The organism is Rhizobium sp. BK181 (assembly GCF_014193305.1).
GTDB lineage: Bacteria > Pseudomonadota > Alphaproteobacteria > Rhizobiales > Rhizobiaceae > Rhizobium.
On sequence record NZ_JACHZA010000004.1, the window covers coordinates 56,679 to 114,349 of the forward strand.

The 57,671-nt window shown below is 59.5% G+C and carries 50 protein-coding genes and 1 pseudogene (1 of these 51 only partly in view); 17 read left to right on the forward strand and 34 right to left on the reverse strand.

Going from position 1 to position 57,671, the window contains the following annotated elements; translation table 11 throughout:
• The 13 genes from FHT77_RS12720 to FHT77_RS12780 all read right to left on the reverse strand — a co-directional run.
• Window positions 1-693 carry the 5' portion of a dihydroxyacetone kinase subunit DhaK gene (locus FHT77_RS12720; protein ID WP_183755377.1) on the reverse strand. It extends 300 nt beyond the left edge of the window, so 693 of the gene's 993 nt are visible here — the first part of the coding sequence; its start codon is at window positions 691-693; its stop codon lies off the left edge, out of view.
• Window positions 694-748: 55 nt separating this feature from the next.
• Window positions 749-1,159 (reverse strand): hypothetical protein, encoded by a 411-nt coding sequence (locus FHT77_RS12725; protein ID WP_114713755.1) that lies wholly within the window; start codon window positions 1,157-1,159, stop codon window positions 749-751.
• A gap of 2 nt (window positions 1,160-1,161) precedes the next feature.
• Complete coding sequence (locus FHT77_RS12730) at window positions 1,162-2,742, reverse strand: putative PEP-binding protein (protein WP_183755378.1); 1,581 nt, start codon at window positions 2,740-2,742, stop codon at window positions 1,162-1,164.
• Window positions 2,726-3,070 (reverse strand): HPr family phosphocarrier protein, encoded by a 345-nt coding sequence (locus FHT77_RS12735; RefSeq protein WP_114713753.1) that lies wholly within the window; start codon window positions 3,068-3,070, stop codon window positions 2,726-2,728. Before FHT77_RS12735 ends, FHT77_RS12730 begins: the two co-directional genes overlap by 17 nt.
• Window positions 3,070-3,468: a dihydroxyacetone kinase phosphoryl donor subunit DhaM gene (dhaM, locus tag FHT77_RS12740; protein WP_183755379.1), complete on the reverse strand. Its 399-nt coding sequence runs from the start codon at window positions 3,466-3,468 to the stop codon at window positions 3,070-3,072. Before dhaM ends, FHT77_RS12735 begins: the two co-directional genes overlap by 1 nt.
• Complete coding sequence (dhaL, locus tag FHT77_RS12745; protein ID WP_183755380.1) at window positions 3,465-4,079, reverse strand: dihydroxyacetone kinase subunit DhaL; 615 nt, start codon at window positions 4,077-4,079, stop codon at window positions 3,465-3,467. Before dhaL ends, dhaM begins: the two co-directional genes overlap by 4 nt.
• 28 nt (window positions 4,080-4,107) lie before the next feature.
• Complete coding sequence (locus tag FHT77_RS12750; RefSeq protein ID WP_183755381.1) at window positions 4,108-5,748, reverse strand: dihydroxyacetone kinase subunit DhaK; 1,641 nt, start codon at window positions 5,746-5,748, stop codon at window positions 4,108-4,110.
• A 44-nt stretch (window positions 5,749-5,792) separates the two neighbouring features.
• A complete protein-coding gene (locus FHT77_RS12755) occupies window positions 5,793-6,797 on the reverse strand; it encodes an ABC transporter ATP-binding protein (protein ID WP_016555188.1) in 1,005 nt (334 codons plus the stop codon).
• Window positions 6,790-7,887 (reverse strand): ABC transporter ATP-binding protein, encoded by a 1,098-nt coding sequence (locus FHT77_RS12760; RefSeq protein ID WP_183755382.1) that lies wholly within the window; start codon window positions 7,885-7,887, stop codon window positions 6,790-6,792. The genes FHT77_RS12755 and FHT77_RS12760 overlap by 8 nt, the downstream gene beginning before the upstream one ends.
• A 3-nt stretch (window positions 7,888-7,890) precedes the next feature.
• Window positions 7,891-8,103, reverse strand: a complete 213-nt coding sequence (locus tag FHT77_RS12765) for a hypothetical protein (protein WP_007814759.1) — start codon at window positions 8,101-8,103, stop codon at window positions 7,891-7,893.
• The gene (locus FHT77_RS12770) at window positions 8,100-9,053 is read right to left on the reverse strand and encodes a carbohydrate ABC transporter permease (protein WP_016555185.1); all 954 of its coding nucleotides are present in this window, start codon (window positions 9,051-9,053) and stop codon (window positions 8,100-8,102) included. The genes FHT77_RS12765 and FHT77_RS12770 overlap by 4 nt, the downstream gene beginning before the upstream one ends.
• Window positions 9,050-10,018: a carbohydrate ABC transporter permease gene (locus FHT77_RS12775; RefSeq protein ID WP_176705700.1), complete on the reverse strand. Its 969-nt coding sequence runs from the start codon at window positions 10,016-10,018 to the stop codon at window positions 9,050-9,052. Before FHT77_RS12775 ends, FHT77_RS12770 begins: the two co-directional genes overlap by 4 nt.
• Before the next feature lie 101 nt (window positions 10,019-10,119).
• On the reverse strand, window positions 10,120-11,445 hold the full coding sequence (locus tag FHT77_RS12780) for an ABC transporter substrate-binding protein (protein ID WP_114713745.1): 1,326 nt from the start codon (window positions 11,443-11,445) through the stop codon (window positions 10,120-10,122).
• A gap of 664 nt (window positions 11,446-12,109) precedes the next feature.
• Here FHT77_RS12780 and FHT77_RS12785 point away from each other — a divergent pair.
• On the forward strand, window positions 12,110-12,256 hold the full coding sequence (locus FHT77_RS12785; protein WP_183755383.1) for a hypothetical protein: 147 nt from the start codon (window positions 12,110-12,112) through the stop codon (window positions 12,254-12,256).
• 147 nt (window positions 12,257-12,403) lie between these two features.
• The gene (locus FHT77_RS12790; RefSeq protein WP_183755384.1) at window positions 12,404-14,119 is read left to right on the forward strand and encodes a hypothetical protein; all 1,716 of its coding nucleotides are present in this window, start codon (window positions 12,404-12,406) and stop codon (window positions 14,117-14,119) included.
• A 76-nt stretch (window positions 14,120-14,195) separates the two neighbouring features.
• Here the strand turns inward: FHT77_RS12790 and FHT77_RS12795 are convergent, their stop codons facing one another.
• From FHT77_RS12795 to FHT77_RS12810, 4 genes are all read right to left on the reverse strand, one after another.
• Window positions 14,196-14,339 carry a hypothetical protein gene (locus FHT77_RS12795; RefSeq protein WP_183755671.1) on the reverse strand — a complete coding sequence of 48 codons (144 nt, stop codon included), beginning with the start codon at window positions 14,337-14,339 and terminating at the stop codon, window positions 14,196-14,198.
• Entirely contained in the window at window positions 14,332-15,426 is a 1,095-nt protein-coding gene (locus FHT77_RS32040; protein ID WP_183755385.1) for an amino acid ABC transporter permease, read from the reverse strand. Before FHT77_RS32040 ends, FHT77_RS12795 begins: the two co-directional genes overlap by 8 nt.
• A gap of 2 nt (window positions 15,427-15,428) precedes the next feature.
• Window positions 15,429-16,577, reverse strand: a complete 1,149-nt coding sequence (locus FHT77_RS12805; protein ID WP_183755386.1) for an amino acid ABC transporter permease — start codon at window positions 16,575-16,577, stop codon at window positions 15,429-15,431.
• A gap of 66 nt (window positions 16,578-16,643) precedes the next feature.
• Window positions 16,644-17,666 carry an amino acid ABC transporter substrate-binding protein gene (locus FHT77_RS12810; RefSeq protein ID WP_183755387.1) on the reverse strand — a complete coding sequence of 341 codons (1,023 nt, stop codon included), beginning with the start codon at window positions 17,664-17,666 and terminating at the stop codon, window positions 16,644-16,646.
• A 475-nt stretch (window positions 17,667-18,141) separates the two neighbouring features.
• Here FHT77_RS12810 and FHT77_RS12815 point away from each other — a divergent pair, with 475 nt between their 5' ends.
• Together FHT77_RS12815 and FHT77_RS12820 are read left to right on the forward strand one after the other, a co-directional pair.
• Window positions 18,142-19,335, forward strand: coding sequence for an amidohydrolase family protein (locus FHT77_RS12815; protein WP_183755388.1), 1,194 nt, complete (start codon window positions 18,142-18,144; stop codon window positions 19,333-19,335).
• Window positions 19,335-20,819 carry an amidohydrolase family protein gene (locus FHT77_RS12820; protein ID WP_183755389.1) on the forward strand — a complete coding sequence of 495 codons (1,485 nt, stop codon included), beginning with the start codon at window positions 19,335-19,337 and terminating at the stop codon, window positions 20,817-20,819. The genes FHT77_RS12815 and FHT77_RS12820 overlap by 1 nt, the downstream gene beginning before the upstream one ends.
• A gap of 132 nt (window positions 20,820-20,951) precedes the next feature.
• Here FHT77_RS12820 and FHT77_RS12825 read toward each other — a convergent pair whose 3' ends face one another.
• Window positions 20,952-21,629: a GntR family transcriptional regulator gene (locus tag FHT77_RS12825; RefSeq protein WP_312859745.1), complete on the reverse strand. Its 678-nt coding sequence runs from the start codon at window positions 21,627-21,629 to the stop codon at window positions 20,952-20,954.
• A gap of 457 nt (window positions 21,630-22,086) precedes the next feature.
• Here FHT77_RS12825 and FHT77_RS12830 point away from each other — a divergent pair, with 457 nt between their 5' ends.
• From FHT77_RS12830 to gltS, 5 genes are all read left to right on the forward strand, one after another.
• Window positions 22,087-22,344: a glycine zipper domain-containing protein gene (locus FHT77_RS12830; RefSeq protein ID WP_183755391.1), complete on the forward strand. Its 258-nt coding sequence runs from the start codon at window positions 22,087-22,089 to the stop codon at window positions 22,342-22,344.
• Window positions 22,345-22,711: 367 nt separating this feature from the next.
• Window positions 22,712-24,259 carry an AbgT family transporter gene (locus tag FHT77_RS12835; RefSeq protein ID WP_183755392.1) on the forward strand — a complete coding sequence of 516 codons (1,548 nt, stop codon included), beginning with the start codon at window positions 22,712-22,714 and terminating at the stop codon, window positions 24,257-24,259.
• A 43-nt stretch (window positions 24,260-24,302) separates the two neighbouring features.
• The gene (locus FHT77_RS12840; protein WP_409527451.1) at window positions 24,303-25,505 is read left to right on the forward strand and encodes a M20/M25/M40 family metallo-hydrolase; all 1,203 of its coding nucleotides are present in this window, start codon (window positions 24,303-24,305) and stop codon (window positions 25,503-25,505) included.
• Window positions 25,506-25,617: 112 nt separating this feature from the next.
• Window positions 25,618-27,453, forward strand: a complete 1,836-nt coding sequence (locus tag FHT77_RS12845; protein WP_183755394.1) for an SLC13 family permease — start codon at window positions 25,618-25,620, stop codon at window positions 27,451-27,453.
• Window positions 27,454-27,537: 84 nt separating this feature from the next.
• On the forward strand, window positions 27,538-28,743 hold the full coding sequence (gene gltS, locus FHT77_RS12850) for a sodium/glutamate symporter (RefSeq protein WP_183755395.1): 1,206 nt from the start codon (window positions 27,538-27,540) through the stop codon (window positions 28,741-28,743).
• A gap of 95 nt (window positions 28,744-28,838) precedes the next feature.
• Here gltS and FHT77_RS12855 read toward each other — a convergent pair whose 3' ends face one another.
• The 4 genes and pseudogenes from FHT77_RS12855 to FHT77_RS12870 form a co-directional block, all read right to left on the reverse strand.
• A complete protein-coding gene (locus FHT77_RS12855; RefSeq protein ID WP_246719818.1) occupies window positions 28,839-30,038 on the reverse strand; it encodes a helix-turn-helix domain-containing protein in 1,200 nt (399 codons plus the stop codon).
• 457 nt (window positions 30,039-30,495) lie between these two features.
• A pseudogene (locus FHT77_RS12860) lies at window positions 30,496-30,937 on the reverse strand (AI-2E family transporter); the annotation flags it as partial.
• Window positions 30,938-31,072: 135 nt separating this feature from the next.
• Window positions 31,073-34,162: an efflux RND transporter permease subunit gene (locus FHT77_RS12865; protein WP_183755396.1), complete on the reverse strand. Its 3,090-nt coding sequence runs from the start codon at window positions 34,160-34,162 to the stop codon at window positions 31,073-31,075.
• A complete protein-coding gene (locus FHT77_RS12870) occupies window positions 34,159-35,265 on the reverse strand; it encodes an efflux RND transporter periplasmic adaptor subunit (RefSeq protein ID WP_183755397.1) in 1,107 nt (368 codons plus the stop codon). Before FHT77_RS12870 ends, FHT77_RS12865 begins: the two co-directional genes overlap by 4 nt.
• 584 nt (window positions 35,266-35,849) lie before the next feature.
• Between FHT77_RS12870 and FHT77_RS12875 the strand changes: the two genes are divergently transcribed.
• Window positions 35,850-36,998 carry an alpha/beta fold hydrolase gene (locus tag FHT77_RS12875; RefSeq protein ID WP_312859746.1) on the forward strand — a complete coding sequence of 383 codons (1,149 nt, stop codon included), beginning with the start codon at window positions 35,850-35,852 and terminating at the stop codon, window positions 36,996-36,998.
• Between the two features lie 39 nt (window positions 36,999-37,037).
• Here the strand turns inward: FHT77_RS12875 and FHT77_RS12880 are convergent, their stop codons facing one another.
• From FHT77_RS12880 to FHT77_RS12910, 7 genes are read right to left on the reverse strand one after another with little or no spacing between them, the layout of a single operon-like run.
• Complete coding sequence (locus tag FHT77_RS12880; protein ID WP_183755398.1) at window positions 37,038-40,163, reverse strand: complex I subunit 5 family protein; 3,126 nt, start codon at window positions 40,161-40,163, stop codon at window positions 37,038-37,040.
• The gene (locus tag FHT77_RS12885) at window positions 40,157-40,525 is read right to left on the reverse strand and encodes a sodium:proton antiporter (protein ID WP_183755399.1); all 369 of its coding nucleotides are present in this window, start codon (window positions 40,523-40,525) and stop codon (window positions 40,157-40,159) included. The genes FHT77_RS12880 and FHT77_RS12885 overlap by 7 nt, the downstream gene beginning before the upstream one ends.
• A 17-nt stretch (window positions 40,526-40,542) precedes the next feature.
• A complete protein-coding gene (gene mbhE / locus FHT77_RS12890; RefSeq protein ID WP_183755400.1) occupies window positions 40,543-41,241 on the reverse strand; it encodes a hydrogen gas-evolving membrane-bound hydrogenase subunit E in 699 nt (232 codons plus the stop codon).
• Window positions 41,238-41,582, reverse strand: coding sequence for a monovalent cation/H(+) antiporter subunit G (gene mnhG / locus FHT77_RS12895; RefSeq protein ID WP_183755401.1), 345 nt, complete (start codon window positions 41,580-41,582; stop codon window positions 41,238-41,240). Before mnhG ends, mbhE begins: the two co-directional genes overlap by 4 nt.
• On the reverse strand, window positions 41,575-41,826 hold the full coding sequence (locus FHT77_RS12900) for a hydrogenase subunit MbhD domain-containing protein (RefSeq protein ID WP_183755402.1): 252 nt from the start codon (window positions 41,824-41,826) through the stop codon (window positions 41,575-41,577). Before FHT77_RS12900 ends, mnhG begins: the two co-directional genes overlap by 8 nt.
• A 5-nt stretch (window positions 41,827-41,831) precedes the next feature.
• Complete coding sequence (locus tag FHT77_RS12905) at window positions 41,832-42,092, reverse strand: monovalent cation/H+ antiporter complex subunit F (RefSeq protein ID WP_183755403.1); 261 nt, start codon at window positions 42,090-42,092, stop codon at window positions 41,832-41,834.
• A complete protein-coding gene (locus FHT77_RS12910; protein WP_246719820.1) occupies window positions 42,085-42,615 on the reverse strand; it encodes a Na+/H+ antiporter subunit E in 531 nt (176 codons plus the stop codon). The genes FHT77_RS12905 and FHT77_RS12910 overlap by 8 nt, the downstream gene beginning before the upstream one ends.
• A gap of 489 nt (window positions 42,616-43,104) precedes the next feature.
• Between FHT77_RS12910 and FHT77_RS12915 the strand changes: the two genes are divergently transcribed.
• Window positions 43,105-44,829 carry a hypothetical protein gene (locus FHT77_RS12915; RefSeq protein WP_183755404.1) on the forward strand — a complete coding sequence of 575 codons (1,725 nt, stop codon included), beginning with the start codon at window positions 43,105-43,107 and terminating at the stop codon, window positions 44,827-44,829.
• Between the two features lie 595 nt (window positions 44,830-45,424).
• Here FHT77_RS12915 and FHT77_RS12920 read toward each other — a convergent pair.
• The 4 genes from FHT77_RS12920 to FHT77_RS12935 form a co-directional block, all read right to left on the reverse strand.
• Complete coding sequence (locus tag FHT77_RS12920) at window positions 45,425-46,624, reverse strand: mandelate racemase/muconate lactonizing enzyme family protein (protein WP_183755405.1); 1,200 nt, start codon at window positions 46,622-46,624, stop codon at window positions 45,425-45,427.
• 19 nt (window positions 46,625-46,643) lie between these two features.
• Window positions 46,644-48,005 (reverse strand): mandelate racemase/muconate lactonizing enzyme family protein, encoded by a 1,362-nt coding sequence (locus FHT77_RS12925; RefSeq protein ID WP_183755406.1) that lies wholly within the window; start codon window positions 48,003-48,005, stop codon window positions 46,644-46,646.
• 68 nt (window positions 48,006-48,073) lie between these two features.
• On the reverse strand, window positions 48,074-49,240 hold the full coding sequence (locus tag FHT77_RS12930) for a mandelate racemase/muconate lactonizing enzyme family protein (protein ID WP_183755407.1): 1,167 nt from the start codon (window positions 49,238-49,240) through the stop codon (window positions 48,074-48,076).
• A gap of 55 nt (window positions 49,241-49,295) precedes the next feature.
• The gene (locus FHT77_RS12935) at window positions 49,296-50,006 is read right to left on the reverse strand and encodes a GntR family transcriptional regulator (protein ID WP_183755408.1); all 711 of its coding nucleotides are present in this window, start codon (window positions 50,004-50,006) and stop codon (window positions 49,296-49,298) included.
• 203 nt (window positions 50,007-50,209) lie between these two features.
• Between FHT77_RS12935 and FHT77_RS12940 the strand changes: the two genes are divergently transcribed.
• From FHT77_RS12940 to FHT77_RS12965, 6 genes are all read left to right on the forward strand, one after another.
• Window positions 50,210-51,688, forward strand: coding sequence for a sugar ABC transporter substrate-binding protein (locus FHT77_RS12940; RefSeq protein WP_183755409.1), 1,479 nt, complete (start codon window positions 50,210-50,212; stop codon window positions 51,686-51,688).
• Between the two features lie 73 nt (window positions 51,689-51,761).
• A complete protein-coding gene (locus FHT77_RS12945; RefSeq protein WP_183755410.1) occupies window positions 51,762-52,721 on the forward strand; it encodes a carbohydrate ABC transporter permease in 960 nt (319 codons plus the stop codon).
• Window positions 52,718-53,608 (forward strand): carbohydrate ABC transporter permease, encoded by an 891-nt coding sequence (locus FHT77_RS12950; protein WP_112660778.1) that lies wholly within the window; start codon window positions 52,718-52,720, stop codon window positions 53,606-53,608. The genes FHT77_RS12945 and FHT77_RS12950 overlap by 4 nt, the downstream gene beginning before the upstream one ends.
• 11 nt (window positions 53,609-53,619) lie before the next feature.
• Window positions 53,620-54,717: an ABC transporter ATP-binding protein gene (locus FHT77_RS12955; RefSeq protein ID WP_183755411.1), complete on the forward strand. Its 1,098-nt coding sequence runs from the start codon at window positions 53,620-53,622 to the stop codon at window positions 54,715-54,717.
• Between the two features lie 33 nt (window positions 54,718-54,750).
• Window positions 54,751-55,914, forward strand: coding sequence for a mandelate racemase/muconate lactonizing enzyme family protein (locus tag FHT77_RS12960; RefSeq protein WP_183755412.1), 1,164 nt, complete (start codon window positions 54,751-54,753; stop codon window positions 55,912-55,914).
• Between the two features lie 21 nt (window positions 55,915-55,935).
• Window positions 55,936-56,679: a ribonuclease activity regulator RraA gene (locus FHT77_RS12965; protein ID WP_183755413.1), complete on the forward strand. Its 744-nt coding sequence runs from the start codon at window positions 55,936-55,938 to the stop codon at window positions 56,677-56,679.
• 134 nt (window positions 56,680-56,813) lie between these two features.
• Here the strand turns inward: FHT77_RS12965 and FHT77_RS12970 are convergent, their stop codons facing one another.
• Window positions 56,814-57,608: an ion channel gene (locus tag FHT77_RS12970; RefSeq protein WP_183755414.1), complete on the reverse strand. Its 795-nt coding sequence runs from the start codon at window positions 57,606-57,608 to the stop codon at window positions 56,814-56,816.
• Window positions 57,609-57,671: the final 63 nt, after the last annotated feature.

A 57,671-nucleotide genomic window follows, 5' to 3' on the forward strand; every position in this document is an offset into this window, starting at 1 on the left:
GTCCGCGTTGGAGAAGGGCTCTCTTGAACGGCCCGGCTCTCCATGAATGCCAACACCCATTTCTATTTCTTCGGGGCCGAGTGAAAAGGTCGATCGCCGCGTGTGCGGCACCGTGACACCGGTCAGTGCGACACCCATCGATCTGACGCGGGACGCGAGGCCGGCAGCAAGGGTTTTCAATTCAGCGAGTGCCATGCCGTTTTCCGCGGCGGCGCCGAGAAGCCTTTCCATGATTACCGTACCGGCAATGCCTCGTCGACCGCGGCCGTCGTTCGTGCTTGCCGTTTCGATGTCGTCGCTTACGATCACCATCTCAATTCTGTGGCGGCTCGATGCCATCTCTGCCGCCATTTCGAAATTCATGAGGTCGCCGTCATAATTTTTTACCACCAGCAGGCAGCCGGCACCGGTGTCCACGTCCTCTATCGCGCTGAGGATTTGGCCTGGAGTAGGGGACGTGAAAATATGCCCGACGCATGCTGCATCCAGCATGCCGCGACCGACGAAGCCGACATGCATCGGCTCGTGGCCCGCTCCACCCCCGGAGATGACTGCTACCTTACCGGGAACGAGGTGGCGACGACGGACAAATTGACGGTCTGCGCCGAATACAACGAACTCCTCATGGGCGCGCACGAAGCCTTCGACGCTTTCGGCGACCATTGTGTCCGCTGCATTCATGAATTTCTTCATCAAACCCCTCCCAAGGCGATGATCATCTAGAGCTCGTTACGCGCGAACCGTCCGTTCAATCAGGCGGCCCCGAAATCTCGGCGATCTTTTGGACCAGGTCCGTGATTGCCTCTTCCAGAAGCCGGTTGCGGCGTTCATCGCCGAAGTCAGGCACCATTATCGAAAGATGCCGCAGTTTTTCCGTAGCGCCAAACTCCGGCAGCTTGCCGGGATGGGCGACCTGATAGGCGTCCAGAAAGCGGTCCTGTTCGGCGGGGCTAAAATGGCACACCCTGAAGATGGTCGCGAGGTGACGCGCCGGAAGAGGCGTCGCATAAGTGGGGCTGGTTATCTGGGTGACGAAGCTGCGATGCTTGCCGAGTTCCGTTGCCAGCCTCTGACGTGTTCCTGACGGTCGGTTGTCGATAATCTGCGCCAGAATGTCCTTGTAGGCGATAATGGCGTCTTCGGTGTCTTCGCGCGCCATCCCTAGTCCCCGGCTGCCTTTGTCCCATCGGCGTTCAGGCCGACGAGTGCCGATCTTATCGCGCCAAGTCGAGCTGGCGCCACCGAAAAATGGCGTATGCCTGCCGCGAGGAGACCGGGCGTGCGCAGCGGGTCGCCGGCCATGTCGCCGCAAATGCTGACCGGTCGGCCGCCGGCGAGCTTCACCGCCTGGGTCAGCAGGCGCAGCACGGCCGGTACGGCTCGCTCTCGCTCCAGGCTGAAGCCGGCCTCGTCACGTGCGGAGGCCACGAGGTATTGCGTCAGGTCGTTCGTGCCGAACGAAAAGAAGTCAGCGCCATCAAAGTCGTCGAGCATGAGCGCGGCTGCCGGTACCTCCACCATCATGCCGATCGGCGGAGTGCGGTGCGGCACGCCGCGGCGGCGAAGTTCGCCGGCTTCTTCGCGACAGATTTGCCGCATATCATCAACTTCGGAAGGGAATGTCACCATTGGCAACATGATACGCAGGTTGCCAAAGACTGCTGCTCGAAGGAGCGCACGCGCCTGAACCCGCGCAATCTGCGGCCGGGCAAGAAGCAGACGGATACCGCGCAGCGCGGAGGTCTCGGTAATGCCCGGAAGCGGCTTGTCGCCCCCGACATCCAACATGCGGATTGTTACAGGACGTCCATCTGCCCATTCCAGGAGGTGTCGGTAGATTGCAAACTGCTTTTCTTCGTTTGCTGCATCACCGAGCGACATCACCGCGAATTCAGACCGCATCAACCCTATGCCCGCGGTCACCTCGGCGGGAACCGCGTCCACTTCTGTCGGAGCGTTGACATTGACGGACAGGAGTACTTGCGTTCCGTCCGACGTGTACACAATTCCGTTGTCGAGTGGCAGAGCAGTGCTTTTTGACGGATCGCCGTGTCCCGCCGAGGTCGCGCTCGACTTGGCTGCTTGAAGAATGACAACACCAGTGTCACCATCAACTTCGATATGTTGCCCCCCTGCCGGTACGAAGCGGCCGGCGCCGATCACCATCGGTATCGACCGTGATCTGGCAAGCAGGGCGACATGACCGACCGCGCTGCCTGCGTAAAGAGCAATACCGCCGCCGGTCGACCAGTCGTGGGCAAGGAAACGGCTGGGTTCCATATCCTTTCCGACATAGATCGATCCGGATGGAAAGTCGTCGACAGTCGTTCCCGTGAGCACCGACAAGACGCGGTTCTTGATATCGAGGATGTCAACGGCGCGCGCCCGCAATTGGTCTTCTTCCGAGCACTCCAGTTCCCGGATGTATCCATCGAGTGTTCCGACCCAGGCGAATGCCGCGTTTTCGCCAGCCTCGATGCGCGCACCAGTCGCCTCGGTCAGCGTCGGATCGCGAAGCACCTCAATCTGAAACTCGACGATATCGCCGCCCTCCGGGTCCGTCCCGGTGGCCAGTTCCTGCAATTCGAGAATAGCTTTCTCGATCGCACTTGCGAGTTCGACCTGGCCGGATAAGCTTGACGGGATTGACGCGGCGGGTTCGACCGGTTCGGCGACGAAGGCCGGGCCGCTCGCACTACCTGGCGAGGCGCTGGTGGCTTTCAGTCTAAGCGGTTCGGCCATGCTTCTTTTCCTCGTCGAAATTGCGCTCGATGAGGTCCTTCAATGCCCGGATGGCTTCTTCCGCAAGAATGCCGTTTGCGCGGATCTTGAGCACCGAACCCTTGCGGATCTTGGCACCCATGATCTTGATGATGCTCTTGCCGTTCAACCAGACGTCGTTGCCGTTGACCGCGACTTCGATCGAGCACGGAAACGACTTTGCCAGCCGCGTGAACGTCACTGAGGGTCGAGCATGCAGTCCAACGCCATGCTTCACCTCGACTTCGGTCTGGCAACTGGCATGGATCTGCCCGGCCTCGTGGGCCCCAATACGAAAACCGCCGTTCATCAGGGTGATAGCTCCTCTGCCGTCGCGACCACCTTGGCCAACGACGCCCCACCGGAGGCCTCGGCAGCGGCAATAACGGCTCCTTCGACAACAGGGGCGTTGCAGATCGAAACCTTTTGGGAGCGGGAAGAGCCGAGCATCTCGATCGCCATTTCGCTGTTGGTCTCGGCACCCCCCAGGTCGACGAAGACGGCGACGCCAGCTTCAGACCATGCCTCGTCAATTGCCTTGAGAATTCCCCCAGCATCGGTGCCAAGCTCGCCTCGACTGTTGCCGCCCGACCAGGCAAGCGGCACGCTGTCACCCACCATCTGCCGCACCATGTCGGCGGTGCCTTTCGCGACCAGCGGCGAGTGGGAGACGATCACGATCCCGACGTTTGGGGTCTTTGCATTCATTCCGGGCGGTGCTCCTCAAGATAGCGGCAGATCGCGGTTGTCAGAAGGGCGCAACTCGAAGCGCCGGGATCGACATGTCCGATCGAACGGTCTCCAAGGTAGGCCGCGCGGCCGCGCATGGCCTTCATGGCGCCGGTCAGTCGGGCGGAAAGCTCTGCGCGGCGCACGATATCCGTCAGGGGGGAATGTTGTGCGAGTGCATCCTGCACGGGATACAGGACGTCGAGCAGCGTCTTGTCGCCAGCGTTCGAGCGCCCACGGCGGGCCACGGCATCGATGGCCTGCTTCAGGGCAACCGAAAAATCTTGTTCCCTATCCGATTTGCGAAGCTCGCGCCCCATCTCCATCAGCAGTGTCCCGTAGAGTGGGCCGGCGGCGCCGCCGATGCTCATCACCAGGGTTAGGCCGATCCGTTCCAGCGCCTCGGGCAAGGGAAGGCCTGAGACCGTCGCTTCCTCGGCGCTGACCGCCTCGCAGCCGCGCTGCATATTGGTCCCATGATCGCCGTCACCGATCGCGCGATCGAGTGCGCAGAGGTGATCGCTATTTGCCGTGATCGCCGCCCGGCAAGCCTCAATCAATCCCGCGAGAAGAACCGGTTCTGCCTGCACCTGATAGCCTCCCAACCGCAGCACCAGCTCATGTCAGCCGTGCCGCGACCTCGAATACACCTGCCACCGCGACGGCTCCCGGATCCGGCACTCCCTCCAGATCCTTTTCGCCGATATAAGACGCGCGTCCGGCCCTTGCTGTCCGCATCGCTTTTGTCGACTCGGCGCCAGCCGCCGCCGCGTTTGCCGCAGCCGCTACGCCACCCGATCTCAAGGCCGCGAGCGCCGGCGCCAGCGCATCGACCATCGTGCGGTCGCCGACGGCGGCACCGCCATAGAACGTCATCCGATCAAGTCCGGCAAGCAGGGCAGCGGCAAGATCCGCCTTTTCCGCCATGGCTTTCGATGCGGCGGTAAAGAAGATCGAGAGCAGTACGCCGCTCGAGCCACCCATGCTCGTACCCAGAACCTCGCCGATTGCGGCCATAGTGGCGGCGGGGTCATTCAGCGGTAGCGCGTCGATCCGGGAAAGGATGCTGCGCGCACCCGTTGCCATGGTGGAGCCGGTGTCGCCATCGCCGACCCGGCTGTCCAGGTGGTTCAATTCGCGTTCGAGGGAAATCAGATGCTCGCAAACTGCGGCAAGGAGCCGGCGGTTCCCGCCATGGTAGCTGACCGAAGTGACCTCGGCGAGGGTGGAGGTGCTTGCTGGTGCAGGAATGATTGTGATCTCGTGCCGTTCGACGACGGGTGCCCATGCGTGCGGTTCGACCGCAGCCTTCAGTGCGGCCTCGCGGGTGGCATCCAGACGGATCAGCGAAAGCGAAAAGCCGTTCATGTTGAGCGCGGTCATCATCGGAGCCGGCCCGACGATCAGCCGGACGCGGCGGGCAAGAGAAGAGGACAACACTGCGTTGGCAATGACGCCCATTTCAAGGGGCGGTACCGCGCCGAGGTTGTTGATCAGCAGCCCATAGTCGCCCGCGCCATCAATCCTTGCAGCCAGCCGCTCGCTCATGGTTGCCATGAGATCTGCAACCGGCTGCAACGCGATGCGCTCGACGCCGGGCTCCCCGTGGATCCCAAGGCCGAGCTCTCCCTCGTCGGCCCCCATCCGATCCTCATGCGCTTGGCCCGGTACACTGCAGGTCGAAAGTGACATGCCGAGAGATATTATGTCGCGCGCTGCCGCAGCTGCCTGTGTAGCGACTGTCTTCAGGTCAGCTCCGGATTCGGCGTGGTAGCCGGCGATCTTATGCACGAACAGTGTGCCGGCAACGCCGCGGGGCTGGTTGATGCCGGGGATCGCGATGTCGTCGGCAACGATCACCATCTCAACGGCGAACCCCTCAGCACGCGCCTTTTCGGCAGCCAGGCCGAAGTTCAGGCGGTCGCCGGTATAGTTTTTGACAATGAGTAACGCACCCTTGGGCCCGGCGACGGCGCGGATTGCGGTCAGCACCGCATCGACGCTGGGCGAAGCAAAAATCTCGCCGGATACCGCGGCCGTCAGCATTCCCTTGCCGACGAAGCCGGCATGCGAAGGCTCATGTCCCGCGCCGCCGCCGGAGATGATCGCGACCTTCGATCGGTCCCAGTCGGCGCGGAGGATCACCTTGATCTCAGGGAAGGTGTCCAGACGAGCAAGGCGCCCCGGGCTGCTTGTCAGAAGCAGGCCATCGAGGGCTTCGGTTACGATCGTTTCCCGGCGATTGAAGAAGTGTTTCATGGAGAGACCCGTCTGTTCATGCGAGTGTTTTGTTTCGTTCGGTGTCACAGCCGCTGGCCGCTGGCGTCGAAATAAAGCGGATCGCGCAACGTGAGACTGATTCGATCACCTGGCCGAATTGCAAGATATGGATCGGCAAGTGTGACGAGCTTGTGGTCGCGCACCCGGATGTGCAGGTGGTTCTGGTCTCCCAGGTGCTCGATCCAGTCGATTTCCGCATTGGCATTCTTGTCGACGATGATTTCAAGATGTTCGGTTCGCGCCCCGACCGTCCTGGTCCCGGGTGGTGGATTGGCGCCGGGAAGGAGATCGGCGGGCAGCAGGTTGATGTGCGGTTGGCCGAGACGGGCAGCGACATGAAGGCTGGCGGGATTGCCGTAGATTTCGCGCGGCGTTCCGACCTGCAGCAGTCGGCCTCCCGCGACGATGCCGATGCGGTCTGCCATCGTCATCGCCTCGACCTGGTCATGGGTCACATAGAGCAGTGTCGAGCCGAGCTCCTTCTGGATGCGCTTCAGTTCCAGGCGCAGTTCCGCCCGCAGCTTCGCATCGAGCGAGGAGAGCGGTTCGTCCATCAGGTAGATGGCGGGCCGCCGCACCAGCGCCCGGCCGATCGCAACGCGCTGCATTTCGCCGCCCGAAAGGCGCGTCGAACGGTTCTCCAGCTTATGGTCGATCCTCACCATCCGGGCAATCTCCCGGACGCGGCGGTCGATCTCCTCGGCCCCGAGTTTGCGTACCGGCGCTCGCAGCGGAAAGGCGAGGTTGTCATAAACCGTCATGTGCGGGTAGAGCGAGTATTGCTGGAAGACGAACGCAACATCCCTTTCAGCGGGTGCCTCGCCGGCAACGCTGCGACCGCCGATTTCGATCCGGCCGCTGTCGGGGCGCTCCAGGCCGGCAATAAGGCGCAGCGTCGTCGTTTTGCCGGCGCCCGTCGGCCCAAGCAGGACGACGAACTCGCCGTCACGGATCGACAGGTCCAGATCAGCGAGTGCCTGTGTGTCGCCGAAACGCTTGTTGAGACCCTTGAGCGCGACGTCAGCCATGACGTTCCTCCGAATACAGCGCCGAGGCAATGGCGCGGCCCGACTTGCAATCGAACAGCGCCAACTTGGCCGGGTTGAACTCAAGGCCAACCGTCTCGCCGATATGGAAATTGCGGTTTGCCGGTACGCGCGCCTTGATGACCCCGCTCGAGGTCTCGACCGCCACCACCTGATTGGTCCCGAGATATTCGCTGCCATAGACGGCGCCACGCAACGGAGAGGCGTCGCTGAAGCGGATATGCTCCGGCCTGACGCCGAGCGCCAATTCGGCTTCCGCCAGATCTTGATGCACCTCGGGAATACTGACGTTGACGCCATGCAGCGAGATCGATTGTGCGCCTGTCTGAAGGCCTGAGGTGAAGCGCATGAAATTCATCGGCGGCGAGCCGATGAAATCGGCGACATACATGGTCGCTGGTTTGCTGTAGATTTCCTGCGGCGTGCCGAATTGCTCGATGACGCCGTGGTTCATCACGGCGATCTTGTCGGCCATCGCCATCGCCTCATGCTGGTCATGCGTCACGTAGACCGTCGTCGCGTGGATGCGGTTGTGGAGTTCGCGCAGTTCATGGACCATGACCTCGCGGAACTCGGCGTCGAGCGTCCCGAGCGGCTCGTCCATCAGGAAGCACTTCGGGCGGCGCACGATTGCTCGTCCGAGCGCTACGCGCTGGCGGTCGCCGCCGGCAAGCCCGGAGACGGATCGGTCGAGGATATGATCGATCTGCAGAAGCCGCGCGGTTTCCTCGACACGCTGACGGATCTCGGCCTTCGGCATGCCTTGCGACAGCAGCGGGAAGCCGATGTTCTTGCGCACATTCATATGCGGATAGAGCGCAAAAAGCTGGAAGACAAAGGCAATGTCGCGGGCACTAGCGCGGTTGAAGGTGACGTCCTCGCCGTCCAGATAAATCTTTCCGCTGGTCGGCAGTTCAAGGCCGGCGATCATGCGCAGTGTCGTCGTCTTGCCGCAGCCCGACGGTCCGAGCAGTGCCAGGAATTCGCCGTCATGGATGACGAAGCTCGAATCCTGCACAGCGACGAAGCTGCCGAACTGCTTGCGGAGGTTTTCGATCCTGATGTCGGCCATGGCTCACTCCGGGAACTTCGAGACGATGATGAACATGGCCGTGCCGGCCAGCAACGTCACCAGCGAATAGGTGTAGAGAACCAGCAGGAACGGCTGGAAGAGCATCAGGAAGCCGATTGCGATCAGGGCGGTTGCGATATTTTCCATGGGGCCACGCCGTAGGAAGAACGGACGCTTCGGCCGGGATGGGCGCGGTGTTTCGATCAGGTGCGTCATTTGCGGACCGCTCCGAAGGTGATGCCACGCAAGAGCTGCTTGCGTAGGAGAATAGTGAAGACAAGGATGGGGATGAGGAAGATCGTCGTTCCCGCCGCGACCGCTGGCCAGTCCTGACCACCTTCGCCGATGATGGTCGGGATGAAGGGCGGGGCCGTTTGGGCCTCGCCGGAGGTCAGCAGTGCCGCAAAGGCATACTCATTCCAGGCGAAGATCAGGCAGAAGATCGCGGTGGCAGCAATGCCTGTCGTTGCCTGCGGCAGGACGACCTTCCAGAAGGCCTGCAGCCGCGTATAGCCGTCGATCATCGCGGCTTCCTCATATTCGCGGGGGATCTCGTCGATGAAGCCCTTGAGCAGCCAGACGGCGAGCGAGACGTTGACCGCAGTGTAAAGCAGGATCATGCCCAGCGCCGTGTCGGAAAGCCCGAGCTCGCGGTACATCAGATAGATCGGGATGGCGACCGCAATCGGCGGCATCATGCGGGTCGACAGGATGAAGAACAGCAGGTCATCGGCGAGCGGTACCCGGAAACGGGAGAAACCGTAGGCGGCCAGCGTCCCCAACGAGACGGCCAGGAAGGTCGAGCCAAAAGCGATCACCAGCGAGTTGGCAAAACGCGGCAGGAAGTTCGACGGGCCGGCGATCACCATGTTGCGCTTGCGGGTCACCTCGTCGCAGGTGCCGGTCGGGGCGGGCAGGGAGGCGATGTATTCCGGCGTCTGGCGCGTTCTCGTCGTCAGAAGGTTGCAGTACCCCTCCAGTGTCGGCGTAAAGACGATCTTCGGAGGATAGCTGATCGAGTCGGGCGGCGATTTGATGCTGGTCAGGAAGATCCAGACGAGCGGGATCAGCGTGATCAGGGCGTAGACGATAACGATGGCGCCGGCGATGCGCTTGCTGGTCGAGCTCGGTTCGACGACCGAATGGGCTGAGGTGGCGGAACTCATCGTTGCTTCACCCTGTTAAGTGCCTTGACGTAGATGTTGGCGAGGCCGAACACGGCGACGAAGAGGACAATGGCGAAGGCCGAGGCCCGCCCGGTTGCCCAGCTCTCGAAGGCCGCGCGCTTCAAGGTGATCGAGGCGACTTCGGTGGTCGAACCCGGACCGCCGCCGGTCAAAAGCGTGACCATGTCGAACATCTTGAAGTTCTCGATGCCGCGAAACAGCACGGCGAGCATGATGAAGGGCAGGGCCATCGGTACGGTGATCGACCAGAACTGGCGCCATGCGGAGGCGCGGTCGACCTCCGCCGCCTCGTAGATATAGTCGGGAATCGAGCGCAATCCCGCCAGGCAGATCAGCATGACGTAGGGTGTCCACATCCAGGTATCGACAATGATGATCGCCCAGGGCGCCAGCGTGACGCTGCCGAGCATCTGGATATCAGCGGTCGGAATGCCGGTGACCAGAGAAACGGCATAGGCAAAGAGTCCGATCTGCGGCTCGTACAGGAAGCGCCAGAAGTTGCCGACGACAGCGGGGGACAGCATCATCGGGATCAGGATCAGGGTCGTCCAGAAGGCGTGGCCGCGAAACTTGCGGTCGATCAGGTAGGCGAGCGTAAAGCCGATGACCGTCTGCAGCAGGATCGTCCAGAACACGAAATGGGCTGTCGTCTGCATCGCCTGCCAAATGTCGGGGTCGGTCAGCACGCGCTCGTAGTTGTTCAAGCCGACGTTCTGAACCGGCGCGTTTGGGCGATTGGCGCGATAATTCGTGAACGACAGATAGATTGCCCAGATGAGCGGGAAGATGTTGATGGCGAGAAGCAGGATGATGGTGGGGGCGATAAACACCCAGGCGATCGCCCGGTCGGACAGACCGCGGACCCGGCGAGCGACCGATACCGGTGTTGCTCTCGCAGTCGCATCCGCTGCCTGCTCGACCATGGAGGAAGAGGAAATGTTCAAGGTGTCACCCGGTCTTTGCGTATGTGAGACACGTGGCGGCCCGGCAGTCTTGGCAATCCGGGCCGCCATTCTGGCAAGAATGTTGTGCGTCCTGCCGGACACTAGATCTTGCCGTCGTCCTTGAAGACTTCGGTCCAGTCCTTCACCAGGCCGTCAAGCGCCTCCTGGGCGGTGCCGTTGCCGGCCACGACATAGTTATGAACGCGTTTCTGCATGTCCTGGAGTAGGGTTGCATAGCTCGGCTCGGCCCAGAAATCCTTGACGATCGCCATCGAGTCCAGGAATGCTTGGGCGTAGGGCTGGCTGGAGGCGAAGTCCGGGGCGTTGACGACCGACTTCAGGCACGAGTAGCCGCCGAGCTGCCACCATTTGGCCTGCACCTCAGGCTGCGCGAACCACTTGATGTACTGCAGAGCGGCGTCCTTCTTGTCGGAATAGGAAACCACCGAGATGCCCTGTCCGCCAAGCTGGGCGAAATGCTTCTTTTCGGCCGGGTTGGGGAAGAAGCCAATCTTGTCGCCGCCGACTTTCTCGTCCTTGTAGAGACCCGGCCACGTGAAGGCGAAGTTCATCTGCATCGCCACCTGGCCTGACTTGAAGGCGTCGGCCGATTCGACCATGTAGACGTTGGAGCTGCCGGGCGGTGTGCAGCAGTCATAGAGCGCCTTGTAGAATTCGAGGCCCTTGACGGCGTCAGGTGAGTTGACAAAGCCTTCCATCTCGTAGGGCTTGTCGGGGTTGTCGTACTGGAAGCCCCAGTCATAGAGGACGTTGGTCACGCCCATCGTGATGCCTTCGGAGCCGCGCTCCGTATAGATCGAGGCACCGTAGACGGTCTTGCCGTCGATCTCGCGCTTTTGGAAGAACTCGGCGATCTGCTTCAGCTCGTCATAGGTCTTCGGCGCTGCGAGATCCCGGCCATATTTTTCCTTGAATTCCTTTTGCAGTTCTGGCCGCTCGAACCAATCCTTGCGATAGGTCCAGCCGACGACGTCGCCCATGGCGGGCAGTGCCCAGTAGTTCGGCGTGTTCTTCGGCCATTCCGAATAGCCCACGACGGTCGCCGGCACGAAGTCATCCATCTTGATGCCTTCCTTGTCGAAGAAGTCGTTGAGCTTGACGTAGTGGCCGTTCTCAGCCGAGCCGCCGATCCACTGGCTGTCGCCAATGATCAGGTCGCATAGCTTGCCGTGGGAGTTCAGTTCATTGAGGAAGCGGTCCGCGTAGCTCGTCCAGGGCACGAACTCGAACTTCATTTCGGTGCCGGTCTTGGCGGTGAAATCCTTCGAGAGTTCGACCAGCGCATTCGCCGGGTCCCAGGCGGCCCAGCAGAGTGTCAGTTGATCGGCTTTTGCGAGATTGGGCAGCGCCGACGAGATGATGAACGCCGAGGCCAGCCCGAGAAGGGCTTTCGATTTCTTCTGCATTAGTTCCTCCCAGAACCAAAGGCCGGCTCCCCGCCGACCGCGCAAGTTCACCCATTTCTGAAAATGCTAACATGAACTCCTCAACTCTCATGTTTAGCAATATGTTTAGTAATAGATAAATTTATAAACAATGCAAGCGGGTTTTTATTGTTGCGACGCCTAGGGCCGGACTGCTTGCTTACGACGCCGAAAGGCCAGAAACCTTGCCGATATCAGGGCTTGCCTTGCTATTGGCGGCGTGTCGCCCAAAAGCTGACGCGCCCGGACATGGAACTGCTTCTCCATGATCGTCGCCGCTTCCGTCGCCGCGAGGATGGAAGCGCTTAGGTCGCGCCTCCGGCGCACATCGAGATCATCCGCGTCTAGAGATCAATGGATACCGATATCGTATCCCTGGGGTAGTACTTGGCGCACCCGGCAGGCCCAATGCCTCGATACGTTGAAATTATTCTCGCTCCCTGCGAGGTTTTCCGGTAATATAGTTGGGAAAGATAGCCGACTAGCGCTCGAGAGAGCTCATGAATTCGCGCCTCGTCGCTCGGCACTACTCAAATTTCAGATGACATATCTTCCGCCACCGCAAGGTGGCGTCGATGCAGCACGCGTGGCCGCTATTTCGCACGTCAACGGTCCCGCAAGTCCTTGAAGCAACGGGAGAAGGAAGATGGATTTCATCGAACAATGGTTCGGGGTTTCCCCAGACGGCGGCGACGGTACGACCGAACTCCTCTTTTTTGTGATCATCATGGTCCTCCTTGCTGCTATCGTCTGGCGTCGCTGGATAACGCATCGCAAAACCCGCAACTTTTGAGTGCTCCAATGGTTCCCGTCCCGTTTGGCGGCGGCGGCGCAGTGCGCGGCATTTCGGCCATGAACGATCTCTCGTTTTCGGACCACCGCGGTCAAAGCAACTTGCAGCGGCGGTTCATGGACGAGCTACTTGCGAGGAGGCACGCCTATGACCACGGATGTTGTCACAATTTATGAGGACGCAGGCTTTGGAGGACGAAGCAAAGCGCTTGCGCCGGGTGGCTACCGCTTTTTTACACCCGACGATTTCAACGATGTCGTGTCTTCCATCAGGATTCCAACAGGGCTCGGGGCGCAACTCTTCGAGCATGCCGATGATGGCGGCGGCTATGGCATTTCCATCGACTTGCTGGAGGATTGTCCGGATCTCTCGGTGTACGGTTTCAATGATAAGATCTCGTACGTGAACGTGTTTTCAATCGCCGATCGACCGGGCTTTGTCTGGGCGCGGAGCCGCATGGAAAACGGCCAGTTCATCCCGGGTCACTGGGAGCGCCAACGAGCGAATGGAGCCCTGCCAGACAACTCTACGGCAGTGGTGTCGCCGCCATATGCGCCACATCCCTCCACTGCGGCAACGGTGATGCAAGTTGACGGCGCCCAAACAATCATCACGTTCCTGGGCGGCCAGAACGGCTCGGACGCAGCAATGTGGGATCATGCGGTTGCCGACCAGATGGGGATCATCGGCAGCGACTTCAGGGGCCCCGAAGAGATTGGCTCGGCCGCTTTCGAGCGGGCGTCGAACAATATAGCAATTCCTGACAACTTGAACTTCTGGTATCCGCAAAAACAGCCGCGTGACCACCGATCCGTCGTCTATTTCAAACGGACGCTGGTCGGCAAAGTGGATAGCGTTCATATCGCCGATATCAACGGTACCTACGAAGACCATGACGTCAACATAGACGTCATTCCCAACGATAAGTACCAGTACCTTATCACCGACGGGCATCCGCGCGAGTACACCGACATCATGAGCGCCCAGTGGAATCTGAGTCTTCACCAGTTGGGCAAGCCCAATTGCGACGATAGCGAGAGTGTCGCCGAGGCCGCTCTGGTCGAAGCGGAAATACAGCCTGACGGCGATGTTCACTCCGGAACGGCGCAGACATTGAACGACTTGATCTTGGCACGAGGGCCTCAGGATATCTGCATCTACGGTGTCTGGATTTACGACAAGGGCCACTGCTGCCACTCGGAGATCCATCCCGCCGAGCAAATCTGGTGGCGGGATGATGTAAGCGCCAATCAGCATAAGTATACGCTTAATGTCTTCTGCGATGCCTCCAAACGCTTCTGGTGGCGGGACCAGATGGACGATGGCACCAAACTCAAGCCTTGGGGTGCGCCACCGATTGCCGGCACATTTGCCATCGCGTTCGAGGCTGAATTGGGCAAACCCGCCGTCACATTCGAGGTATCCAACATCAATGATTACAACGTCGCGGTCATTCCCAATGGTAACCAAGTCTACAATCTCGTTTACCAGAACAACGTTCTCGTGTCGTTCATTCCACACAACGACGCGTTCAAGGTGACGTATGAGAACGTTGGATTGACCCGCGACAACAAGGTCAGGGGATTCCTCGTCATCCAGACAACGGTTGGAACGGTTACCCAGACGACAACCCGGCTGGTCATTCCCAATTCCAATCCGCAGCTAGCGCCGATCGTTGCGGATATCCCGCCCGGCACGGACGTCAACACGATAGATCAGCGGTTCGAACGGGAAGCCTTCAAGAAAGTTGAAGGGCGCTATATGTTCAGCGTGATGCAGACCAATCCGCTGCCGCACCTTGTGCATGGCGTCTGGAATTCAGATTTCCTACGACACCGGCTGCATGTCACGCCGACGCTTTGAGTCGCAGATCGCCACATAACACCACGCGAACTCGGGCTGCGTTTGCTTACGGCCCCAAAGCGGACCGACTTGTCGTTCAGCCAACAAAGCGGTCCGCCGACGGCACATGGTCATGCCCGGCGATCACGCCTGTCGATACCAGCGTCTCAAAGAACTCCACCTTTAGGTCGAAGGATTTCAGGAGTTTTTGGGTGCTTGGTACGTGAATGAAATTAATCATGAGTCGTCCTGAAATAACGCTCGAGGAAGCGACTGTAAGCCCCCATCAGCGCGCTGAAGATAAAGTAGACGGCGGCGGCAAAGACGTAGCCTTCGAGCACCGCAATACCCTGCCAGGCGGGATCGCGCATGGCCGAGCGTACGGTGTCGAGGAAATCAAGCAGGCCGACAATGGTGACGAGGGTGGTGTCCTGGAAGAAACTGATAAAGAGCGCGACGAGCGGTGGGATGACCTTCTTGATTGCCTGCGGCAACACGATCTTGAGCATCGTCAACCAATAGCCCATGCCGAGTGATGCACTCGCCTCCAGCTGACCTCTCGGCACGTCCTGCAGTCCGCCGCGCACAGTCTCGGCGATATAGGCCGCGGCAAAGATGATAATGGCGATCTGGGCACGCAGAAGCTTGTCGACCGTCACACCATCCGGCATGAACAGCGGCAGCATGACTGTCGCCATGAAGAGGATGGTGATCAACGGCACGCCGCGAACGATTTCGATGAAGCTGGTCGCCAGCACACGGATCACTGGCAGGTCGGATGCTCGCGACAAGGCAAGCAGGACACCAAGCGGCAACGCCAGGGATAGCCCGACGAAAGCGAGCATGAAGGAGAGCGGCAGGCCGCCCCATTGGGTCGTTGGGACCGCGGGTAGCCCGAGGACGCCGCCCGCCATCAGTCCATACAGAACGGGCAGGATGACGACCATCCACACGATTAGCAGGTTGCGGCTCCATAGCTGCGGGACCATGGAAACCACGGTCGCGCCGATGAAGACAATCAGCGAAAGAAATGGCCGCCACTGTTCCTCGAACGGATAAAAGCCGAATGCCATATAGCGAAGCTTGGCACCGAGGAATGGCCAACAAGCACCGCTCGCCACCTTGCAATCCTCAGGTGTGCCGGCAAACGTTGCGTCGATGAGCAGCCACCGAGTGGCGAGCCAGCCGATACCGATGACGGCTGCGCTGCAAAGGATGGTGATCAGCACGTTGCCCGGCGTCCCGAAGAAATCTTGCCACCAGCGGGATAGCCGCCGAGGAGGCGCGTCGCCTGTGGTTGTGCCGAGCACGAGTTGGAGTTCCGTCACGGTCAGCGCTCCTTCAGGGCAACGTGCTTGTTATACCAGTTCATGATGAGCGAAATGGCGATCGACAGGCCAAGATAGGCGCCCATGAAGATCGCAATGGTTTCCATTGCCTGTCCGGTCTGGTTCATGACGGTGTTGGACACCATCACGAGGTCGGGATAACCGATGGCGATCGCCAGAGAACTGTTCTTGAAGACGGTAAGATATGTGTTGGTGAGCGGCGGAATGATCAGGCGAAGTGCCTGCGGCAGGATGACAAGGCGCATGGCTCGCCGCCGGGGCAGACCGAGCGCCATCGATGCTTCCCATTGCCCTTTATGGACGGCCTGGACTCCGGCACGGACGATCTCGGCGACGTTTGCCGACACGCTGAGTGCGAGCCCGAACCAGAGTGCCACAAATTCCGGCCTGACCTGCAATCCTCCCGTCAGGCGGAAACGGCCCTTTTCCGGCAAGTCGATGGCCATGTTAACGCCGCCCAGCAGCAGGACGAGGCCAATCGGAGCAATGGTAGCGAGCAATGCGATGAGGGGGCCATGGTTGGAGGTGCCCGTAGCAAGCCGTCGGCGCAGCGCGATATGTCGAATGAGGAGCGCCGAGACGATGCCGAGCCCGACTGCTCCGAGAGCAATGGAAAGGCCGCGCTCAAAGCTTATGGAGGGGATGACCAGGCCGCTGTTGGAGAGATAGACATGCGGCGCGAGCGGCAGGGCTGCTCGAACAGGCGGCAGCACATTGATGATCACCGCGTACCAGAACAAGAGGTAGAGCAGAAGCGGAATGTTCCTGAGCGCCTCGACGTAGGACAGCATCAGCCGCTGGAGCAATGGATTGCGCGACATGCGACCGATGCCGACTGCAAGCCCCAGGATCGTGCCAAACAAGCCGGCCAGCAGCGAAACCTTGACGGTGTTTGCAAAGCCAACGAAGAGGGCGCGAGCAACGGTGTCGGTCGGCTCGTAGGCGATCGCGGCCTCGCTGATGACGAAACCGGCCTGGCGCGACAGATAGGAAAAGCCGGTCGTGATGTCATGTCTGGCAAGATTGTTGCTTGCGGTCGCAAACATCGACCAAGCGACAAGCGCGACGACGCCGATTGCCATCCACTGGTAAAAGAGCGCGCGAAAGCGCGCGTTGTTCATGAAAGCCATTGAGAGCATTCCGATGAGAAACCGCGCGAGGTGGTTGCGCCCGCAAGCTGCGGGCGCAATGTTGTCTCAACGGAACGGTGGAGCGTAGAGCAGGCCACCGGAATTCCAGGGCGCGTTCGGGCCGCGCGTCATGGCGAGGCGGGTGTTTTCCCCAAGGGCGCGGTCGAAGACTTCGCCGTAATTACCGACAGACTTGATGATGTTGTAAGCCCACTTGTCGTCGAGCTTCAGCATCTCACCCAGATTGTCGGTAACACCAAGCATACGCTGGATCTCCTGGTCGTCGCTCTTCAGCTTTTCATCGACATTGGCCTTCGTGATGCCCTTTTCCTCTGCCGCCATCAGCATCCAGACGGACCAGGACACGACGTCGCGCCAGTTGGAATCGTTCTGGCGAACGGCTGGTGCGAGCGGCTCCTTCGAGATTGTCTCCGGCAGGACGACATAATCGTCCGGCTTGTTGGAGACAGCGCGGATCGAGGCAAGGTCAGAACGGTCCGAGGAGATTGCGTCGCAACGTCCGCTGAAGAAGGCAGCGCGGTTTTCATCCGGGCTTTCGAAAACGACGAGCTCGAACTTGGAGCCCAGCTTGCCGAAGAAATCGCTGAGGTTCTGCGCCGTCGTCGTCCCCGGCAGAGTGCAGATTGCGGCGTCCTTCAGCTCTGCGGCGCTGTTGACGCCGAGCGACTTTGGCACCATGAGACCCTGACCGTCATAGAAGACGACTGGTGCGAAATCGAGGCCGAGGGAGGCTTCGCGGCTGTAGGTCTGCGTCGTCTGGCGTGAGAGAACGTCGATCTCGCCGGACTGCAGGGCCTGGAAGCGGGTGTTGATGTTGGTCGGAACATATTCGACCTTGTCACCATCTCCCAAGGCTGCTGCCGCGATCGCGCGGCAGATATCGGCGTCGAAGCCCTCCATTCGCCCTTGGTCGTTGGGTGCTGCAAAACCTGGCGTCGCGAGCGACACGCCGCAGATCAGCTTGCCACGCTGCTTCACCGTGTCGAGTGTGTCGGCATTGGCGATCGCAGTGGTTGCCAGTACGCCGAGAACTGCGCTGAGGCAGCCGGCCAGAGTTAGTCCTTTCATTCAATCCTCCCGTGATTGCGGCACTATCGTCGGCAACTCCTCTTCGCCTTGGGTACGATAATGCCTCCAAAATTGTCTACAATACATTATTTGCGTTGACAACGCATGGCCTGTCTTTTGATCGGGGAAGTTCTGACGGCTGTGAAACGCTCGATGTGAAAGCCTGTGGAGCCTAACCACAGTCTTTGATCTCAGTAAAAGATTGTAGACAATTCACATTGACATAGCTTCGAAGGCTGCCTTAATAGCCGACGCGGGAGCAAGGGAGGTGGTTGCTCGCGGAGGAGCATTGCCCCGCCCGTGTAGCGAGGCGTTGCGGTGTGGACTGGCTGCAATCGACCTGGACCAGCCTTCCGTTTGGGCTTTCTCCCAACCTGAAGTCATTGATAAAACCGTCCGCCCTTTAGCGAACGGACCGAGCCGCATCCTGTCAACTGGCCCACGTGATGCGCGCAAGCCGAAACGGAGGTACCCCATGCATGATCTGTTACTCCGCAACGTCAGGCCGATGGCTGGCGAAAGCTGCGACATCCTGATCAGGCGTGGCAAGATCGCGGGTCTTGGATCGTATCGGCCAGAAGACGGCATGGCCGTGGAGGATGGCAACGGCGCGATAGTCGTGCCGGGCCTGATCGACGCCCACACCCATCTCGACAAGACGACCTGGGGCATGCCCTGGCATGTCAACGATCGCCCCGCGATCCTGCGGGGGCGGATCGATTTCGAAAGGGAAAACCGGCAGGAGATCGGCATCGACGCACACCGGCAATCGATGCGTCATGCGATCGGCCTTGCCGCGAACGGCGCGAGCCACATCCGCAGCCATGTTGATATCGACACCAGGCACGGGCTGTCCCTGGTCGAGGGGGTGTGGAGGACGCGAGACGCGCTGAGGGACATCATCGATATCGAGATTGTCGCCTTCCCGCAATCCGGCGTCATGGTCATGCCGGGTACGGTGGATCTGCTGGATGAGGCACTGCGGCAGGGCTGCGAAGTGCTGGGTGGCATCGATCCCTGCGGGATCGACCGCGATCCCAAGGGACAACTCGACATCCTGTTTGCACTCGCCGTGAGACACGGCGTTCCGATCGACATCCACCTGCATGAAGCCGCAGATCTCGGCGCCTTCACCATGGAACTGATCTTCGAGCGCATCCGCGCCAACGGCATGGAAGGCAAGGTGGCGATCAGCCACGCCTTTGCGCTCGGCATGAATGACTATGTCAGGGTCGGGAAGCTGATAGAAGAGATCGCCCGTCTCGACGTTGCGATCCTGACGACCGGTGCTCCGTCCGTTAACGTGCCCTCGATCATGCGGCTCAAGGAAGCGGGCGTGCGTGTCGGTGGTGGCTGCGACGGCATACGCGATACCTGGGGCCCGTGGGGGCAGCCCGACATGCTCGACCGCGCAAAGGTGATCGGCATGAAGAATGGACTGCGCACGGACCAGGAGCTTGCCCATGTTCTGCACGTCGTCTCAAAGGGCGGCGCCGACGTAATGCGGATCGACGGTTACGGCCTTAATGTTGACTGCAATGCCGATTTCACGCTTCTGACCGGGGAGACACTTGCGCACGCCGTCGTCGACACCGCGCCCCGACCACTGGTCGTCAAGAACGGCCGCGTTGTTGCCCGCAAGGGCAAGGCCATCGTGGAGATGCCGTGATGAACAAAGCATCCCTGGAACTCGGCCGCCGCCCCGAAGGCCGAACGCTTCTTACCGCAAGCTGGGTTGTTGGCCATAAGGACGGCTCCCACCGCCTGCTGCGCAATGGCGAAGTGGTACTCGAGAACAACGAAATTCTCTTCGTCGGCCATCGCTTTCCTGGCGAAGTGGCTCGGCGCATCGATTACGGCAATGCACTGATCAGCCCCGGCTTGATCGATCTCGACGCACTGTCCGATCTCGACACGACCATTCTCGGCATCGACAATCATCCCGGCTGGGCCAAGGGTCGCGTCTGGCCGCGCTCCTATGTCAAGGCCGGCCCCTATGAGATGTACAGCCAGGACGAACTGGCCTTCCAGAAGCGCTTCGCCTTTGGCCAGTTGCTGTTGAACGGCATCACGACGGCAGCGCCGATCGCCTCGCTGTTCTACCGCGAGTGGGGCGAGACGGTGGCCGAATTCGATGCGGCGGCTGATGCGGCCGGCGAACTCGGTCTCCGGGTCTATCTCAGCCCCGCCTATCGCTCCGGCGGCATGGTGCTGGAAGAACCGGGGCGCATGGTGCCGGTCTTTGATGAGGAGCGCGGCTTGAAGGGCCTGAAGGACGCTATCTCTTACATCGAGCGGCAGAACGGTCGTCACGGCGATCTCGTCCGTGGAATGCTGGCGCCTGACCGCGTCGAGACGTCTACCCTGGCACTCCTCCAGCGCACGGATGCCGCGGCGCGCGACCTCGGTTGCAAGTTCCGCCTGCACATGGCGCAAGGCGCCATGGAGGTCGATACTGTTCACATGCTGCACGGCTCGACCGCCCCGGTCTGGCTCGCCAAGGCCGGCCTTTTGAGCGATCGGTTGATCGCGCCGCACGCCACAAATGCAACGGAGGAGGATCTTGCCCTCTATGCGGCAAACGGCGTTTCTATCGTCCATTGCCCACTGGTCTCAGGCCGCGGCGGCAGCACGCTCAATTCCTTCTCGGCCTGCCGCAAGCGTAGCATCAACATCGCCATGGGCACGGATACGGCGCCTGCTGACATGTGGATGAACCTGCTCGTCGGACTGATCACGGGGCGCGTCAACGACGGCGCGCCGGATCGGCTTCGCTCAGCCGATCTCTTCGATGCCGCGACGCTTGGGGGCGCGCGTGCGCTTGGCCGGACGGACCTCGGTCATCTGTCCCCCGGCGCTCGTGCCGATATCGCCGTCTTCGATCTCGACGACGTGATCATGGCGCCGTCGATCGATCCCATTACAACTTTGGTCACCAGCGGTTCGGGCAAGGTGACGCGCGCTGTGTTCGTCGACGGCCGCGTCTCGATGCTGTCCCGCAAGGTTGCGGGCATCGACATGGAGAAGGCACGGGTACAGGCGCAGGCGCAGTATGACGGGCTGATCGCCAAATATCCCGAACGAAGCTGGAGCAATCCCCCGGTCTCGGAGATCTTCGCTCCCAGCTATCCGGTTGACGCTGACCTTGGGTGAAGTTCGGTAGGCGGTCATCGACGTCCGCTATCTCGAGCTAGAATTTCCGGGTCACCGCGACAAACAACGCGATCCGTGAACTCCCCGGCGGCCTCGGGTTATCAAGGACGCGACATCTGCTTAAGGATACAGCTACGCAAGGGCTGCTCGCAGGTCATGGGAAAGGTCGCGGATTTCGCTCAGGTCGAGTTCTGATTCAACGTGCTCCAGGTGATGGGCCATCAGCTGAGAGGCCTTCTCGGCATCCTTGGCGGCGATCGCCTCGACGATCTCCTCGTGCTCGTCAGGTCCGCAATTGAAGCGGTTCGTGTTGCGGTAGACAGCAGTGATCAGCGATGAGCGGGCGATCAGATCCCTCATCGTCGTGAACAGGAAGTCGGAGCCGACGGTTTCGGCTAGCAGTAGGTGGAAGCCACCGGAGAGCTTGATGATGTCGCTCGTGACGTCCGCGGCATTGGCAGCCCGTTCCTTGGCAACATGGTCGCGCAGCCGCCTGAGGTCGGCCTTGTTGACAGACTGGCACAGGCGTTCGACGACGCAACGCTCCACCGTGCGGCGTACGAAGAAGACATCGCGGGCCTCCTCGACCGAAGGCTTGGAGACGAACGCGCCCCGATTGGGAATGATCGTGACGAGACCATCGCGTTCAAGCACCGTGAGGGCCTGGCGGATGCGGGCGCGGCTGACGTTGAAAATCGCCGCCAGTTGCTCTTCCTTGAGCTGAATACCGGGGCGGAGCCTGCGCTCAGCGATAGATAGCCAGACTTTCTCGACAATTTGTCGCGCAGACGGGCCAGGTTGTTCGGTCACGAAATTCACTCCCATTCGGGTAAGAGAAGCTCGATGCCGCAGGGAAAGTCAACCGTAGCAATTGTTGTTTTGGTTGCATAATTGTCAGCAATATCGGGGCAAATTGTTGAGGAGAGGCAGTGAGTTCTTTGATGCAGGTCGACTTATCGGGCTTCAGGGCAAGCTGCCCGTCTGTTGAGGCGACTCATGACATCACGGCGGACTGGACCTGTGCGGATGAACATGCCGAAGTGAAGCGGTGTGGACCGTAATCGAGGGTTGCCAGGCGGGTGTGAGGACAGTCTGATCATTCCGCCCCGGCGGACGGCCCTTGCCACATTGTCCAGAGATTTGAACTCAGAGCTTGGTTTTGGGATTCTATGCTGATCACAGCCATCTTGGCCACACTATAGTCACTGCAAGCAACGCCTTTCTCCTACGGTCTTCGGATTTGTAAAACGTCGCAAAGGGGAGATTAATGAAGAGGTTACTGATTTTCTCGTTGGCGGGCCTGGCGCTTGCGAGCTGCACACCGACGCAACAAGGTGCGGGTATCGGCGCCGCCACTGGTGCGGTGGTTGGTGGTGCCGTCACGAACGACGTGCGTGGTGCGGCCGTCGGCGCGGCGATCGGTGGAGCCTCCGGCGCCGTGATCGGCAACGTGGCCGGTCGTCCGGGCCAGTGCGAGTTTCGCGATCGCAACGGTCGGCGTTATATCGCAGCCTGCCCGCGCTAACGATGAAGACGGGCGGTGTCATTCGCGTGAGCAGGCGATGGGGCCAACACGTTCTCAACACGGGCCATCCTGACGCCGGCTGGATTTTTGCGATATGCGGCATTCCCGTCACCGAAAGAGCGCGCTGATTTTAGCTCCTGCAACGGCTCTGGTGAATGAGCAGGTATGGCGTTTAACGTATTGAAATATAACATTATATTTTCGTTGCAGCAAAGGGTTCACTTGCCGGCGACGTGCAAAAGCGGTTGATCCATAGCGCTCCATTCGTGCCATTTCGCGGGCCGACCACTGTTAAGGCAACGCACCTAGCAAGCTCATTTGACCATCCATCGGGTGCGACATAAGTCGGTTCAACTGGAGGCAAGACATGGCCACTGCCAATACCGCATCAAAGACCACGATGCAGAGGTTCCTGGACGGCGTCGAAAAAGTGGGAAACATGGTTCCCCATCCTGTGATAATTTTCCTGATCCTGATCGGCATCGTCATCGTCCTCTCAGCCGTACTTGGCGCCTTCGGAGCGTCCGTAAGCTACGAGCGCATCAATCCCGACACGCACGAGATTGAGCAAGCCTCGACATCGATCCGAAGCCTGCTGAATGTGGAGGGCATTCGCTTTCTGTATTCGTCCCTTATTCCCAATTTCATGAGCTTCACGGCCGTCGGGTTGATGATCGCTGCCATGATCGGTGCGGGCGTGGCCGAAGAATCCGGTCTCGTCACAGCGCTGATCCGCAAGCTCGTCATTGTCTCGCCGAGCTGGGCGCTGACCTATATCCTGGCTTTCGTCGGTATCCTCGCAAGCATCGCGGCAGATGCCGGCTATCTGGTGCTGATCCCGCTTGCCGGTGTGGCTTATATGGCAGTCGGGCGGCACCCGTTGGCTGGTCTTGCGCTTGGTTTTGCCGCCGTGGCTGGTGCCTTCACGGTCAACATGCTGATCAAGCCGCTCGATGCCGTGCTCGTTGAATTTACCAACGACGCTGCGCATCTGGTTGATCCAGCGCGTTCAATCGGCCTTGCATCAAACGTCTGGTTTTCCATTGCCTCGGTGCTGTTTTTGACCGTGGTGATAGCGTTCATAACCGATCGCATGATCGCGCCCAGGCTTGGTGAGTATGATCCGGCAGCGGCGGAAGGCGGTGTGCAGGCTCAAGGGGCCACCCTTTCTGAGCAGGAATCACGCGGCTTGCGGTTCGCACTATACGGCCTTATCGGGCTCCTGGTTGTTTTCCTGCTGTTGACCATCCCGAGCGGCGCGCCTCTGCGCAATCCCGATACCGGCGAGCTCATCGGCAACTCACCCTTCATGAACGGCCTGATTGCACTCATCATGCTGATCTTCCTGGTAACAGGATGGACTTATGGCATCGGCGCCGGAACGTTGAAAACGCTGGCCGAGGTCATCGCGGCGATCGAGAAGTCGATCAAGAACATGGGCGGCACAATCTTCCTGTTCTTCGTTCTTAGCCAGTTTGTCGCCTATTTTACCTATACAAACATCGGCACCGTCATGGCGCTCAGCCTTTCAGGCGTGTTGCAGGCAGCCAATATTGGCGCACTGCCGCTGCTTATCGGCTTTATCGTTGTGGTCGCGATTATCGACCTGCTGCTAACGGGCGCCATTGCCAAGTGGGCAATCTTCGCTCCGGTCTTCGTCCCGCTTCTCATGAAGCTTGGTGTTGAACCGGAAGCCGTCCTTGCGGCCTATCGCGTCGGCGATTCCCCAATGAACGCGATCACTCCACTCAATGCCTACTTCGCACTCGTCGTCGGCTTTGCCCAGAAATACGACAAGTCCGCAGGTGTCGGCACGATCGTCTCACTGATGCTTCCTTATGTGGTGCTGATGTTCGTGTTGTGGACCGGCCTCTTTGCGGTCTGGAAGGCCCTCGGACTGCCATGGGGCCTATGACAATCCTCAAGCGAATAGATACTCGAACGAACGGATGGACATCATGAGCAACATCTCAATTCCTCTCGACGTCGCCGCAGCTGAAGACCATCTGATGCGTTTCCTGTCGGTGGAGGGTGTCACCGGGTACGAGAAGAACATCGGCTTTGCCGTCTGCGACGCGTTGAAGAAGATCGGCGTTCCGGAATCGGCTATTCGCTTCGATGACGCCAACAAGCGTATTCCGCTGCCGACGGAGACGGGCAATCTGATCGTGGACATCCCGGGAACGCGGCCCGGGCCACGCCTTCTCTTTTCCACCCACCTGGACACCGTGCCGCTTTGCGCGGGCGCCAAACCAAAGCGCGAGGGCGACCGCATCGTGTCCGACGGGACCACGGCACTTGGCGGCGATGCCCGAACCGGGGTGGCACTCCTTGTCGTGGTTGCCGAGACGCTGATCAAGCATAAGCTGCCTCATCCGCCAATCACCCTACTGTTTACCGTTCGCGAGGAGAGCGGGCTGCATGGGGCACGAGAACTCAACCCGGCTGACCTCAACGGCGCGGCAATGTGCATCAATGTCGATGGCCAGATGGCTTCAGAACTCATTGTCGGCGCTGTTGGGCAGGAAAACTGGGAAGTCGAAATCAAAGGTCGCGCGTCGCATGCCGGCGTTGCGCCAGAGAAGGGTATTTCGGCGACACTGGTTGGCGCCGTGGCGTTGGCGGAAGCAAAGCACAGCGGCTGGTTCGGCAAAGTGGTCAAACCGGATGGTCGCGGCACAAGCAACGTCGGAATTTTCGGTGGCAAGGACAACAAACCCGCAGGTGATGCGACCAACGTCGTAACCGACTACGCCTTCATCAAGGGCGAAGCGCGCAGCCCGGAAGCCGCTTTCGCGACGAAGATTGCCAACGGTTACAAGGAGGCGTTCGCGAAGGCGCAGAGCGAAGTGACCGACTATCAGGGCGACAAGGCAGAGGTGAAATTCAGCCACAAGCCCTCCTATCCGCCATTCGAGTTGGGCAAGGACACGCCGATCGTGAAGCGCGCGACAAAGGCCTTGCAAATGCTTGACATCGAGCCAGTGTATGTCTTCTCGAACGGGGGATTGGATGCCAACTGGCTCGACAAGCATGGTGTACCAACTATCACCATCGGAGCCGGGCAAGCCGAGATCCACACGATCAAAGAATATGTGAACCTCAAGGAATACGAGAAGGGCTGCCGTTTGGGTGTACTCATGGCGACACTCGACGATTGACGAGTTCTGGAAGGTTAATTTGGTCGGCCGCAGTCGCTCGGCGCTCATGAACGCCTGCGCTGGGGCCGGCTTGATTTTGGACGGTTAGGGCAGGCAAGAGGGAGCAGGGCGATTGAGTCCAATAGCATACACAGCGACTATCATCGCCGTTGCCGTCGTACTGTTCGTCTGGAACAAGCTGCCGGTCGTCTTCGTCGCCATGCTGACGGCACTTGCCTTGTGGGCGAGTGGTGTCCTGACGCTTGGACAAGCCCTTGGCGGTTTCGGTGATCCAGCGGTCATCTTCATCGCATCCCTTTTCGTCGTCAGTTCCGGGCTCGAGGTCACCGGGGTGACCGCTTGGGCCGGACAACTGCTGATCCGCGGGGCCGGCGAGGAAAGCCGGACACGCCTTCTCCTCCTGACCATGGCACTTGTATCGCTCCTGACCGCGCTGATCAGCGTCAATGGCGCTGTCGCTGCCCTGCTGCCGGTCGTGGTCGTCATAGCTGTCCGCCTTCGGCGCAGTTCGTCGCAGCTGCTCATGCCGCTGGTGTTTTCGGCACATGCAGGCTCGATGCTGGCCCTGACCGGAACACCGGTCAACGTGCTGGTTTCAGAAGCAGGCATCGACGCAGGCGTCGGTGGGTTCGGCTTCTTCGAATTTGCGCTTGCGGGCATCCCACTCCTGGCAGGCACCATGGCCATCATCATCCTCTTCGGAAAGCAGCTGCTTCCGGAGCGTAACGGCGCGACTATGCCGGCCGATTTCAGTCGCCATGCCAAGACACTGGTAGAACAATACGGCCTTGCAAGCGGGATCTACCAGATGCGAGTGCGTGCAAGCTCGCCCTATGTCGGCAAAGCCGCGAGCGCGTTCGATCTTTCGGGCCATCCGGGATTGCAACTCGTCGCCATTCAGGAGGGCGAGACGGCCGGTCCACTGCGCAGGTCTGCCATCGCTGAGGGCGATCATTTTATCTTGCGCGGTGAGCCTGACGTTGCAGCGGCCTATGCTGCCGACATGCACCTGGCCCTTCGCGACGACAAGGCGAACGGTCAGGGTGAAGAGACCTTGTTCAATCGCAACTCAGGCCTTGCAGAGGTCGTCATCCCGCCACGCTCGGGCCTCATCGGCCAAGCAGTTTTTCCCGGCATGGTGACCGAGAGCGGTGATCTGATCATTCTGGCTGTCCAGCGCGCCGGCGCCGGGATATCGCCCGGCAGCGCCACCAAGGAAGCGGGCGGTATCGTCCTGCAGGCAGGCGACACAATGCTGCTGCAGGGAACGTGGAAGGCGCTCGATGTGCACCTGAACGATCCCGACGTTTTGGTTGTCAATTCGCCCGAGCTTGTCCGACGCCAAGCGGTCCCGATGGGTCCCGGCGCGCGTCAGGCCGTTATCATCCTGATTGCGATGGTTCTGCTGCTTGCCACTGGTATCGTGCCGCCGGCGGTGGCTGGCTTACTTGCTGCAGGAGCAATCATCCTTTCGGGGATCATGAGCGTCGAACAAGCCTATCGGGCTGTGGGCTGGACGACCGTCATCCTCGTTGGCGCGATGATGCCGCTTTCGACAGCAATGATAGAAACAGGCGCGGCGAAGCTGATGGCGGAGCATCTGGTGAATCTCGTGGGTGACGCCGGTCCGGTTGCGCTGCTTGCCGGACTGTTTGTGCTGACGGCAATCATGGGGCAACTCATCTCCAACACTGCAACAGCATTGATTGTCATCCCGATCGGCGTCGCAGCGGCCACCGCCATGGGCATTTCTCCGCGCCCTGTCCTTATGAGCACGGCTGTTGCAGCCGCCGGCGCCTTCCTCACGCCAATCGCAACACCGACGAACCTGATGGTGATGGGCCCGGGGGGCTATGCCTTCAACGACTACTGGAAACTGGGATTGCCGTTGCTGATCTGGTTTTTTGTCGTGTCAGTGTTCATCGTCCCTCTAATCTGGCGCTTCTAAGCTGCCGGTTATCCAGGCAGAGGCGCGCTGGAACAACAGTCGACCGCAAGTGCGGCAAGGCCAGGATGTCAGTAAGGGTGACACATGTCGGTGATACAGGTCCCGGGACTATTGTCCTTTACCATCGCAATTCTCGTCTTTTTTGCTGGTGCCAATCTCAATCGCTTCATTCCCGTGCTGGCTCGGTGGAGCATTCCGGAAGCTGTCACCGGCGGACTTCTCGCGGCGTTGGCGACACTTGCGGCCTACGAATTCCTTTCCGTCGAGATCAGTTTTACGCTTGCCGCACGCGACATGCTGCTTCTTTACTTCTTCACGGGCGTCGGGCTGAACGCCAGGCTTTCCGATCTGGTGGCAGGTGGAAAGCCACTTCTGATCCTTCTTGCCATCACGCTTGTGTTCCTGGTCATCCAGAACGCAATTGCCATCGGCGCCAGCAATCTGCTTGGTCTTCCCCCAGGGATGGCGATATTGCTGGGGTCGACGTCCCTGATCGGCGGTCATGGCACCACCATTGCATGGGCTCCGATCATCACCAATCGTTTCGGGCTTACGAGCGCACTGGAGGTTGGCATTGCCAGCGCCACGCTTGGTCTTGTGATTGCCAGTCTCATCGGCGGGCCGATCGCACAGTACCTCATCACCCGTTATCGGCTGAGCGGAAGCAAAGACGAAGAACTTACGATAGGTGTGTCCCGAACAGCTGCCAGCACGCACGATGACGAGGTCAGCTACATCAGCCTCTTGCGCACTCTCCTAGTGACCAACATCGCTATCCTCATAGGATACACACTCCATGAGATCATCCTGGACGCCGGCATCAATCTTCCGCTCTTTGTTGTGTGCTTGCTGGTCGCTATTGTGATGACGAACACTATCCCCTCCATAGCACCGAACCTCCCTTGGCCAACGCGCAGCCGCGCGCTCTCACTTATCTCAGATCTCTCGTTGAACGTGTTTCTCGCGATGTCGCTGATGAGCATGCAATTGTGGGGATTAGGTGGGCTCGGTCTGGCGCTTGTCATCGTGCTGGCGATTCAGACGATCGCTGCGATTGCCTATATACTTTTTGTGGTGTTTCCGGCCATGGGGCGCAACTATGAAGCGGCGGTCATTTCAGCTGGTTTCTGCGGTATTTCGCTGGGTGCGACCCCCACAGCGATCGCGAATATGACCGCAGTTACCAAAATCCATGGCGCGGCAACGATCGCCTTCATCATCCTGCCCCTCGTTTCGGCTTTCTTTATCGACCTTGCGAACGCCGCCGCTCTTGGCTTTCTTGTCCGGTGAGGGTCTACCAGCACGGATCATCAAGAACGCTCGGAGACGCCGATTCTGACAAATGCGTACGGCCTTGTGTTCGACCGTCAGCACGCACACCGGAGCTATCCCTGTAGCCTCCTCAGTAGCACACCAAGTCTTTCTTCGGACGCGCAATCCTCAAGGTCCGGGCAAAGCGGAATGCCGCCACCGCTTCGATTCCGGACTTCACTCGGGCTGTGGCCGAACGCTCGCTTGAATGCGCGGCCAAACTCGGCCCCGTCGCTGAATCCACGCTCTTCAGCAATCTGGAATATGAGCCTTCGATCGTTGGGGTCGGTTAAAGCGGCGTAGGCGCTGAGCAATCGACGATGCTGGATGTAGTGCATCACCCCGCCGAAAGGCTCAAACAGGTTATATAGACGCGTGCGCGAAATGCCGAGCTCTCGGCGTATCAGTTCACTGCCGAGCTTCGGATCGAGCAACCGGCTTCGCACCAGCTGCCGCGCCCTTTCGAGAAGCACATTGGCAATCGGTCCTTCGGCGGCCTCGATATGGTCTGCGGATGGCGAAACGCAGGCAAGGATCATTGCCTGTGTCGCTGCGGTCAGCCCAGGCAAGTCGGCATGAACCAGCGTTGGCAGGCGATTACTCACGCCAATCAGATAGTCCGAGAACAGTCGTCCCATGCCTGACCTAAGTGTCGAAAATTCGGCCGAGCCCAGGGTGGCCGCCGTTTCGAGAGAAAGATCCCGCGGCACGAACAGCATTAGCATCTCGCTTTTGTCGACGACGCCGGTGAAGGAACGGCCAAGCGAATGGATCTGGAACTCGCCCGGATCCGCGGTAAACTCGTGGCTTGCCGCATTGGTGCTTATTTGACCGGACAGCAGAACCGTCATGGTCCAGTGGTCGACCGGATCTCGCCGAACATGTCCTGGAAGGCTAGAAAAGGCGAGGCTGTCAGTGCTGATCCTGGCAAGGACGAGACTGCCAAGATCCCAAAGCTCCTGCCGGCCGCTAAAGTTTGCCGTCATTGGATCGGTATCAGAAAGCTCAAGCATAGGTGCGAAGCTATTGCGCCATGCCGCAAACTGATCCGGCCGCGAGAGCCCCTCGGTCGAGAACTCAAAAGAAGATAAAAACGAAGGCGTACCTTCCTCCGGCTCTGCATCAACGGCCTCGTAATCCGAGCTCACAAAGCTCATTTGGTTCAGTTGCCGTTCGTGCAAGCTGGCAGGAGTCATGACGTCTTCTGTCGTCATCGCGTCACCCTCAGTTGGCCGTAGGCAAGACGGAATCGCCAGGCGCCGCTTGCCCGGCAACCATATTGCCGCCGTCATTCCAACGTATCGTACCAGGCTTAGTGACGAAGCCGCGCGGGCAGGAGTGAGAGGCGCTGGTTGGCGTCACGGGTTTGCATCGAAAACCAGCGCTCGAAATCGCGGCGATCGTTTCGCGCTCGAAGTTCTGTGCCAGGTATGCACTGCTAGACAGGATGCGTGAGAGAACACTTATGCGATTCATTCTTAACTCTCCTCTTGGGCCCAAGAGCGAGGGCCGGATGATGTCTGAATGATGCAAGCGGAGTGGTTTGCGAGCGACTGAAGCGAGCACTTCGCGCGGCGAAAGCTGGTTTTCAGCCTTCGTCCCTATCTTGCGGCAAAGCCGCCTATGGCAGTCGATGTTCCTCCCAGGCGTAATCTAGCGCCGTCGACGTCCTTTCTCAACTGTCAGATGCACAAGCATCAGAGGAAGCCTTTTTAGCGTTTCCAAGTTGTTTTAGATGGCTTTAACCACATCTCTGTGTACGCCGGAGATCCAGCTTGACGGCCCGTGGTCCATGTCTGCGTTGGAACCGCCCGACAGCAGCGTTGCGACCCCACTTTCCCGATGGCGTGCCTGCGCTATAACCAATGAACGTGATCGGGATAGGCACGCCGATGAAAGCGCCGGATGTGCCCCGCATAAAGCTCCAGAAAAAGACTGCAAAAATAATAGCGAAAGGGGATATTGCCAGCGAGGCACCGCTGAGCCGCGGCTCCAGATAGCTCCCGATGATGAATTGGATGACGTTCAGGCTCGCGAAAATGAGCACTGCCGTCTGCCGGTTGTCGAATTGGGCAATGGCAAACAGTGTCGGAAGCGCGGTTGCAGCAAACGGCCCGAGGAAAGGGATGTCGTTGAGCGCGAAAGCGATTGCACCCCAGGCAGTGGCAAGTTCGCAAATACGCCACCGACCGACTGCAGCCTAGCTGACAGCGGTTGTCCTTTGCAATGCGTCACCCCAACCTGTTCCTTTGTCTCGTCGAGCGAGGCTTTGAGCACGACCACGCGATGAGACGCGGCTGGAGAACTCTCACACTCCAGCGGCAGCCGGTTTAGTCGTGGAAGTTTCGATCCTTTCGGCCTCTGCCTTAGCCGGAATGCGAAACCACAGGACGTAAAGTACCGGCAGGAAGATCAGCGTCAGCGCCGCAGCGACCACGAGACCGCCGATGACGGTAAAGGCGAGGGGTGACCAGAAGGGATCACGGATGATCGGCAGCATTCCGAGCACGGTCGATCCCGCTGTTAGGAAGACCGGTCGCAGACGCTGGGCGGTAACGTCGATCACGCTGCGCCACGTCCGGCCCTTTTCTTCAATGGCAAGGTCGATCTGGTCGATGAGCACCACGGAGTTTCGGGTGATCATGCCGATAAGTGCGATCATGCCCAGAACGGCTATGAAGCCCACCGGCGTATTGGTTATCAGCATGATCAGCACGACGCCGATTAGCCCCAGAGGCACAACGCTGATGACGAGGAGCAGGCGCTGTACGCTCTGCAGTTGGAACATCAGCACGATAAGGATGATGACGGCCATCACCGGAAGCATCTCGACGACCGATGCAAGCCCCTCTTCGGCCCCCTCGACTGCACCGCCTACCTCGATCGGGTAGCGCGGGTTGGCCTTTTGCAGCTCATCGATCTTGGCAGCCGCAGCTTCGACGACACCGGCCGCCAGCACACCTTCGGCGGTGTCTGCCTGAACAGTGATCGTCGTCGAGCCATCGCGACGCCAGATGACGGGCTGTGTGGTCTGGTAGTCGATCGTGGCGATGCTGGAGAGCGGCACCGTATTGTTGGGGCCGACGGGGATCTGCAGTGTGCGAATGGTGCTGATGTCGACGCGCTCGTCGGCGGCCGCTCTCGCCACCACATTGATAAGGTAGATCGAGTCCCGAACCTGCGTGATCGGAATCCCGGATGCCGTGGCGAACAGCGTCTGGGCAATCACAGAGGAATTGAGGCCCACCAGCCGGGCACGATCCTGATCGACATTGATGACGATTTTTCGAACCGGCTCATTCCAGTCGAGGTTGGGCTGGACGACGCCCGGAACCTTGCTGATGGCGTCGGCGACTTGCCAGGCGACATTTCGCACGCCCGGAATATCCGGTCCACTGACCCGGTACTGAACAGGCCAGCCAACCGGCGGTCCCATTTCAAGCGGCGAAACGCGCACGATGATATCCGGCAATTTCTCGTCGAGCGCCTTTTGCAAGCGTGCCTGCAGCGCCTCGCGCACACCAACGCTCTTGGCGATCACCACTGCCTGGGCACGGGAGGGTGCTGGAGCCTGCAGGTCCATCGACAGGTAGAAGCGAACGGGATCGGAGCCGATATAAAAGCTCCAGTCAGCCACATCCTCGTCGGCGGCCAGAACTTCTTCCGCCTTCGAGACGTCAACAGCGGTCGCATCCTGCGATGCACTCTGCGGCAGGGTGAGCTGCAGGATAAGCTCCGGCCTGTCTGACGCTGGAAAGAACTGCCGTTTCATGGCAGACGATCCAAGGAGAGCAGCCACAAACAAAGCGGCGGTGGCAAGCACGACAAGGAGGCGCATTCGCATGCAGGCGTACAGGAGGTTCTTGAAGCCGCGGATGAGTGCTCCATCCTCCTTCGGACCCGTTGCAGTCCCTGATTTCAGGACGGCAAGACCAACGATCGGTGTCAGCAGCACCGCCACGAGCCAGGACACGATGAGCGCGAAGCCGATCACCAGAAAAAGGGATCGCGCATACTCGCCCGAAGAGCTGCTTGCAAAACCGACAGGAATGAAGCCAGCGATCGTTACCAGCGTGCCGGCCAGCATCGGAAATGCGGTTGACGTGTAGGCATGGGACGCCGCCTGAGCCCGCTCGTAACCCTGCTCAAGCTTCGCTATCATCGTCTCGACGGTCACCATCGTGTCATCGATCATCAGCGTCAGCGCAATGATCAATGCTCCCAGCGAAACGCGCTGCAGGGCAATGCCTGATATGTCCATGAACAGGAAGGTCAAGGCAAGAACAAGCGGGATTGACACCGCAACCGCAATGCCGGCTCGTATCCCGAGAGCCAGGAAACTCACACCGAGAACGATGACGACCGCTTGGCCGAGCGAGGTTGTGAACCCGCGGATCGCTGTCTTGACGACCGCAGGCTGGCTCGCGACGTGCGTGAGGTTGATTCCAATTGGCAGATCGTCCTCAAGCTTCTGCATCGTCGCTTCGATATTCTGGCCAAGCTGCAGGATGTCGCCCCCGGACGCCATGGAGATGGCGATACCGATAGCCGGCTTACCCTTGATGCGAAATCGTGGCTGGGGTGGATCTACGGTTCCGCGCACGACACTGGCAATATCTCCAAGACGCACGAATCCGGATGCGGTTGGAATGTTCAGTTGCCGCAGCGTTGCCTCGTCGGCGAGACTGCCGGAAACCTGAAGAATTGTTCGATCCTGCGCCGAGGTTATGAGACCTGCAGGCAGGACGGCGTTCTGCGCCTGTATAGTTCCGATCACTGTTGCAGCACTGAGGCCGAGGCTAGCGAGCCGCTCGGTCGAGAATTCGATATAGATCGTCTCGTCCTGGGTCCCGATAAGCTGAATCTTGCCGATATTGTCGATCTTGAGCAGCCGGGTGCGGGCCTCGTAAGCCCAGTCACGGACTTCGCGATCGGTAAAGCCATCGGATGTAAAGCCATAGATGATGCCGAAGGTGTCACCGAAGTCATCGTTGAAGAAGGGTCCGCGCACACCAGCTGGCAGCGTCGACACCATGTCTCCGACTTTCTTGCGGGCCTGATACCAGGATTCTCCGACCTGATCGGGCGGCGTTGAATCGTCGAGCGTCACGTAGACGATTGATTGTCCGGCCGTTGTCAGGCTGCGCAGACTGTCGAGGTGGGGCACCTCTTCGAGCGTCCTTTCCAGACGGTCGGTGATCTGATCCGTGGTCTGCTCGATCGTTCCGCCTGGCCATCCGGCGGAGACGATCATTGTCTTGAAGGTAAACTCTGGATCCTCGTCGCGTCCCAGATTGATGTAGGCAAGAATGCCCGCTATGGCGCTTAGAACCACGAGGAAGATGACAAGGCTCTGTCGCTGGATCGCCCAGAGCGATAGATTGAAGCCCTCATTCATTCGACGCTTCCTTCAAGCAAGCGAACCGGCATGCCCGGGCGCAGTTGCTGCACTCCGGCAACCACCACGTTGTCTCCGCTTGAAAGGCCCTTGGTCACAAGGAAATCTTTCGTGTCGAAGCGATGGACCTCGACCGGCACAAGCTTTGTCGTCTTGCTGGCCGCATCGACAACCCAGACGGCACTTTCGCTACCTTGGCTGAAAAGTGCTGTTATCGGCAGCCGCGCCGCGGGCTCACCGGAAAGCCGGATCGTACCACGCACGGCACTTCCGAAGCGGAATTCGTCGGGCGCGGTATCGAGCCCGACGCGGACCGTGAAGTTGCGGGTGATCGGATCAGCAGTCGGCGAAATCTCTCGAACCGTTCCGGTCGCCTTGATGCTGGGGTTGCTGAGAAGCTGCACGTCTACGCGGGCATCGCCTCCGGTCGTCTGGATTGTGGCTTCGGGAACCTGGAAAACCGCGTCACGTGTTCCAAGCTGGGCAACGCGCACCACCATTTGTCCACCGCCGACGATCTGTCCCACTTCACCTCCGATCGCGGTGACGACGCCTGCGGCATTTGCCTTCAGGACGCGGTTGTCAAGATTGGTCTGCGCTATTCGCAGACCGGCTTGCGCCGCGTCTACACCAGCCTGTGCCATGCTCGCCTGGGCGGTCGCTGCATCGAAAGCCTGACGGGTGGAAGTGCGGGGGTAAAGTTGCTGCTGACGCGCACGCTCGGTCTCTGCGTTCTGGAATTGGGCCTGAGCCGCAAAGAGATTTGCTTCAGCTTTTCGCACTGCGTCCTGAGCGTCTTCGGTATCAAGACGGGCGAGAACAGTGTCCACTTTCACGAGGTCGCCAACCTCGACGTCGCGCTCGCGCACCTCGCCCCCCTGCCTGAAGCTGAAGCTGGTTTCCGTGCGCGGACGGATCTCGCCGACGAGCGACCCATAGGTATCCTCGGGATTGAATGAAACCGCGACCGTTCTGACCGGTCTTGGAGGGCGCTCAGAAGCCTCCTCCTCGTCTCGGCAACCCGCGAGGAGGATGGTCACCAATATAGCGACCGACACGCTAAACATTGCGCGGGATTTCGAAGTAGCCAGATGCATCTTCATGGGCGGTTCCCCCGGATACCTACTGGCGCGATGGCGTTTCTCCATGCGCGGACAGCTGTAAAAATGGGATAGATTCAATGAGATAAATGCATTTTGGCGGGTTTGATGCGTCACTGGGCATCGGAAATATGCGCCCATTACACATCAATCGATCTGTGCCAGTAATCAACGCGAACGGTAGAAGTCCTGAGTAGGGACTCAAGTGATCGTGCTCCTTTAACGTCCGGCTCGGCTTGCGTGGTCTTCGGAACCGAAGGCGCAGGCGCTCTGGTTAAGAACTATAGAGCGGTTCAAGAAGCGAAGTGATCAGCATAGAATCCCGCAAACATGCCTGCAGTCCAGATTTTGGCAATCGGCGGGAGGTCTCTATCGGCGCAAAGATTTTCCGCATCATTCTGTCGCCGGAACGACACGAAAATCTGGATGCTGCGAGCAACAGCTGGAATTCGTCTACCGCACCCGCCGCGGATAGCTTAGAACAAGGAAGTGCTTCGCCTCATGCGTGTGGCCAGGGTGAACGATCCAGCCGATTGTCTTTGTTGTTGAACGATTTTAGCAGCTTGCCAGGGAATTAGGTCGAGCCCGTGTCCTCAATTCGATTGTCCGTCATTGTGATCATCCTGTTGGCTCTCGTCGGCTGTGGCGGACCACGCGCCGTGCTTGGCCTTCCCACGTCATCATCGACAGGAGCAGAACCGCGGGCAATCGTTCCTATCTACGTCGCGACTACCCGCGCCCGATCCGACAATCTTTCGCTGCCGTATTCGGCCGAGCGATCGAAGACGTTGAATTTTGCGAAACTCGACATTGGCATACCACAAAACCACGTTGCCGGCCGCGTCGAGAAAAGCGGCCGTGCTCCTGATCCAAGCAGGCACTTTTCAGCACGGACCTATCAGCCGATTGCCGAGCGGCAGGACTTCATCAGGCAGCTGAATGTCGCGCTCGCGCAGCGGGCACCGGAAAATCGCGAGATTTTCATCTTCGTTCACGGATACAACAACAACTTCGCCGACAGCGTCTTCCGCAACGCCCAGATCAGCTACGACTACAATATCAAGTCGGTCTCGCTGCATTACGCCTGGCCGTCAGGAGCGTCGATCCCGCTTTACGTCTTCGATCGTGACAGTGCCCTCGTTGGCCGGCGAGGACTTGCCGAGACGATCGAGATCGCCGCAGAGACCAATGCAACGAGAATCATCCTGGTTGGTCATTCCATGGGCGCCTATGTCGTCACGGAAGCGTTGCGCGATCTGGCCCTCAGGGGGCGTACCAGCACGTTGAAGCGGCTGGGTGGCGTCGTTCTCGCCGCACCTGATATCGATGTCGACGTCTTCCTGAGCCAGATTGACGACATTGGTGACATCCCTCGACCATTTGCAATCATAGTCTCACAGCGCGATCGCGCTCTCGGATTTTCCCGGCGATTGGCGGGTGGTCACCCGCGTGTCGGCAGCGGCTCCGAGGTTGCTACCCTTCAAAAGAGAGAGATCGCGGTTATCGATGTCTCTGACATCGATGGTGGCAGGCATAGTGTCTTTGCCAGTTCACCGACGCTGATGGACGTGGTCAACAACGATGCCTTGATGCGCAGTATTCTCAGAGAAGACCAAGCGCCGGCTAGCCAGACAATGCTGGCTGACGGCGCATCGGTGATCGAGGGCGCTGCATCACTGATAATTTTCCTTCCGAGCCGCATTCTGGGTGGGATCGCACAGGCGGCCGGCCAATAGCGATGACAGGGGCCAAGATTGTTGGGCCGCTGTCGGACATCAAGCTGGAAGAAGCCTGAACGTCCCCAGCAGATAGATCGCGATTGCATAATAGAGCACATAGAGCGCGTATGTCTGGCCGTTGCCCGTGTAGACCCTTCGCACTACTCCCGCCGCGCCGATCGTCAGATCGCAGATTCCATCCCAGATAAAGTTTGCAATTGGGGTAACGAGCGGTGCAAACGCCGATCGATAGAAGTCATAAAAATGCGTTGTGCTGACGGGAATGGAGCGCCCGCGCCCGGTTCGATAGACCAATAGGAAGCCCCCTAAAAGAACCGCTGTGATCGCGACAGTGACTGCCATGATGGGGACAGGATTCCAGTAACCATAGATGGTCTCAAGCGACATCCCCTGCCAGATCAGAGTCGAGGCGAAATAAGGATCGATCGCCGCAGACACCGGATCCATTGCCAGCTTCGGAAAGAACGACAGCAAGACAATTGCGAGAACTAGAACGAATTGCGCGGCCAAGAGCGGCAAGGGCGCCTCCGCCACAGCCTCAGCTGCGGGGCTTCTTGGACCAAGGAAGATCGAATAGCCAAATCTGAACATGTACAAGAAACCGATGAAGGTCGCGAGGACGGCAACGATCGCGAGACCGTACCAACCCCGGTCGATCATTGCGCTTAGCAGCAGCCACTTGCCGCCGAAGCCGGCAAGTGGGGGTAGGCCGGACATCGAGACAAGGGCAACAATCACGCAAGCAAAGGTGAGAGGCATTTCCCTGGCGAGGCCACCGAGCTCATCGAACAATCGGGTACCGGTTCGCAGAATGACGGCTGCGGCTGCAAGAAAGAGGACACCCTTGACCATCAGATGATTGGCAACAAGGTAGAACGCCGTGACCCAACCGAGATGGCTCATCAACGCTATCGCCGTGATGATGTAGCCAATCTGACTCATGCTGGAATAGCCGAGCATTCGTTTCAGATCGGTTTGCTGGAACGCCATAACGGCACCAGCGACGGTCGTCAGTAGTCCGATCCAACCCATCACGTGCGCCATTTCGAGCCCGACGTCAGAGCGAATGGCGAGGTATGTCACCATGAACAGCCCGAAGACCGCAACCTTGCTGATCACGGCGGAAAGCATTGCCGACAGGTCGTCGTCAGCCTCGGCATAGGCGCCAGGCAGCCAGACATGAACGCCAACCGCGCCGGCCTTGATGAGAAAGCCGATCGCGAGGAACATGAAGGCACGGGCCGCATCCGGGCCAGCGGTAGCGAAAGCCGAAAGCGCGGTGCTGCGGTTGGCATCGGTGGCAACGCCAAAGCCTGCCAGCAGGCAAAAGGCCGATACCAGGGAAAAAAGCAGGAACTGCAACACGTAGGAGTGAGCACCGGGCCGCTGAGCGATCAGGAAATAGGAAGAGAGAGTGATGATTTCCCAGTGGAAGAAGAACTCCAGGCTGGTAGCGGCGCGCAACAGACCGGCGATCGACAAAAGCAGGATCGCCATCATTGGATAGAAGCCCCGGCGAGGATCGGTGCGATAGAGGCTGGCAAAAGCAATCACCACGCCGCCAGCAACAAGAAGTGCAGCAAACAGTCGGGGCAAACCTTCGAGGTCGGCAGCGATCCACGATCCGACAACCAGCACCGCCGCCAGCATCAATACGCACTTGATCCTACCCGGAAGCCCATCGAGAAGGCAAAGCAGGCCACCGACACAAAGGGGCGCGACAAGCCATGGGGACGCTGCGCCCGCAAGAGCCGCCGCCACGGTGCCGCTCACAAACAGCAAAACAGCGCTGGCCACCACCGGAAACAACCTGAATGGAGAAAGCTCGAGCGAGGCAGGGTTTCCTGTCGGAGAGCTGGTGTCTTTCGCGCTCGACGGCGGGCGTGTCGCCTGTTTGAACCAGCGGAACATATAGGCTGCCTCAAGCAGCGATCCGACCAGGATGACAGCGATCCAGACAGATCGCTCCCCAGCTGCAGCTTGCATTACGAGTTCCCATTTCGCCCAGAACCCTGGGAAGGGCGGCAGCCCGGAAATAGCGACCAAGAACACTGCAAGGATCGAGAGCAAAAGACGATTTCCGGCAATGTCGGACCACCCGTCGACCTCGGTGCGCCCGACGATTCCGGCAAGCCAAAACAGGCCGGCCTTGGCCAGTAGATGATTGACGAAAAGGCCGCCGACAACCAGCGGCAGCGACTGCGCGGCCTCGAGGTGGTGGAGCAGCGCAAGCGCCAGCACGAGCAGCCCCATTTGTGCGATCGAGGAGTAGCCGAGCATTCGTTGCACGCTTGTCTGCCTCAGCCCAACGAGATTGGAGAACAGGAAGGTGACGCCGCCCGACACCGCGAGAATGCCCAGCTGATCTTCAAAGAGCGGCAGCAGCTTGAAAAGAGCGAAGAACACGCCGGCCGACACTGCGACGGAGGAAAGTGCCGCGATGCCGCTGTGGGCCGTCTCGTAGACGTCGAGCCCCCAACCGTTGGCAGGGAACGGCTTGAGCTCGAGTACGAGACAGGCAAGCACGAACAGCAGCGCAGTCGCCCCGATCGGCCCGGATATCGCCGCCCGGTTGGTGACCATCTCGTCGATATTGAGTGTACCGGTCACATGATAGAGGAGTCCGGCACCCAAAAGAAAGAACGAGGAGGCGAGCACCGTCGCCATGATGTACTTGAAGCTGGCCGCAAGCGCTGCCGGGGTCCGCTCCAATCCAAGAAGCCCGTAGGTCCCGATCGACATGATCTCCAGGAACACGAACTGGTTGAACAGGTCGCGGGTCATTACCATCCCGTTGATGCCCATGATCAGGATCAGGTACAGCAGAAGTGCCGAATAGTTTAAGCGCAGCCGCTCCCAGAGATGCCAGGCGCCAAGAAGCGCGACGACATTGACGCAAACAGAGAAAAAACCCTCCCACGGACCAAACCGCAAATTGATCGAGAACGGTGGCACGCTGCCAGCTGTCAGGATCTCGAAGGTCGGCTCGCCGTTGTGGATTCGCCAAAGGCAGACGCATGAAATGACGGTCATTCCCAGCATCGCCACGACGAAACCAACCGCCGGCAATGGCTTGGCGATACGGTAGAGCAGGGGGATGAGAAATCCTCCGCCAATGCCAAGCAAGAAAATATTCAGCGGCTGCAGAAGGCTGTCTACCATTTGGACTCCGTCAGCGCGTCAATCGAGAGTGTTTTCCTCACGGCGTGGAGTCGGATCGCGAAGGACAGCATGATTGCGGTCACCGAAAAGCCGATGACAATGGCCGTCACGACGAGCGCGGCCGGAATCGGATCGACGGCGTGCTTGGCCGCGTCTGAAGCGCTGAGCGCCTCGTCGATAATCGGCGCCGTCCCGCCGGTGACATAGCCGGTCGCCACGAGGACGATGTGCATGCCTGTGTCGATCAGCGAAAAACCGATGATGATGCGAAGGATGTTGCGGTGCCTCAGCATCCCCCAGAAACCAATAAGGATGAGAAGAAATCCGGTGGCTAGAAGTATGTGTGATATCGGCAGCCCCATGGCGCTTCCCACCTCACCTAACTGCGAAACCGGTCTATAATGACACTCAATTCCGCGCCGACCTTGATGCCCAGTAGAGCCGAAATCAGGGGGATAGCTCCGGCGCTGAACAGCGTCCCAAAATTGCCGCGCGGTAGAATATGGCTGTCAAGAAAACCGCTGCCGAAGGCAATACCGACGATGCCGATCAGGACGTAGAACACACCTGCAAGCGATTCCGTTGTGCTGAGAAAGCCGTGATTGATCGATCCGGAGGGATAGGCGAGCAGTAGAAGCATGACACCGGAGGCGACGACTGCGCCCCCCTGAAAACCACCGCCGGCCGATAGGTGGCCATTCATGATAACATAGGCACCGAACAGGAAGATTAGCGGAAGGACCACCTCTGCACCGTTGCGCACCAGTTCGCTCGGACGGTCGGTGCCATCGGATCCGCGGTTGCCGAAAGCTGCCTTCTCGGCCGCTTCGCCTGCAAGAAGCAAGCCCACACTTGCCGCCACCATGAACAGCACCGCGACTTCGCCGAGCGTATCAAACCCGCGAAAGGTAATCAGGATTCCGGTCACGACGTTTGGCGCGCCAAGATCGGCGGGCACCTCGGTCAGATAGTGAACTGCCAGCGCCGAGAGCGTCTGGCGCTCGTCATAATCGCTCACGAGTGAAGCAAAGATGACGCCGAATATCAGCACGCAGAGCAGGCCAAATACGCGCCTCATGCCGAGCCCTCTTTGCCAGCGCGGTCGTTCTCGTCGCGCAGGGCATCAACGACGGTCGCCGCCGCCATCGGTGTGCGGATTGCGTGCGCCGCCCGCGACAGCGCATGTGACGACAGCGGATTGGTCATCAGCACGAAGTAGGCGATGATCAAAAGCTTCAACGACCAGTCCGGATGATAGATGCCAAGTCCGGCAAGAACGAGAATATTGCCCAAGGTCGAGGCTTTGGTGCCCGCTTGAATGCGGGTGAAGACATCAGGCATGCGCAGCAGCCCGATACCCGCGGAAAAGAGGAAGAACGCCCCAACGAGGATCGTCAGACTGCCGACCAGCTCACTCATCAACCGCTCCTGCGCCTCTGGTCTTGCGGATCGCGTAAAGGAAGATCAGCGTCGCCAGGCCCGAGCCGATCGCTGCCTCGGCCATGGCGACATCGGGCGCGGCCAAGAGCACATAGGACGCGGCCGCAAACAGGCTTGCCAGACCCGCGCTGACCATCGCCGCCATGAGATTGCTCAGCAAGACGGCCAGCACTCCGCTCACCAGAATGCTCCCGCACACCAACAGGATGAGCATCTCGAGCATGGCGGTTACGGCCCCTTTTCCAGGAAACGAGCAATGGCAAGAACCGCCAGAAAGCTCAGCAGTCCGTAGACAAGTGCAACGTCGATATAGACAAAGCGTCCTGATATGTGGGCGTAGAGCGCTATCAACGAGATAGTCACTACGGTCAGCATGTCGATCGCCACTACCCGATCGATCGCCGTCCGGCCGATGATTAGCCGCAGCACGCCAAAGACGATGCTGAAGAAGATCAGGACCACGGCAATCTGCAGGATGATTTCAGCCAAATACCGCCCCCAGGTGCTTCTCAAAGGGACCGATGATCATCCGCGTCGCTTCTTCCGGGTCGGTGGTCTTTACGTCAAGCCAATGAACGAAGAGGGCGTCACCTCTAAGATCCATGACAAGCGAGCCGGGCGTAAGCGCGATCGAATTGGCAAGGACCAGCCGACCGATCGGCGATGTGAGTGGCATCCTGACCTTGACGATCCCCGGACGAACAACAATGCGCGGCGCGTAGACATAGCGCAGCATGTTCATATTTGCCTTTACCAACTCGACGAGGAAAACGCCGGTATAGGCAATGAAATGCAGAACCTTGGTTGGCGTTACCGTGATCTTCCAGGCATCGCCGCGGCGCACGAAGATCGATGCCAAGACGAAAGATACCAGAGCGCCCACGGCCACGATCGGGGCTTCAACCGATGAATTGACCACCAGCCAGACCACAAACAGGAAGCTTGCGAGAAGGACCACGCCCTGTGGCAATCCTGATCGGCGCGGTTGGGATGTTGCTTGGTCGTCTGGCATCGCGCAGGCTTTCAACGGGTTCAGGTGGAGTGGTAGCGCGCATTCCGGGTCGGCAGGTTTAAGTTCATGCATCTACTCGCGCGGCGATGTCGATCCGCGAGTTTTGGTCGGTCTTGGCAACACATTAGCATCGGCTGCATCGGACTGTGATCGGCACTGAATCCAGAAACTATGCCTGTGGTCCGATATGCCGCCGCATCGGAGCGCATTTTTGTGCCATCTCTTGACCCGTATCCAAAACGGCGAAATCAATCACGCTGGCACAAGGCTTACGTGCGGAACATGCTCTGTGCCACGTCGGAACGCCCATTTGATTGGCGACACGCCCACCGGCGGGGATTAGCGTAGACATCGTGCTGGAGGGAACGATCCTATGAATTTTCAGACATCTCAAGTCGATCGGATGATGCGCAAATCGCGTAGGTTTGCTCCCCTGCAACGCTGTGTCGGATTAATAGATGTAGCCGGATCCAAACGGATGCCGATTTCATGAACGAGAAAGCCTCGCAATCGGTATCTGCCGTTCCCGCCGCACTAAGCCTTGCTGACTATCGCCCGCTCAGCGTGGCAGAAGAAAAGGTGGTTGCACATCTGCAGATGGGCGACTTCGACCGTTTAGGCGACGGCCTGCGCCCGGGAGACGAAGATCCCGAGCGAACGGTGCGGGCGGAGCTTTTGCGGTATCTCATTCTCGGCAACGATGAATACCGTCTCCATGAAAAAGGGCTAAGGCTGACCGGAGCGTGGATCACCGGTATCCTCGACCTCGAGGGATGCAGAATTCCCCGCGACATTGGCCTCAAGGACTGCCATTTCGAAGCCTCGCCGATATTGCGCTCCGCGATTATCGACAATCTGTTCCTGGATGGCTCAGCCTTGCCCGGATTGCAGGCTGATAGGCTCGAAGCACGGGGCTGCCTCTCGCTTCGTGCCGCGATCGTAACTGGCGAAATCCGGCTCCCCGGCGCGCGTATCGGCGGCAGCATTGAAGCGGATGGCGTCTCGATTGCTTCGCCGGACGGCATCGCGCTCGACGCCGATGGACTGGAAACCAGTGGGGGCATTCTGCTGCGTGGTGCCGATGTGCGTGGTGGTCTCAATCTTTCTGCCGTCCGTCTTGGTGGTGACGTCAATGCGGTCGGGGCTCGCCTGGAGCGGCCGGGAGAAGTCGTCCTGAACGGTGACGGGATTGTGGCGGCAGGCGACCTCGCCCTAAGAGGGGCAATCATTGTCGGCGAGACACGTTTGCTCGGTGCGCGTTTTGGTGGCGACATTGATTGCACGTCGGCCTCACTTTCGCAGCCGGGGGGCTATGCATTGCGGCTCAATCGAACCACGATCGACGGCGCATTCTTTTTGCGGCAAAACGCATCGGTCGAGGGCACACTCGACCTGACAGCCACGACGATCGGTGCAATTGATGACGAGATGGCGAGTTGGCCGAAAACCGGTGACCTGCTTTTGAACCGTTGCCAGTACGGCGCTTTTATCGGTGGTCCTGCGGACGCGGAAAGCCGCCTTGACTGGCTTGCACGCCAAACGCCTGAACGCTGGGGGGCGGACTTCTGGCCTCAACCCTATGAGCAGCTGTCGAAGGTCCTTAGGGAAATGGGCCATGACGAGGAAGCCCGCGCTGTCCTCATCACCAAGGAGCGGCTGCAGCGAAAGGCACGTCGAGCGCGTGCCAAGAACCCGGCCTTGAGGGTCGTCCTGGCGGTTATGGACGCCATCCTTGCGGTGACGCTGCGCTACGGGCGGCAGCCACTTCTGGCGCTGGTCTGGCTGATGCTCTTCTGGGCGATTGGCGCTGGGGTCTTTGCGATTGCCTACGGAAGTGGCGCGATGAAACCGAATAGCCCGGTTGTGCTGCGCTCGCCCGAATGGACGATGTGCGATCTACAACGAACCGAAACCCGCTTCATGCCATCTGCGGGACAGGATCTGAGCGGACGTGCCGAAGTCGGGCAGAACCAACTGACCTGCTTTCGCAATCAGCCGGAGGCAGCCAGCTACCCGGAATTCAATGCATTGATGTATTCGCTTGATGTTCTCCTGCCGGTGGCGTCGATCGGACAAAAGGAGTACTGGCGGCCGGACTCCCTGAAACCAACCGGCACCTTCACTTTGAGGTACTATTTCTTCCAGTCGGTGATCGGCTGGGCGCTCAGCCTTCTGGCTGTCGCCGGTTTCTCGGGACTGGTGAAATCGCAATAAGGCCAGACACCTTGAGCGCTCGGGCAGGGCCAGGAGCTTGATCGCAAAGGAAAAGGCTATCTGGATACGATCGGAATAGTGCATCCTTCATTCGGTACTCCGCCAGGATGCTATCCAATCGCCGCTCTCGCCGGTGAAGTGTGCAGGGGTCAGACCGGAGTGACAGTTGGATTTCAATCAGACAGGGCCGGCAATCCGATGGATTCCGCCAGCGCATCATGGGGGCTGAACATCGGAGTATTGCCCGGATTATGGGTCGAAAAATGCCAGCAGAAGAGCGTTTTGCATGTGGCTCGTGGATATCCGGTCTTGAGTGCGTGCCGGCTCTTGCAGACGCACCACCATCCCTCGAGCGTCGCGTTGATAAGCTGGCAGGATGTCGGGACCCATAGGGTAGTATTTGTGGCGTCCAAGGAATTCGAATGTCGAAACAGGGGGGCGGTACCCGGGGGTAGCGCTCCGACCTATGCCGCATCACCGCTTTCGACGCCGCCTCGCCGGCAGTTGCCCATTCAAGTCGCCTCGTAGAAAGCTCCTCACGCATACGCGTCGAGGACGCTTTTTGCGTTTGGCCTCAGCGCCTGTGGAGTGAGGTTCAGTCGAAGAACCCCGAATCTTCCTCTCTGAGATATCTCCTGGCCCTTTCGGCGTCGATATCGAGCCCCAGGCCCGGCGCTTCCAGTAGGTCCACCATGCTGTCCTTCACGATCTGCGGCGGCAAGCCGATTACCAGATCCTCCCACCAGGGGTCGGAGGCGCTCGGATATTCGAAGGCGACGTAATTTGCCGGCAGCGTAGCGCAGACATTGATCAACGCGCCGAGGCCCAGCAGGCCGTTGGCGGTGCCGTGCGGTGCCATGAGGATCGAGTGCATGTAGGCGTGCTCGGCGACCCATTTGAGCTCTGCAATGCCGCCAATATCGGCTGGATCGGGGCCGATGACGCGCACCGCCTGCGTCTCGATCAGTTCCTTGAAATTGTGCCGCAGGTAGATCTGCTCTCCGGTGTGGATTGGCGTAGAGGTGGAAGTGGTCAGTTCCCGATAGGCCTGCGGATTGACCCACGGCACGTAGTCGCCTGTCAGCATATCCTCGAGCCACATCAAATTGTATTTTTCGACCGCGCGAGCGAATTTGATCGCATCGGGGAGCATCCAGCCCGGGCCGCAGTCGAGCGCCAGACTGACTTTGTCGCCCAGCACTTCCTTCATCGCGATCACGCAGTCGAGCATGTGATTGAAACCGCGTTCGCTGATAACGCCCTGGTCCATGGCACCGTGATAGCCGGCCTTCTTCTGCGTCACGCCGTAGTGGAAGCCCTCGATGGTGTCCTTCATGTTGGAGTGGAACGAGATGCCTTGTTTGATCATGAAGAAGTTCTGCGGCTGCTCCATCATCCACTTGACGTCAGCGGCGTAATCCTCCGGCCGATCGCCCGTGCGTTTCTGGCGAATCGAGCCGTTGTAGACGCGCACCTTGTCCCGCACCTTGCCGCCGAGCAGCTTATAGACGGGCACGCCCGCGGCCTTGCCCGCAATGTCCCAAAGCGCATGTTCAATAGCGCTCACCGCCGCGCCGTACGGCTTGAAAGAGCCGCGTTGGCGGATCTTCAGCATTACTCTCTCGACGTCGGTCGGATCCTCGCCGACCAGCGCCTCGCGGAAATGCAGCACCCAGGGCTTGAGATAGGATTTGGTGAATTCGACTTCACCCAAGCCATAGAGGCCCTCGTCCGTAACGATGCGGACGATCGGGTGTTTCCCGATAACGGCGCAGCGGAGATCGGTGATCTTCATCTTCGTTTTCCTTTTTGCCTCAGCTCCAGGTGCGATCCCAGGAATATTCATCGTCCCAGCGATCCGTCGGCTGCCAAATGCCGGTGACACCCGGTTGCAGATGCTGCGAGATCACCTCATCGACAACGTCGTCAATCCCCAGGCCGGGCTTGTCGGGAACTGTGATGAAGCCGTTCTTCACCAGCGGCTTGGGAAGGCCCGTGACGATATCGTCCCACCAGTCGACATCGGCGGAATGGTATTCAAGCGCCATGAAGTTTTCGGTCGCGGTCGCGACATGTGCCGCGGCCATCGCAGCGATTGGACTTTCCGCCATGTGGATGGCCATGGCGACACCCTTGTCCTGCGCCATGTCGCCGATCTTCTTGGTCTCGAGGATGCCCCCGCTGGTGAGCAGGTCCGGGTGGATGACGGCGACGCCGCCGCTGTTGAGCAGAGGCTCGAAGCCCTCCTTGAGGTATATGTCTTCACCAGTGCAGATCGGCACCGTGGTGGCGTCCTGCAGTTGGCGATATTGCTCGGTATACTGCCATGGGATCACATCCTCGAGCCAGGCTGGCACGTATTTTTCAATTCGCCGGGCAAGGCGAATGCCGTTCTGCATCGAGATATGGCCGATATGGTCGATGGCGAGCGGCACATCCATGCCGATGACCTCGCGAACCTCAGCGATGTATTGCTCCAGCAGGTCGAGGCCCTTGTCTGAAAAGTGGAGGCCGGTAAACGGGTGCTGGACGTTATGCAAATCGTACGCAGCGTTGCGCACACGCCGCTCTTCGATGGTCTTCAATGGCCCACGACTGGGATGGTCGCGGTATCCTTCCAGTGAGCCGGCAGGAAACACGACCGCACCGGGCACATCCGCAATCTGCATCAGTCCCAAATCCATCTTGAGGAAAGTGAAGCCGAGCTCCATGCGCTGCTTGAGGCGCTTTCCGGTCTCGGTGCCGCTCGGCACGGTGGCGTCGGTATCGCAGTAGACGCGCACTTTGTCTCGAAACCGACCTCCGAGCATCTGGTAAACCGGGACGCCATAGGCCTTGCCGGCAAGATCCCACAACGCGATTTCAACCGCCGATACGCCGCCGCCTTGCCGACCGTGCCCGCCGAACTGCTTGATCCGGCGAAACAGCCGATCGATGTTGCAAGGGTTCTCGCCAAGCAACCGGCTCTTCAGCATCAGCGCGTAAGTGGCGCTGGCGCCGTCGCGCACCTCGCCAAGCCCGACGATGCCCTGGTTGGTGTAAATCTTAAGCAGCACTGAGGTGAACGGCGCCCCGACAATTTCCGCTACCCGCATGTCGGTGATGCGAAGGTCGGACGGCTTGGAATACATGTTCACCCGATTGAGCGCCTCGTCGGCTCCATCTGCCTCTGGCATGATTTATCCTCGTTTTGGTGGGCGGGGCTCATCGCCGCGCGCGCTGGGGCGGCGTGGTGCGTTGCTAGTTAGTCCAGCTCTATCTCATGGTTTTGAAGGTAGTCGCGGTTCATCTCAACGCCGAGACCAGGCTTGGGCGTAAGCTTGAGACTGCCGTTCGAAACATCGAGCGGCCGGTCGATGAGGTGATCGTATTTGCCAAGGTTCCACTCCGACGTTTCGAGTTTGTAGAAGTTAGGAACGGTCATCATCACCTGTGCTCCTGCAACCACGTTGATCGGCCCTGCCGCGTCATGCGGCGAGACCGGGATGTAGTAGGCTTCGCACAGGGCAGAAATCTTCTTGAGTTCAGTAATGCCGCCGGTCCAGGTGACATCAGGCATAATGTAGTCAGCGAGCTTGTCTTCGAGCACCGGCACGAAATCCCACTTCGTGTGACCGCGCTCCCCCCACGAGATAGCGGCACTGACCTTCTCACGGACCTGTCTCAGCGCGTTGAGGCTCTCCGGCGGACAGGGCTCCTCGAACCAGTCGATCTGACCAGCTTCCTCGAGGCTCCGACAAAGTCGAATGGCGGTCGGGACGTCGAACCGGCCATGCGCATCGATGAGGATGTCGACATCAGGGCCCGCCGTTTCGCGGATGAGAGCCGTGAGTTCGGCGGCTTCGCGCTCATCCTTGCGGGTCATGCTGCCATCGAGGTAGCCGTCCCGCTGTTCGCGAGGCAGTCCATCGGCGGTGCGGCCTTGGTGGGGGAAGGGATCGAACTTGAGCGCAGTGTGGCCAGACTCGACGATGTCTCGAATTTCGCGGACCACAGCCTCTTTGCTGGTAAACTTAGCCTGGTTCGGGTGGGTGTAGAGCGCGATCTCATCGCGTAGCGGCCCACCCAACAGCTCGTAAATCGGCTTATCCAGGACTTTTCCTCGGATGTCCCAAAGAGCGATGTCGATGGCGCTGACGCATTCGACTGCGGCGCCGCGACTGCCCATGTAGGTGAAGCTGCGGAATATCTTGTGCCACAGGTACTCGATACGCGCCGGGTCCTCGCCCGTCACAGCGGCGCCGATCTGCCGCAGGATCGTACAGAGGGCGCGATTGGCGAGCCTTGTCGTGGTGGTGATCTCGCCCCAGCCGCTCACCCCCGCGTCGGTCGTCACCTCGACGAACAGAAACTCTCCCCAATAAGAAGCATCGGACTTGATTAGCCACGGCCGAACGCTGGTGATTTTCATATCAACTGCCTTTGTCAGAAGTGGTCGGGATAGCGATGTTGCGGGGCCAGGTATTTTATCCTGCCCGAGCGGCGTTACGCGCACGCATGTGTTCTAGGATGTGCCGGCCGGAGCCTTCGACATGGCGTGCAATGAGTTCGCCTGCCTCGTTCGCGTCTCCCGCTTTTACATGCTCGATGAGCTCGCGATGCTCGCGAAGGATCGCGGCGCGCCGAGCGAGCGTGAAGTCGAAACGCCGGCTCACGGCTCGAAGCACTTCGCGATGCTTCCACCAAAGCTCGGCTGCGTGGCGGTTGTAGTGCCTCTGGTACATTACGGTGTGGAAGGCGGTGTCCAGCTCGCTGTGCCTGACCGTATCGGCGAAGTCGTTCTCTTCAATCAACCCTTGGATGCGTTCGAGTTCAGCAATGTCCTCGACGGTGGCCATACTCACGAACCATCGCGTCAGTGCCGGCTCGATCAAGACTCCTATCTCGTAGATGTCTCGAACAAAGTCCTGATCAATAGGCCGGACACGCGCTCCGCGGTTAGGAACGAAGGTAACAAAACCTTCGCCGCGCAACAGTTGCAGAGCCTCGCGCACTGGGTTGGTCGAGGTGCCATGGCGCCGGGCGAGATCAGTGACGACAAGCCGTTCGTTGGCAGCGAGCCGCCCTTCGATGATGTCATCCCTGATCAGTTGATAAAGCGAGGCGCCCTCGCTGGAGGCCCCGATAGCGTCGATCCCATCGGGTGGCTGTGCTTTAAAATCGCTCGTTTCGGCCAAGACTGTCTCCAATCAATACATAGATTGCTCGGATATCACGCGATCTTTCCACAAACAATGTACGATTTCTCCGATTGACAGGCAATCTATGATCTGAAAACGTATAATCAGCTCGAACGGATACATTGGCGGCAACGCCCAGCCGGCGAGCAAAGACCGCTCGCCTCGAGGCAGAGCGGCATGGGAGAACCTGGAGGATGCCTATGACGAGGATTTCACTCGGAGGTGCCGTCCTGCGCGGCACTGTCTCCACTGCTTTGATGGTATCGTTGATGTCCGCGTCGGCGCTGGGTGCGTCGGTCGACTTGAGCCAGTGGTCGCCGCAATATGTGCGCTCCATTGCCGGCACAGAGAACTTCGACACGGCGGCCGATTGCGCCAAGGTCACCCCGCTCGATTACAAGGGACGACTGACTTTCTGGTATCAAGGCGTGTTCGAGGGCGACCCCGATCTCTTGCGCCAGTATTACAAGGAATTCTTCGAGACCTTCCGCAAAACCTACCCAAACATCCAGCTTGAGGAACAAGCCCTCACCTATAATGACCTGCTGGACAAGTTCCGGACCGCGCTCCTTGGCAATGCAGCGCCGATGGCGGTCCGCCTGCAAATCCTGGGTGGCACCGAGTTCGCCTCCAAGGGCTATTTGCAGCCACTGAAACCCGAGGACGTTGGATATTCGACCGAGGATTTCTGGCCAGGCGCAATGAAGGCCGTGACCTGGGATGGGGTGACCTACGGCATTCCCACCAACAACGAGACGATGGCGTTCATCTGGAACGCCGACGTCTTCAAGCGCGCAGGCCTCGATCCGGAGAAGGCTCCGGCAACCTGGGACGATGTCGTCAAGTATTCTAAGCAGATCCACGACAAGCTCGGCATATCAGGTTACGGCCTCGTGGCTCGCAAGAATGCCGGCAATACGCCGTACCGCTTCATGCCGCAGCTGTGGGCCTATGGTGGTGGCGTCTTCGACGAAGCAACCGCGAGCCCGGCCTACAAGGAAGTCGAGCTCAATAGCCCGCAGAGCAAGGCGGCATTGCAAGCCTCCTACGACATGTACGTTCGCGACAAGTCGGTTCCGGTTTCGGCGCTCACCAACCAGCAGGCCGACAACCAGCCCCTCTTCCTCGCTGGCCAGCTCGGCATGATGATCTCGCACCCGTCCGACTACAACGTCATGCTCGACCTGCAGAAAAAGGCGACGGACACGGACAAGGTCAAGGCGCAGACGGTCATCGACAACATGCGCTACGGCCTGATTCCGACTGGCCCGGACGGCAAGCGCGCCGTCGTGTTTGGCGGTTCCAACATTCACATCCTGAAGCCCGAATATGTCGAGGGCGGCAAGGTAGACGAGCCGGCTGCAAAGGCTATCATCTGCATGTGGACGAGCCCCGAATGGTCGTTGAAGATGGCCTATGCCGGCTCGAACCCGGGAAACCTTAACGGCTTCAAGACCAAATGGATGAAGGAACGTCTGGACAGCATCAAATTCCTCGATGTCACGACCTCGATGCTGCCATACGGTATCCCGTTCCCGGCACTGCCGCAGTCCCCCGAGATCATGAACATCATCGTCCCGGACATGCTGCAGAATGCCCTGACCGGAGCCATGACGGTCGACCAGGCAGCGGACGACGCAGCCAAGAAGGTAAAAGACCTGATGGACGGCGGACTCTAGTCCAAGCCTGAAGATCTGACCGGCTGCGCCCCGATCGCAGCCGGTTTGTTCCGACGAACAAGGGCACCGCACAGTGACGATCTTGACTGGCAAGGCCGAGACTCGCCGAAGACTGCAACCCGATAGGCCAGGCGTGCTGCAAAAGATCTGGGAGCATCGCGCTGACTACGCGTACGTGCTTCCGGCGATCGCCGTGATGCTCATCGTCATAGCCTACCCTATCTACTACACGATCGAGCTTTCGTTTTTTAATACGCCTCCCGGCCTGCAGCTCCGGGACAAGATTTTTGTCGGCATCGACAACTACATCGCCATCCTCACAAGTCCGGTGTTCTGGAAGGTCACCTCGAACACTCTTATCTGGACGATCGGGTCCACTTTCATCTCATTTGTCCTGGGGTTTGCCTGCGCCTTGGCGCTCCATCGTGACTTTATCGGCCGTGGCATCCTGCGCGCCGTCCTGATCATTCCCTGGGTCATCAGCGCGGTCGCCGCGTCCTACATCTGGAAGTGGATCTACCATTCGGACTTTGGGATCATTGGCGCGGTGCTGGTCGGCCTCGGATTGGCGGACCGGCCGCCGAATTTCATCGACAGCGTCAGCACCGTGCTGCCCTCGCTGATCGTCGTCAATATCTGGCGAGAGTTTCCGTTTGCCATGATCATGATGATGGCTGGCCTGCAGACGGTTCCCGACCAGTTGCTGCGCGCCGCAAAGGTGGACGGGGCCAATGCATGGCAGCGATTCTGGCACGTCACCTTTCCGCACTTGAGAAACGTCTCGACGGTGACGATCCTTCTGCTTGCCGTGGCCAACTTCAATTCGTTCATCATCCCCTGGATCATGACCGGCGGCGGGCCGTCGAACGCCTCGCATATCTGGATCACCCACATTTATGAGCTCGCCTTCGGCCGCCAGCGCTGGGGAGTGGCATCGGCCTATTCGGTGCTGCTGTTCCTGATCTTGATGTCGCTCGGTTACTTCTACGTCCGTGCGCTGAGCGGCAACGAGCAGAGGGATGCGAGCGAATGAGCACGATTGCCGAGACTCCTCATCGAGACCAGGGGCGTCGCCGCATGCGCATCGATGGATGGCGGTGGGGCGGACGCATCTTCCTTGTGTTCATGCTGCTCTACACTGCATTACCGATGATCTGGATGCTGATCACCTCGATCAAGTCCGGCTTCGCGGCCATGCAATTCCCGCCGCAATGGTGGCCGGACCAACCCACGCTCGCCAGCTACCAGAAGCTGCTCGATCCGCAAAACAGCGTCGGCCAGGACTTCCTGCGCTTCTTCTGGAACAGCCTTTTCGTCTCGACCGCCACGACCATCCTTTCGGTGATCGTGGCAGTTCCTGCGGCCTACGCGTTTTCACGCTTTACCTTCCCGGGGCGGAACTTTCTGTTCTTCGCCGTCTTGCTTCGCAACATGTTCCCGGCAGTGATCTTTCTCGTGCCGCTCTTCATCCTGATGCGCGCGATCGGGCTGGTAAACACGCATGGGTCGCTCATCCTCACCTACCTCACATTCGGCCTGCCGCTGGCAATCTGGCTCCTCAAGGGCTTCTATGACAACATCCCGGTGCAACTCGAGCAGGCGGCGCGCATCGACGGCGCAACGCGGTTCCAGGCCTTTGTCCTGATCGTGATGCCGCTCTCGGCGCCAGGAATCATTGCCACGGCGATCTATTCCTTCATCGGCGCATGGAACGAGTACATCTACGCCTACACCTTCCTCTCCAAAAACGAGCAGTTGACGCTACCGGTCGGCATCCAGCGCTTCTTCTCGGAGAATACGACGGACTTTCCGGGCCTGATGGCGGCCAGCTTCATGATGAGCGTGCCTGTCGTAGTCCTGTTTCTCGTCCTGCAACGATACTTCGTACGTGCCCTCACGGAAGGCGCAGTCAAGCACTAGGGGAGTTGCCGTTGGCCCACGTGGTCCTCAAAGATCTGGTCAAGACCTATGGCAGCTTCAAAGCTGTCAACAATGTTTCGCTGACGGTCAACGACGGCGAATTCGTTGCGCTTGTCGGCCCGTCAGGCTGCGGCAAGACAACCACGCTCAATCTTGTGGCGGGGCTCATCCCCATCACATCTGGCGACATCGTCATCGGCGACCGGGTGGTCAACCACCTGGATCCCAAGGACCGGGATATCGCAATGGTGTTCCAGAACTACGCGCTCTATCCGCAGAAATCGGTCTACAAGAATCTCGCGTTCCCGCTGCAGATGCGCAAACTGCCAAGGGACGAGATCGACAAGAAGGTCAAGGAAGCAGCGCGAGTGCTCGACATGACGCAGCTGCTCGAGCGCAAGCCACGCGAACTTTCGGGCGGGCAACAGCAGCGCGTGGCCCTGGGCCGTGCCCTTGTTCGCGATCCGGCGGTATTTCTGATGGATGAACCACTCTCCAACCTCGACGCAAAGCTGCGCGTGCAGATGCGGTCGGAGATCAAGCGTTTTCACCAGGACCTCAAGGCGACGATCATCTACGTGACGCACGACCAGCTCGAAGCGGTAACCATGGCCGACAGGATGGCGGTGATGAACGGCGGCTACCTGCAGCAATACGATTCGCCGGCGCAGGTCTTTGCCCACCCGGTCAACATGTTCGTCGCCAGCTTCGTCGGCAGCCCGGCAATGAGCCTTGTTCCGCTAGAGGCATCAACGGCAAGCGGAAACACTGTGTTGACCAGCGCGGAGGGCTGGCGTCTCGAGCTCTCGCCAAATAACGCCCGGAAGGTCGAAAGGGCCAAAACCAGGAAAGTCGTGCTCGGCGCACGTCACTCGACAATCAAGCTGCACAAGAGTGCGATGCCCGGAAGCGTCCCTGCCAAGGCCTACACGGTAGAGCCGACCGGAGATGTCACCTTCGTTCAAGCGTTTCTGTCCGGCGCCATCGTCAATGTCAGCGTGCCGCCGACCATCGCCGTCGCGCCCGATGAACAGATTTGGCTTGAATTCGATCAGGAGCGGATGCATCTGTTCGACGGTGAAACAGAAATGGCCCTCAAGGCCAACTGAGACCAAGCGGATGCGTGTGAAACGAGGGCGTGGATGACCACGAAGCTTAAAATTACGAGGATCAAGCCCTATCCGGTATGGGTCGGAACGCGTAACCAAATGCTGGTCAAGGTCGAGACCGACAACGGCCTCTTCGGCTGGGGCGAGAGCGGCTTAAGCGGTCGCGAGATGGCCGTGGCCGGCGCGATCGAGCACTTTCGCGAGTTTCTCATCGGCCGCGACCCGATGCAGATTGGTCGGATCTGGCAGGAACTCTACCGCAGCCAATACTTCGAAGGCGGGCGCGTTCTGCAGGCGGCGATTTCCGCAATCGACATTGCCCTTCACGACATCAAAGGCAAGGCGTTGGGGGTGCCGGTCTACGAACTGCTGGGCGGCAAGCAGCGCGACCGCATTCCTACCTTCGCCTCGACCGGAGATGAAGCCGAGGGCGACGTTGCCATTGAACGAGCTCGCGAGCTACGCGCGCAAGGGTGGCAGGTGATCCGCTTCTTCCCCATCGGGCAAAGCAGCAAGGACATCTTTGAGCCGCGCGAGTCGATTGGGCCCACAGCAACCATGCTGAACAAGGCGCGCGAGGCGCTGGGCAACGACGTCGTCCTCGGCATCGACTATCATCATCGGCTGTCGGTGGCCGAGGCGGCGAGCTTCAGTAACAAGCTCGGCCGTGGCGTGCTGGATTTCCTCGAGGAGGCGATACGAGACGAGACACCCGGGGCCTACGAATCCCTGCGCACGATGACCGACATCCCGTTCGCCATAGGCGAGGAATTTGCCAGCAAGTGGCAATTCCTGCCCTACATCGAGCGTGGCATCCATCAGTTCAACCGGCTCGATGTTTGTAATGTGGGCGGGCTCACCGAAGCGATGAAGGTCGCGGGTTGGAGCGAGGCGCACTATGTGGACCTGATGCCCCACAATCCCCTCGGGCCAGTCTGCACGGCCGCAACCATCCACCTCGCCGCAGCGGTGCCGAATTTCGCTTGGCTCGAGACCAGGGCTCCCGAAGCAAAGCTGGGCTTCGATAGTTCCGACTTCTTCCCCGTGCAGCCACGCCTCGACGGCCCCAACTACCCGGTCAGCGATCTGCCGGGGCTCGGTGTCGAGGTCAACGAAGAGGCGGTCAAGGCGGAGAGCTTTCGTTTCTGGGAAGCGCCTCACCTGAAGCGCCGCGACGGTTCTGTCACAAACTGGTAGTTTCATCCACCGGAGTCTAAAATGACGCATACGCCCGACATTACGCGACCGCCCAAGGAGCTGATCGACGCACTGAAGGAAATCGGCGCCGCGACGGTTGCCGGCACACTTGGCCACATGGGCTTCCGCAATCCGCACATGGTCGGTCCCGTGTCGCAGAACCGCGGGAAATCGATCGTCGGGCCGGCCCTGACGCTTCAATTCTTGCCGCAGCGACCGGACCTCTTCAGCGAGGGAGAATATGCCGATCCCGAGACTCAGTTGCACCGCCACGTGCTCTATCACGCGCAAGAGGGCGATGTGGTCGTGGTCGACGCCCGCGGCGACATGAGTTCGGGCGTCTTCGGCGATATGATGTCGACGTATTTCAAGGGCAGAGGCGGCGCCGGCATCGTGATCGATGGGTGCATGCGCGATCGGCCCAATGTCGAGAAGCTAGATCTCTCCCTATGGCTGCGCGGCTGGACGCCCAACTATCATGTGCAGACCAGCATCTATCCCAATGCCGTCAACGTCCCGATTGCCTGTGGTGGTGTCACTGTAATCCCCGGTGACATCATCGTCGCAGACGACGACGGGGTGGTCGTGCTTCCAGTCGCAATGGCCTCGAAGGTGATCGAGGAATCGCAAAAGCATCACGATTGGGAGGAGTTCTCGCGAATGAAGCTTATGGAGGGTGGGTCGTTGCAGCGCTACTATCCACTGCATGACGATGCCCGCGGAGAGTACGAGGAGTGGCGCAAAACAAACCGCTTCGAGAACTGAAGCCAGCCTATTGATTGCGGTGGGCCCAACACCTTCCGGTGTATAACCGACCTACAGAAAAGTCGAATTTCGCCGTGGCGTATCCGCTTTTCGATTCCGCAGTCGCCATCGGATGCTCTGGATCGCCTGCAGCCTTACGAGCCCTCGTCAGGAATGTTTAGGATTTCGCCGCAGGCCTTGCAGTGAACGGCGTCCGCGTCATGTCGCAGTAGTCCACATCGGTGGCAGGCATATGTGACCTTATGGGGTCGGACCACCGCCTGGGCCAGTCGGACGAACAGCGAGATGCCAACGATCATCGTTACGACGGATGTGAGCTTTCCAACAGTGCCGGGAAGCGTGATATCTCCGAAGCCCGTCGTCGTCACGGTCGCGACCGTGAAATAAAGCGCGTCGACGAACCCTTCTCCCCCAACTTTGTCGTAGAAGAACGAGGTATAGACGAAGCCGGTGATAAGGAAGAGGAATACCATGAAGTTGATGATCGCTCTCACAACATCGAGAAGATGAACGTAGCCCGCCCTGCTGAGAGCTTCCTTGATCAGCGGACTTCGACCGATCGCCCAAAGTCGAAGGACTCTGAGGAACGCGAAATTAAACAGCAAATCCGGGAAGGCGAGGGTTGCCAGGACGACCACGTCAATCCACGTCATTGGGCGAAGGATCCATTGGCGAATGGATGGCGCCGCAATCGCGCGGGCGATCATTTCCACTGCGATCCAAACAGCGATAGCGTAATCGATAATGAGATAAGAGGGGCCTGAACGGAGGTATGGCCCCAAGATGAAGAAGGCGAGGATAGCGATATCGACAAGAGCAAACGCGGCCTGTAGCAAAAATGCTTGCCGGCCGTCGGCTCGTTCGATCCGGCGCAGACCCTGCTTCAAATCCTTTCGGTGCGTGCCGTCCCCGACGTCGAAGATGCCCATAGTCGAAATCTAGGCTCCTAGGCATGGTCATCAAGTCTCGGTATTTGAGATTGCGGACGCTGC

Coding starts and splice junctions, on each gene's coding strand:
- FHT77_RS12725 (WP_114713755.1), bottom strand. CDS start 1,159: ATGGCGCGCGAAGACACCGAAGACGCCATTATCGCCTACAAGGACATT.
- FHT77_RS12730 (WP_183755378.1), bottom strand. CDS start 2,742: ATGGCCGAACCGCTTAGACTGAAAGCCACCAGCGCCTCGCCAGGTAGT.
- FHT77_RS12735 (WP_114713753.1), bottom strand. CDS start 3,070: ATGAACGGCGGTTTTCGTATTGGGGCCCACGAGGCCGGGCAGATCCAT.
- dhaM (WP_183755379.1), bottom strand. CDS start 3,468: ATGAATGCAAAGACCCCAAACGTCGGGATCGTGATCGTCTCCCACTCG.
- FHT77_RS12750 (WP_183755381.1), bottom strand. CDS start 5,748: ATGAAACACTTCTTCAATCGCCGGGAAACGATCGTAACCGAAGCCCTC.
- FHT77_RS12755 (WP_016555188.1), bottom strand. CDS start 6,797: ATGGCTGACGTCGCGCTCAAGGGTCTCAACAAGCGTTTCGGCGACACA.
- FHT77_RS12760 (WP_183755382.1), bottom strand. CDS start 7,887: ATGGCCGACATCAGGATCGAAAACCTCCGCAAGCAGTTCGGCAGCTTC.
- FHT77_RS12765 (WP_007814759.1), bottom strand. CDS start 8,103: ATGACGCACCTGATCGAAACACCGCGCCCATCCCGGCCGAAGCGTCCG.
- FHT77_RS12770 (WP_016555185.1), bottom strand. CDS start 9,053: ATGAGTTCCGCCACCTCAGCCCATTCGGTCGTCGAACCGAGCTCGACC.
- FHT77_RS12780 (WP_114713745.1), bottom strand. CDS start 11,445: ATGCAGAAGAAATCGAAAGCCCTTCTCGGGCTGGCCTCGGCGTTCATC.
- FHT77_RS12785 (WP_183755383.1), top strand. CDS start 12,110: ATGGATTTCATCGAACAATGGTTCGGGGTTTCCCCAGACGGCGGCGAC.
- FHT77_RS12790 (WP_183755384.1), top strand. CDS start 12,404: ATGACCACGGATGTTGTCACAATTTATGAGGACGCAGGCTTTGGAGGA.
- FHT77_RS12795 (WP_183755671.1), bottom strand. CDS start 14,339: ATGATTAATTTCATTCACGTACCAAGCACCCAAAAACTCCTGAAATCC.
- FHT77_RS12805 (WP_183755386.1), bottom strand. CDS start 16,577: ATGGCTTTCATGAACAACGCGCGCTTTCGCGCGCTCTTTTACCAGTGG.
- FHT77_RS12810 (WP_183755387.1), bottom strand. CDS start 17,666: ATGAAAGGACTAACTCTGGCCGGCTGCCTCAGCGCAGTTCTCGGCGTA.
- FHT77_RS12815 (WP_183755388.1), top strand. CDS start 18,142: ATGCATGATCTGTTACTCCGCAACGTCAGGCCGATGGCTGGCGAAAGC.
- FHT77_RS12820 (WP_183755389.1), top strand. CDS start 19,335: ATGAACAAAGCATCCCTGGAACTCGGCCGCCGCCCCGAAGGCCGAACG.
- FHT77_RS12830 (WP_183755391.1), top strand. CDS start 22,087: ATGAAGAGGTTACTGATTTTCTCGTTGGCGGGCCTGGCGCTTGCGAGC.
- FHT77_RS12835 (WP_183755392.1), top strand. CDS start 22,712: ATGGCCACTGCCAATACCGCATCAAAGACCACGATGCAGAGGTTCCTG.
- FHT77_RS12840 (WP_409527451.1), top strand. CDS start 24,303: ATGAGCAACATCTCAATTCCTCTCGACGTCGCCGCAGCTGAAGACCAT.
- gltS (WP_183755395.1), top strand. CDS start 27,538: ATGTCGGTGATACAGGTCCCGGGACTATTGTCCTTTACCATCGCAATT.
- FHT77_RS12865 (WP_183755396.1), bottom strand. CDS start 34,162: ATGAATGAGGGCTTCAATCTATCGCTCTGGGCGATCCAGCGACAGAGC.
- FHT77_RS12870 (WP_183755397.1), bottom strand. CDS start 35,265: ATGAAGATGCATCTGGCTACTTCGAAATCCCGCGCAATGTTTAGCGTG.
- FHT77_RS12880 (WP_183755398.1), bottom strand. CDS start 40,163: ATGGTAGACAGCCTTCTGCAGCCGCTGAATATTTTCTTGCTTGGCATT.
- FHT77_RS12885 (WP_183755399.1), bottom strand. CDS start 40,525: ATGGGGCTGCCGATATCACACATACTTCTAGCCACCGGATTTCTTCTC.
- mbhE (WP_183755400.1), bottom strand. CDS start 41,241: ATGAGGCGCGTATTTGGCCTGCTCTGCGTGCTGATATTCGGCGTCATC.
- mnhG (WP_183755401.1), bottom strand. CDS start 41,582: ATGAGTGAGCTGGTCGGCAGTCTGACGATCCTCGTTGGGGCGTTCTTC.
- FHT77_RS12900 (WP_183755402.1), bottom strand. CDS start 41,826: ATGCTCGAGATGCTCATCCTGTTGGTGTGCGGGAGCATTCTGGTGAGC.
- FHT77_RS12910 (WP_246719820.1), bottom strand. CDS start 42,615: ATGCCAGACGACCAAGCAACATCCCAACCGCGCCGATCAGGATTGCCA.
- FHT77_RS12915 (WP_183755404.1), top strand. CDS start 43,105: ATGAACGAGAAAGCCTCGCAATCGGTATCTGCCGTTCCCGCCGCACTA.
- FHT77_RS12920 (WP_183755405.1), bottom strand. CDS start 46,624: ATGAAGATCACCGATCTCCGCTGCGCCGTTATCGGGAAACACCCGATC.
- FHT77_RS12925 (WP_183755406.1), bottom strand. CDS start 48,005: ATGCCAGAGGCAGATGGAGCCGACGAGGCGCTCAATCGGGTGAACATG.
- FHT77_RS12930 (WP_183755407.1), bottom strand. CDS start 49,240: ATGAAAATCACCAGCGTTCGGCCGTGGCTAATCAAGTCCGATGCTTCT.
- FHT77_RS12940 (WP_183755409.1), top strand. CDS start 50,210: ATGACGAGGATTTCACTCGGAGGTGCCGTCCTGCGCGGCACTGTCTCC.
- FHT77_RS12950 (WP_112660778.1), top strand. CDS start 52,718: ATGAGCACGATTGCCGAGACTCCTCATCGAGACCAGGGGCGTCGCCGC.
- FHT77_RS12960 (WP_183755412.1), top strand. CDS start 54,751: ATGACCACGAAGCTTAAAATTACGAGGATCAAGCCCTATCCGGTATGG.
- FHT77_RS12965 (WP_183755413.1), top strand. CDS start 55,936: ATGACGCATACGCCCGACATTACGCGACCGCCCAAGGAGCTGATCGAC.
- FHT77_RS12970 (WP_183755414.1), bottom strand. CDS start 57,608: ATGGGCATCTTCGACGTCGGGGACGGCACGCACCGAAAGGATTTGAAG.